A 57,671-nucleotide genomic window follows, 5' to 3' on the forward strand; every position below is an offset into this window, starting at 1 on the left:
CCCCAGGTCATCCACTCGACAGGGGGGAACAGTCATGCCGGGCCCGGAGGCCAGCGGCCCTCTTGCAGGACCGCGAAGAAGATAACGGGGGAGCCTACGGCCGGACGGCCGGCGGGTAACCCGTGGGCGGGTCCACCACCGTGCCGTACACGCGCATCTCTGCGGCCGCCGCGAACGGCTGGCCGTTGAGGGCGCTCAGCGCGGTGAAGCGGACATAGGAGGCGCGCACCGTGGGGAAGGAGATCCGCTGCATGGTGGGCGAGTCGACGAGCGAGCCCTTGGCGACGCTCCTCCAGGTGGTGCCGTCGTCGGAGACGGACATCTCGTACCCGGCCACGCGGCCGTTCTGGCCGCCGCCCTGCCGGTCCAGGTAGCCGAAACCGTTCACGTCGGCCGGACCGCCCAGCTTCAGCGTCACCCAGTGCGGGTAGGGCGCGTCGGAGTCGGTGTAGTCGGTGTGCCAGATGGTGCCCGGGTCGCCGTCGAGGACGTTGGCCACCGGGCCCTCCGCCGGCCCGGAGGACAGGTTCTCCGAGTCGGCACTGGCGCGCAGCGAGCCGGGGGAGAGGAGCGGTTCGCTCGCCACCGTGGCCCTGGCCTGCGCCGACACCGTCTTGCTCACCCCCGAGCCCGTGTACACGGCCGTCGCCTTCCACGTCGCCGACGTGCCGGCCGCGCCCGCCGGCGGGGTGAGGATCCAGGTCGTCTCGACGCTCGCGCCCGGTTTCACGGTGTCGAAGGCGTTGCCGTCACGGTCCTTCACCATCGCGGTCCAGCCGGCGGGCAGTCCCTCCAGCCGCACGGTGATGTCCGTGGCGTCGGTCTCCTCGTTGTCGGTGAACGTCGTGACGTACTCACCGGGCACGCCGGGGCTCAGCTCCGTACCGGCGGGCGTGGTCACGCCCGCACAGGCGGCGCCGCCGTCGACCGGGCCCAGATCGGTCACCCGGAAGTCGTCGAGCACCATGTCCGTACCGCCCGCGCCGCCCAGCTTGCGCAGGCCCACCCAGGTGTCACCGCAGCCCGCGACGATCTCCTTGGAGTACGTCGCGGTGTCCAGCGCCGGGGCGAGCGCGTCACGGGTGATGTCCTTGGAGACGACCTTGCCGTCCCCGACCCGGTCGGCACCCGTCACCCAGGCCCACTGGCCGTCGACGTTGCTCTGGTACTCGAACGAGACGGCGTACTTGTGACCGGCGACGAACGGCACCGTCGCCGGCACGGTGCGGTACACCAGCCCGGTGTTCTCCTCGTGCGCCTTCAGGGAGTGGTCCCCGTCGACGACGTCGTCCACCGCCTGCCCCTTCAGGACCCCGGAATCGTAGGGCGAGTGCGTGTTCTTCCAGCTCTTCTGGCTGTACGGCGCGTGCAGCCGGCTCACGCTGGTGCGCGGGTCGGTGACGCCTCCCGCGTCGCCCTTCACGAACGGCCCCCAGCCGGGCCGGTCCCCCTCGAAGTCGTCGTCGGCGATCACGGACCCGCCCGGCGCCGGTGCGGAGGTGTCGGCCATGACCCGTACGTCGTCGACGGTGACCGCCGCCTGTCCGGCTGCCGCCGCGACCGACACGGTGACCTGGCCGCTCGCCGGCGCGGTGAAGGCGATGGAGGCGCGCTGCGCGTAGGTGCCCTGCTTGGCGTCGGCGGCGACCGTGTTGCGCAGCGGTGTGGTGTCGAAGGCGTTGCGGGCCGACACGTTGTGGCCGCTCACGCCGAGGGTGACGGCGCGGCGCTGCCCGGCGGCGACCTCGACGTCGGCGCTCAGCGTGTACCGCTTGCCGGGCGTGAGGCCCTTGACCCGCTGGGAGAGGCCGGACGCGCCGGTGCCGAGCCGTGCCACGTTGTCACCGGTGGCGGTGCGGGCGACCGCCGCGCCCCGGGCGTTCCAGGCGTCCAGGTTCCCGGCGTTGAAGCCGGGGTCGGCCAGGTGGGTGCCCTCGCCGTAGTGGGCGTCGCGGTGCGGCGCCCGGTCGCCGTTCGGCGCGAGTACGTAGGGCTGGTCCTTGTCGGCGGTGAGCGTCACCTTCCCGTCCCGGGCCCGTACCTGTGCGGCCTTCACCCGGCCCTGGTCGGTGAGCTTGTAGAGGGTGAAGGAGCGGGTGGCGGCGAACTGCCCGGTCAGTGTGAAGGTGTGCGTCCCGCCCGAGCCGCTGTAGTAGTACATCTTGTCGGCCCGGCTCGGCGAGGAGGTTCCGTTCCCGCCCTTCGCCTCGCCCCACGGCAGCAGATACGTGTCGCCGTCGAGCACGACGGAGCCGTCCATCGACACCTGGCGCCTGCCGTCGGCCACGGCGACGCGGACGCCGCCGGTGAGGGTGGCGGACTTGCCGTAGTCCCAGTTCATGACCTGGTAGTGCTGGAGGAACTTGGTCGGCAGGTTGTCGGTCCAGATGTTGCGGTAGAAGGCGTTGAAGTCGTCGTGGCCGGTCCAGCCCTCGAACTCCTTGATGCTGCTGCCGCCGAGCAGCGGGTCCACGTTCCACACGTCGCGGTCGGAGTTGGCGATGAACCGGACGATGCGGGAGTTGATGCCCTTGTTGGTGGCGCCGCCGTAGTTCTTGTCGTTCGCCCAGTGCGACCACACGGAGCTGCCCTCGAACTTGTACGCCCACTCGGTGGCGACCTCGAAGCCGAGCCCGCGCAGTTGCGCGGCCAGCCCGTCGGCCAGCCAGCCGCTGGAGTAGTAGGCGTCGATGTAGACGGTCCTGATGCCCGGGGCCTGCTTGCGCAGCTCCTTGAACCGGTCGACGATCGCGCCGCTGCCCAGGTCGGTGCGCTGGTCGATGTGGTACGACTGGTTCAGCCAGTCCCAGCCATTGACCTGGCCCTTGACCAGGGCGTCGGAGAAGTTCCTGGCCTGCGGGTAGGCCTCGGTGGCGTTCACGTGCACGGCGACGTCGGAGTTGTAGCCGGCGCCCGCCGCGGTGAGTTCGTTCAGGTCGGCGAGACCGCCCGCCCGGACGTTGTAGTTGCCCCCGTAGTCGGGATGCGCCGAGTCGTGGCCCTCGTCGGCGTAGCCCTTCTCCAGCACCCACTGCCCGAGGTCGTCCGTGGCCATCGAGATCCGCTTGACGTTGTCGAGCGTCTTCAGGAACGGATTGGTCGCCTGGCTGGCGAAGTTGAAGGGGATGTGCTGCACGACCCGCTCGGGCACGCGGTCCGCGCCGAGCGGGTGGGTCATCCGGGCCCGGTAGGCGATGGCGCCGTCCTGCCAGTCCACCCGCCCGTCGCCGTTGGCGTCCGAGGCGAGCACCACGGTGGTCCGGGGCAGGGCGTAGGTCCGCACCCGCGGGTCGGTGGCACCCCGGGGCGCGTACGTGTAGGAGCCGACGGACAGTTCGGCGCGGCGCGCGCCGTTGCCGGCGTCCACGATCCGGGACTGCAGGCGGGTGTTCCAGTTGTCGTTGTTGTCCTGCGCGGAGTCGTCGGTCGCGTTGGTGATGAGGCTGGCGGCCAGACCGCTGTCGCTCACGAACCCGTAGGGCGTGCCGACGGCGGCCTTGTCCGGGGCCGTCGCCGCGGTGATCGGGACGAACTGGTCCGCGGTGGTCGTCGAGTCCGCCGAGATCCTCGTCCGGGCCAGCGTCGCGTGCGGGTCGGAGGAGTCGACCGAGACGAGCGACTGGTCGGGGAGGGCCAGTTGGTCCACGGTCGAGGCGGCGGCGCCCTCGATGCTCTTCACCGCGAAGACGACCGTCCGCCGGTCGGTCACGGTGATCGTCGAGGTGATGGTCAGGTCCGGCAGGTCGGCGAAGGTGGACGTGTAGACGGCCTGGCTGCCGTGCGCCTTCATCGCCGTGGTGGCGGTGTGCGCCTTGCCGTTGACGGTGAAGGTGTCCAGGGCCCGCGCCTGGCCGCCGAGCGTCCTGCCGTCCATCGTGTACGAGATGACCTGGGGATACTCCTCGGCCACCCGGACGCTCAGGCCCCGGGCGGTCAGTTCGACCGGGGTCGCGGGGTGGTCCGCGGGCGCGGGAGCGGCCGGCGTGGAGGCTTCGGCCGGGCCCGCGTGGGCCGGCAGGGCACCGGCCGACAGCGTGCCCAGGGCGATGAGCACGGCGGTCGCGGCGGCGGCGCCGGGTCTTGTCCGGCCGGTGCGCCGGGAACGCCGGGGAGGGTGCAGGGTCATGGGTTCCACCTGGGAGCTTCCTCGTGACTCTGAACGGGAGAGTGAGGAAGACAGTAGGGGAACGTTATCGCTAACAACAGAGTCTGGGGCCCTTTGTTTCGCCGACGAGGTTCCTTTTACGGCTACAGTCGGTAAGGTCATGGCATCGATAACAGTGCACGGTGGTGGTCCGGCTCGCGCGCCGTCGTGGACGCGTCCCTGCCCCGCCGCGCCCGCCCCACTTCCGCCGGCCCCGCTTCCCGGCGTCCCGAGTCGGCCCGTTCGTCGGTTCTCCCGAGACAGAAGGACAGGCCATGGCTGACCCCTGCGACTCCCGCCCCGCCCGCACCGCCGCCCCGGACGGCATGACCCGGCGCGGCATGCTGCGCACGGCCGGTTCCCTGGGCGCGGTCCTCGCGCTCTCCTCCCTCCCGGAGTTCACCGCCGCGGCGAGCGCCGTGCCCAGGCCGGCCTCGGCGCGACCGGTGCCGGACGAGGAGGCGGTGACCCTGTGGTACCCGAACCCGGGCAGCGAGTCCCGGATCATGGAACAGGGGTTGCCGATCGGCAACGGGCGGCTGGGCGCGCTGGTGACCGGCCACCCCTCCCACGAGGCGATCTGCATGACGGACGCCACACTGTGGACCGGCGGGGCCAACGACGCCCTCCAGTCGGACGGTCAATTTCCCTATGACACCACACACTTCGGGTCCTTCGGCCAGCTCGCCAGGTGCTACCTCGACCTTCCCGCACACACCCCCGACGCGATCACCGACTACCGCCGCACGCTGGACCTCAGCAACGGCCTCGCCCTCGTCTCCTACCGGTCTCGCGGCGCCACCTACCGCCGCGAGACGTACGCGAGCTTCCCCGACGACGTCGTCGTCATCCGGCTCACCCAGCACGGCGGCGGCTCCTTCACGGGCACACTCACGCTCCAGGGCACCCGCGGAGAGCGCGTCACCGGCGACGAGGCGGCCACCACCGTCTCCTTCACCGCGGCCCTCGGCAACGGGCTCACCTACGCGACGGCCGTGACGGCCGCCTGCGTGGGGGGCCGGGTGTCCGTCTCCGGTGCACGGGTGGCGTTCAGCGGATGCCGTGAGGTGGTCCTGGTCGTCTCGGGCGGCACCGACTACAAGGCCGACGCCGCCACGGGCTTCAAGGACCCCGGCGCCGACCCGCTCGCGACGGCCGTCTCCAAGGCACGCGCGGCCGCGGCGGTCCCCGGCAGGTCGCTGTTGCGCGCACACCTCGCCGACCACCAGCGCCTGCAACGCAGGATGAGGGTCGACCTGGGGACCTCCACGGCCGGGCAGCGGGCCATGGACACACCCGCCCGCCTCCGTGCCCGCTCCGCGCCCGGCGCCCCCGCTGATCCCGAACTGGAGGCCTCCTACCTCCAGTTCGGCCGCTACCTGGCGATCTGCGGGTCACGCGGCAGCCTGCCGCTGGGGCTCCAGGGACTGTGGGTCGACCGCAACGACCCCGCGTGGAGCGGCGACTACCACACCGACATCAACGTCCAGATGAACTACTGGCTGCCCGACCGCGCCGGTCTGCCCGAGTGCTTCGACGCGCTGACCGACTACTGCGTCAGTCAGTTGCCGTCCTGGCGGGCGGCGACGCAGAAGCTCTTCCAGGACCCCCGCAACGGCTTTCGCAACACATCCGGCAAGGTCGCCGGCTGGACCGTCGCCATCTCCACCAACCCCTTCGGCGGCAACGGCTGGTGGTGGCACCCGGCGGGCGGCGCCTGGCTCGGCAACGCGCTGTACGACCACTACCAGTACACGCGGGACCCCGCTCACCTGCGACGGATCTACCCGCTCCTCAAGGGGGCCTGCGAGTTCTGGGAGGCCCGGCTCGTCACCACGACCGTCACCGACCCCGTCACCGGGACGCCGCGGCAGGTCCTCGTCGACGACCACGACTGGTCGCCCGAACAGGGCCCCACGGACGCGGTCGGCATCACCTACGCGCAGGAACTGGTCTGGCAGTTGTTCCGCAACTACGAGGAGGCCGCGGCCACGCTCCACGTCGACGCCTCCCACGCCTCGACGATCCACGACCTGCGCACCCGCCTCCACCTGCCCCGGGTCAGCGCCACCACCGGCCGGCTGGAGGAGTGGATGACCGACGCCGACCTCGGCGAGACGACGCACCGGCACCTGTCCCCGCTGGTCGGCCTCTTCCCCGGCGACCGCATCAACCTCCAGGACTCCCCGGCCGGGATCCTGGACGGCGTCACCGCGCTCCTCACCGCCAGGGGCATGGTCAGCTACGGCTGGGGCAGCGCCTGGCGCGCGCTGTGCTGGGCCCGGCTGAAGAACGCCGACAAGGCCTACCGGCTCCTGGAGGAGGTGCTGAAGCCGTCCGTCGGCTCCAGCAACGGGGCGGCCGACAACCTCTTCGACATGTACCAGCTGAGCGGCAGCAGTTCGGTGTTCCAGATCGACGCCAACTTCGGCATGCCGTCCGCGATGGTCGAGATGCTGGCGCAGTCCCGCCCCGGCCGCCTGGAGCTGCTGCCGGCGCTGCCCCCGGCCTGGGCGGCCCGCGGTGAGGTCACCGGGATCGGGGTGCGCGGGGGCCTCACCCTCGACGTGGAGTGGGCGGCCGGCCGGGTCCGTGGCTTCACCCTGCGCGGCGCCCCGGGTACGGGGACGAGGGTGGTGGCGGGCGCCTGGAGCCGCCAGGTCACCGTGGACCGCGAGGGGACGGTCACCGTGCGGCTCTAGCCGTGCCGGCGGCGCCGACAGGCCAGGGGCGGACGGTCGCTCAGGACCGTCCGCCCCTCGTACTGTGCTCAGCCGCTCGCGTGACACAGAAGCGAACATGATGTCTAGACCTCTTGGTTCAGACCAAATGGCGAGGTCGGAGCGGCATCGTGGGCCGGAACCCCTCGCATCCAGCCGGTTCGGCGGCTTGCGAGCCGCGTTCGAGCGTGTGGGCAACCGTGGCCTCCGGTGGGCACTCTTCCACGCGGAAGCGGCTCCCTACCGTTCATCGACGTCCCGCTCGCCCGCCCCGCACGGTCCGGACCACCAGCACGCCCTGCGGCTGCCAGGCGTCTTCGCGCACGGCACGACCGCCGCCCCGCGGATCCGGGTGGGCGCCGCCTCGATCGCGCGCGTCGGGCGCCCGCTGCGTGGTGCCGGACCGCTTCCGGCCGGCCCGCTGACATGCGCAGTCGTAAAGCCGTACGGGCCGGGTACTCGCGCACCATGCCGAACGGCGGGCCTGGTCCGCCGCAGTCGATCAGCGAATCCGGAGGCACACGGGCATGAGCACGGTCAAGAAGACGGTGGAAGTCGACGTCCCCGTCCACACCGCGTACAACCAGTGGACCCAGTTCGAGTCCTTCCCGCACTTCATGGAAGGTGTCGAGGAGATCCGGCAGCTGGACGACCGCCACAACCACTGGGTCACGAAGGTGTCGGGCGTCAAGCGTGAGTTCGACACCGAGATCGTCGACCAGCTTCCCGACGAGCGCATCACCTGGCGCACCACCAGCGGCGACACCCACCAGCGGGGCACGGTCCGCTTCGAACGGGTCGACGAGGCGCACACACGTGTCGAGCTGGTGATGGACATCGAACCCAGCGGCATGGCGGAGAAGACCGGGGACCTGCTGGGGGTGGTGGACCGGCGCATCAAGGGGGACATGGACCGCTTCAAGCAGTACATCGAGGAACGGGGCGGCGAGACCGGGGCGTGGCGTGGGCGTATCGCACCGGGCGACCAGGGCGGGACGCCGGGCGGCCAGGGCGGCACCCTGGGCGACCGGCGCCGCACCCTCTGACCCGTCCGCTCCCCACCCGCCCGGGAGGCGGGCACCGCCGCCGCGGTGCTACGCCTTCCGGGCCAGCCCGGCTGCTATGAGCCGTTCCCAGACGGTGAGGTCCCGCTCGCCGTCGGGATGCCACAGGGAGGCGGGGACGATCCCGGGGTCCAGGATCTCCAGGCCGTCCAGCAGGGAGGCGATCTCCTCGTCCGTGCGCCACCGGCCGCGGCCGAACGTCTGCTGGAGCACTTTCTCGGCCTCCGCCGTCTCCGGGTTGTGGCCGGAGCGGAAGTGGCTGACGAAGAAGTAGCTTCCGCAGGGCACCTGCTCGCGCCAGTAGCGGACGATGCCCGCGGGGTCCTCCTCGTCGTTCACATGATGGAGGATCGCGCTGAAGACGACCGCCACGGGGCGGTCGAAGTCGATCAGTTCCAGGGTGTCCGGGTGGTTGCGGACGCCCTCGGGGTCGCGTACGTCGGCAGCGATGACCCGGGTCCGCTCGTCCTGCTCCAGCAGGGCACGGCCGTGGACCAGCACCTGCGGGTCCGTGTCGACGTACACCACCCGGGAGTCCGCCGCGTACCGCTGCGCGACCTGGTGGACGTTGTCCGCGGTCGGGAGCCCGCTGCCCAGGTCGATGAACTGCCGTACCCCGGTGGTCGTCGCGATCTGGGCGACGGCCCGCGTCAGGGCGGACCGGTTGGCGAAGGCGATGGCCACCGAACCGGGAAGATCACGCTTGAACACGTCCCCGATCTCCCGGTCCACGGCGTAGTTGTCCTTGCCGCCGAGCAGGTAGTCGTAGACACGCGCGATACTCGGCTTGCCGGGGTCGATGGAAAGGCCGTCATCCGTCATGGCGGCCATCTTCCCCCGAGACGGGGCCTGCTGACCATCGGTTCGTTCAGTTCGATCCCGTCGGTGGACCCGCGCACCGTTCTCGGTCCGCCCGGACCGGACTTCCGTGGCCGAGCGGCTTCTCGCCCTCGCCGACCGTCTCACACGTGTATGCGCACCGGGCGCCCGAAGGCACGAGCACGGCCTTCGGGGTGTGTCGTTGCGGAGCGCGCCCCGGCCGGTCAGCCCGGTTTCGCCGGACCTGCCGGTCTCTGCTCCGACCAGATGACCTTCCCCGTCTCCGTGTAGCGCGTTCCCCAGCGGTCGGCGAGCTGGGCCACGAGGAAGAGGCCCCGGCCGCCCTCGTCGGTCGTCGCCGCGTACCGCAGGTGCGGTGCCGTGCTGCTGCCGTCGGAGACCTCGCAGATCAGCGTCCGTTCGTGGAGCAGCCGCACCCGGACCGGGTCGGTGCCGTAGCGCACCGCGTTGGTGAGCAGTTCGCTCAGGATCAGCTCCGTGACGAAGGCCTCCTCGTCCAGTTGCCAGGCGGCGAGCCGGTCGGCGACCTCACGGCGGACGGCCCCGACGGCGGCGGGGTCGCGCGGTACGTCCCAGGTCGCCACCCGGGACGGGTCCAGGACCCGGGTGGCGGCGACGAGGAGCGCCACGTCGTCCTCGGGCGGCCCCGTCAGCAGCGTCGCCAGCACCTCCCGGCACGTCTCCTCGGGGGTGCGCCCGGCCCGGTTGAGGCTCTGCCGCAGCAACTCCACGCCGTCGTCGATGTCCCGGCCGCGGGTCTGGACGAGACCGTCCGTGAACAGCACGAGCCGGCTGCCCTCGGGCACGTCGAACTCCACCGCCTCGAACGGCAGGCCACCGACACCGAGGGGAACGCCCGCGGGACTGTCCGGGAACCGCACCGCGCCGTCGGGCAGGACCAGCGCGGGGCCTGGGTGCCCCGCCCGGCTCAGCGAGCACCGGCCCGCCACCGGGTCGTAGATCACGTAGAGGCAGGTGGCCCCGGTGGCCCCGGTGCTGTCGGCGGTGCCTTCCTGGTCGATCCGGGAGACCAACTCGTCCAGGTGCGCCAGGAGTTCCTCGGCGGGCAGGTCGAGGGTGGCGAAGTTGTGGACGGCGGTCCGCAGCCGCCCCATGGTGGCGGCGGCGTGCAGGCCGTGGCCCACCACGTCGCCCACCACCAACGCGACCCGGGTCCCCGGCAGCGGGATGACGTCGAACCAGTCCCCGCCCACCGAGGCCTCGGCCGGCAGATACCGGTGGGCGATGTCGAGCGCGCTCTGCCGGGGCAGCCCGCTCGGCAGGAGACTGCGCTGCAGGGTCACCGCCGTCTGGTGCTCACGGGTGTAACGGCGGGCGTTGTCGATGCACACCGCCGCCCTGGTCGCCAGCTCCTGGGCGAACGCCTCGTCGTCCTCGTCGAAGGCGGCCGGGTTCTCCGAACGCCAGAAGTTGACCATGCCGAGGACCACGCCCCGCGCGTGCAGGGGGACGGACAGGACACTGTGGAAGCCGTAGGCCAGGACGCGCGCAGTGCCCTCCGGGTCGTGTCGATGCCAGCTCAGGACCGCCCCCAGGTCCGTGTCCGGCAGGGAATGCCGATGGCTGCCGCCCAGGGCGGCGGTGCTGGTGGGCACGATGCCGGTCACCCGGCCCAGCGGGTACAGGGGGTGGTCGTCGCGCAGCGCCGTGAGAGCGGCCCGGCGCATCTGCACGACCCTGCCGTCCGATTCGCCCGGCTCCTCCCCCCGGAACACCGCCTCGGCGAGGTCGACGCTGGCGAAGTCGGAGAACCGTGGGGTGGCCACCTGGGTCAGTTCCCGCGCGGTCGTGGCCACGTCGAGCGTGGTGCCGATGCGCGCGCCCGCCTCGTAGACGAGCAGCAGCCGCTCGCGCACCGCCTCCGCCCGCCCCGCCACCGCCCGCAGCTCCGTGGTGTCCCGCAGGGTGGCGACCATGCCCGACGGGCCGCCGGCGCCGCCGGTGGGCCGCACGTTGACCGCGAGCAGCCGCTCTCCCACCGGCACCACCTCGTCGGTGGCCGGATCACCGGACTCCAGTAGCCCGGCGATCCGGGAGTGCAGGCCGGCCTCGGCGACCGGAGCGCCTTCGGCCTGAGACGGGAGGTCGAGCAGCCTGCGTGCCTCGTCGTTCGCCAGGACCAGCCGCCCCCGCTCGTCGGTGATCAGCACCCCCTCGCGGACGGAGTGCAGCACCGCGTCGTGGTGCTCGTACATCCGCGTCATCTCGGTGGGGCCGAGGCCGCGGGTCTGGCGGGACAGCCGCTGCTTCACCAGGGCCGCGCCGCCGACGGCGAGGAGGAGCGCCCCGGCGGCACCGGCGAGGATGACCGGCAACTGGCGGCTGACGGACTGGTTGACGTGGTTGAGCGTGATCTCGACGCCGACCATGCCGGCGATCGAACCGTCGCTGCGGAAGACGGGGACGGTCGAGTCCACCGCCGGTCCGACACTGGCGTTGAGTTCCGTCGTCTCGGGAACGCCCTGCAGCACCTTGCGGTACGGGCCCAGGATGTGCTTGCCGATGAGGTGGGGATCCGGGTGGGTGTAGCGGATCCCCCGCGTGTTCGAGACGACGACGAACGCCACGTCGGCCGCCTTGCGGATCGCCTCGGCGCGCGGCTGGAGCACGGCCGTCGGATCGGCGCTGTCCAGGGCCGCCGCCGTGCCGGGTGCGTGGGCGAACGTCTGGGCCACCGACAGGGTCCGCTGCCGGGCCTCCTGCGTGCTGTCCCGCCGGACCTGGAGGACCAGGGAGGCCGCCGCGGCCACGGCGAGCAGCGCCACGAGCACCACCTGCAGCAGGAACACCTGCCCCGCGAGGCTCTGCGCCGCCAGGTGGCGCCCGCAAAGTCCCCTGTGTCGACCCGGGGTCGGTGAGGTCCTTCGGAACAGACGCTGCAGAAGCCCACCGACCGGACGATCTGTGGCCATATCCACATTATGGGCGCCCCGCAACACGCCGTTCCCGGTTGCGCTCGGTAACGGGACTGTCGCCCGGGGTGCGGCGGCCGGGCGCCGCCCGTCACGCCTTCGGGATCACCGTGCGGTGGCACCGGAGCGGTCGGCGCCGGGCGGTGTCTGCCGTACGGGTGCGGCACCGGGCGGTGTCTCCTGTACGGGTCCGGTCCCGGGCGCGGGCCGACGCGACCGCAGAGCGGCGGCCACGAAGGACGCGACGAGCGGCCGGCGGTCCCGCGCGTTCCACGCGAGGACGAGGCGGCTGGGCGGCGCGTCGGACACCGGCAGGCCGACCAGCCCGTCGGGGACCGGTTCGACCAGCGACCGGGGCAGCACTCCGATCATCCGGCCCACCGTGATCATCTGGAACAGCTGCACCACGTCGGTGACCTCGGGACCCGTGCCGTCACCTCCGGGAACCCCCTTCCAGCGCGGCAGCGTCTCGCCCTCCAGCTCCGACAGGCGCACCGCGGCGTGCCCGGCCAGCCGGTGCCCGGCGGGGACGACTGCCACGCGGTCCTCGGAGTGCAGCGTCTCGTGGTCCAGACCGTCCAGATCGTCGAAAGGCACGTAGAGCAGCCCGACGTCGGCCCGGCCGCCGCGCAGGAAGTCCGAGCGGTCGGCGGGACCGCTGAACAGGATGTCCACCTGGCGGGCGTCGGGCTGCTGGGCGTACGCGGCGAGGATCCCCGACAGCAGGCCCGCGTCGCCGCCGGGCTTGAGCACGAGCCGCAGCCGGGTCTCGGCGTCACCGGCGCGCCGGGCGCTCTGCACGGCGGCGCTCACCGCGTTGAGCGCGTGCCGCCCGTGTTCCCGCAGCGCCTCACCTGCGGGGGTCAGCCCGACGTGCCGGCTGGAGCGGACGAACAGTGCGACACCGAGCCGGTCCTCGATCCGCCGGATCGCCTTGGACAGCGCCGGCTGAGCGATCGAGAGCCGGGCGGCGGCCCGGCCGAAGTGCAGCTCGTCGGCGACGGCCAGGAAGTACTCCAGCTCACGGGTCTCCAGTTCGATCATGCCTCCAGGTTATCGCCGGATGCCGAACCGGTCTTGGACCCGGACGGTGTTCGCCGCCGAGAATTGCCGCATGATCACCCACACGATGATCGTCTCCTTCGAGGAGCCGATCCCCGACAGTGCCCTCGATCAATACCTCTCCGACATCGAACGGGTCATGCTCGACTCCGGGTCCGTCCAGTCGGTCGTCTCCCGGCGCCACATCTCCGTCCCCGGTGAGGAGGCCGTCCCGGCGCTGATCGCGACCGCGATCGTGCGGTTCACCGTCGCCGACACCGACGCGCTGGCGAAGGCGTTCGACGCGCCCGGCCTGCACGAGCTGATCCAGCGCTGGCAGTCGCGGCACCCGTACAAGGTCGCCTGGGCGAACCACGAGGAGCCGGCATGAGCGACGTCTCGCGCAAGGTGGGGCTGGTCACCGGCGCCGGCAGCGGCATCGGCCGCGCGACGGCGCTGGAGTTCGCCCGCAGCGGCGCCGCGGTCGCCGTACTGGACATCGACGAGAGCTCGGCGGCCGAGACCACCGAGATGATCAGGGCGGACGGCGGTCAGGCGCTGGCCCTCACCGTCGACATCGCCGACGAGCACTCGGTCCGGGAGGCCGTCGAACGCACGGTCAAGGCCTACGGCGGCCTGCACTTCGCCGTGAACAACGCGGGTCTGGACTCGCACCACCGGCGGCTCGACCAGATGACGCTGGAGGAGTTCGAGCGGGTGGTCCGGGTCAACCTGGCCGGGACCTTCCTGTGCATGAAGTACGAGCTGCCCCTGCTCGAAGGCGGTGGCGCGATCGTCAACATCGCCTCCAACGGCGGTCTGTACGCGATCCCGACCGCCCCCGCGTACGTGGCCGCCAAGCACGGCATCGTCGGACTCACCAAGGTCGCCGCGGTCGACTACGCACCCGCCGGCATCCGGGTCAACGCCGTCTGCCCCGGTCCGACCCGCACGCCCGGGTTCGAGCGGGTCGCGGCGGGCACCGACATGATCGCGTTCCAGGAGTCGATCACACCGCTGGGCCGGATGGCCACGTCCGAGGAGGTCGCTGCGGCGGCGGTCTGGCTCTGCTCGGACGCCGCGTCCTACGTCACCGGGATCGCGATGTCGGTCGACGGCGGGCGGCGCGCATGACCCACCCGGTGACGGCCCGGACCACCTGATCGCACGCCGGACGACGGCCGGTCCGGCCCCGCACGGGCAACGGGCCGGTCGCCGCGACGGGAAGCCGAGACGCCGTCGATGAGCCGGCGGGGGGAAGGGCGTTCCGGACGCGGCCGGCGCCCGCCGGGCGCCCCCGTCCCCCGCTCAAGGTCACCGGGGCCGGTAGGCGGTGGCCAGGACGGAGACGGTGACCTCCTCGGGCAGGGGACCGTGGTCGTCCAGGTCCGCGCGGCTCAGGTGGCGAGCGCTCGGTGTCATCGCCACCAGATCCAGGGCCGCCCGCCCGGCAGGCAGAGCGGCGTACTCCACCTGCTCGGTGACGGCGGCCTCGAAGAAGGGGTCCAGCGCCCGGTGCAGGCGGTGCTCCTTGACCGGATCGACCGCGATCATCGCGGGCACGCGTCCGCGCAGTTCGGCCAGGTGCCGCCCGGTGGGACGCACCACGATCAACCGGCCGTCCGGGCGGAGCACCCGGCGGAACTCGGCAGGGTTGCGCGGGGCGAACACGTCCAGCACGACATCGGCGCCCGCGCCGGCCAGCGGGAAGGGACGGAAGACGTCCCAGGTCGCCGCGGCGGCCCGGTCGTGGGCGCGGGCCGCCGAGCGCAGCGCGCGCACCGACGTGTCCAGGCCCAGACCACGGGCGCCGGGCAGCCGGTCCAGTACGCCGGTCAGGTAGTACCCCGTGCCGCACCCGACGTCCACCACCGTGCCCCGCCCGGACACGGCGCCGGCCGCCAGGCGGCCCACCATGTCGCGGACGGGCGCGTACGCGCCGGTGGACAGGAACCGGTCCCTCGCCCGGACCATGGCGGCGTCGTCGCCGCTGGTGGCGCGGGTTCCCGTCAGCAGGGAGGCGTAGCCGTGGCGGGCGACGTCGAAGGTGTGACCCGCCGGGCAGCGCAGCGCGCCGCGGTCGGGGTGCAGGCGGCGTGTGCGGCACGTGGGACAGCGCAGCAGATCGAGGGAGAGCATGAGGGCAGGGGGAAAGGACACGGGCACGGGGCACTCCTGGCAGGGCTGAAGGGAGGAAGGCCGTGCCTGCACGCGCGCCCGGAACGCCACTGTCGGTACGTCACTGTCTCAGGGAGGAACGGGCAGCGCCGGGAGGGTGGTTCACGCGGCAGGCACACCGAGGAGGGCGACGCCGTCCGGCATCGCCCTCAACGGCTTCCGATCACAGGAAGCAGCAGTGCGGAGTGCTCATGAATGCCACGCCGAGAGTCTACGGGCCCCGGCGGACCCCTCATGTCCCCCCGGCCGAGCACAGTGCGTGGTCGACGAGGGCGGTGACGTCCTGGATCTGCCGCGTGGCGGTCTCCTCGTCGCCGGGCCGGCTGTGCAGGGAGACGATGACGGCGGTACGCCCGTCCGCAGCCGTGGCGGGCCACACCAGGTAACCGAAGCCGTCGCCGCTGTGCCCCCAGTACCCGCCGCCGCAGGACAACGGCGTCCAGTCCAGGCCGAGCCCGTCGCGGGTGCCGGGGGGAGCACCGTGACCGGCGGGCACGTCGACCGTGCGCCGCATCTGCGCCCACTGGGCCGGTGCCAGAAGCCGACCTCCCACCAACGCCTTGAAGAAGGTGTTCGTGTCCGCCGTCGTGCTGATCATCGAACCGTCGGCGTCGCCGTCGAAGGGCAGGTAGGCGACCGTGGTGTCGGTCAGCGCGCCGCCCGGCTCGAACTGCTGGTAGTCGCGCGCATGCGGCCCCGGCAGGAACGGCAGGTCGCCGGGGGCGAGGGTGTGCGCCAGCCGCAGCGGACGCAGGATCCTGGCCCGCACCTCGTGTTCCCAGGAACGGCCCGTGACCGCCTTGATCACCATGCCCAGGAGGACGTAGCCGGTGTTGGAGTACGCCCAGCCCGCGCCCGGCGCGAAGGACGGCGGGTGCCGCATCGCGAGGGCGACGCGCTGCTCGGAGCTGTAGGTGGTCCAGCGGTGCTCGCGGTACCCGGCCGCGCTGAGGTCCGGGACGACGTCCTGGGTGTAGTCGGGCACCCCGCTCGTGTGCTGGAGCAGTTGGCGCAGGGTGATCCGGCGCCCGTCGTTGCCGTGGCCGCGCACCGAGCCCGGCAGCCAGGTGTCGACCGTGTCGTCCAACGACAGCCGGCCCTCGCCCACGAGTTGGAGCAACACGGTCGCGACGAACGTCTTCGTGGTGCTCCCGATCCTGACGTACCCGTTCCGGGGCACCGGCTGCCCGGTGCCGAGATCACCGACACCGCTGCGGGCGGTCCGCACTCCTCGGGGTGTCTCCAGCCGTACCGTGACGCCCGTGACACCGTCGTCGCGCAGCACGTCGGCATCATGTTGCAGCTGGGAGGAGCGAGCAGCCTCCGCGGCCCCGGCGGTGGCCGGGACGAGCGCCGCGAGGAGGGCGGTGGCGAGAACGGCCGCGGTCCGGTGAGCGGCCCGGCTCTGCGTGATCGACATGAGCCCACGCTAGGAACGGCGCGTCCGGCGGACCATCCGGCCCGCCACAGGATCCACGGTGGGGTTCTCCACCGCCCGCGGCCGTCGAAGACCCCTGAAGCTCCCCGGCGGCAGACCGGTGATCATCTCCGGCAGACGGAGCAGCGGCGGAGTGCCGGAAGCCGGTCACGACGGCCTGGCTCGGGTTCTCGCCGTGGACGTCGGCATCGGGGCGGTGGACAGCGTGCACCTTGGTGATCAGGTGGCCGACTTCTCCCCCGAGCGGGACCGGACTCGCACCGGACCCGGCGAGACGCCGAAGGTCCTCGGGGAGCAGGCTCACGCCCTGACAGTCAGGGATCACGGCCCCCACCGGTGCTCCGCCCGGCACATGTCCACCCGCGCGCCGCGCATCGGTGTGCCCTCGTCCACGAGCAGTTCCCGCGCCCGGCCACCGTGGCAGGTGGCGGGGGTCCCGTCGGCCCGCACGACACGCCACCAGGGCACTCCTTCACCGAGCAGGCCCATGGCCCGCCCGACCAGCCGCGGTCCCGCACCGACCCTGCGGCCGACGGAACCGTAGGAGGCGACGGACCCGGCCGGGATGGAGAGGACCGCCTCACGGACGTCGTCGACGACGCTCATCCCCGGCCTCAGGCGGACCGGTCGGAGGCGGGCGGGTAGGTCAGACGCCCGTTCCGCACCCGCGCGAGCTGGTTCAGGACGGCGGGCTTCGCGGTCGCGGGCGACATGATGTGCACCACCTCCGCGCCCGCGACGATCAGCGCGTCGGTGATCAGCCTGCGGTGGCAGCGCCAGGGCACCGCCTCGCTGCACATGATCGCCGGCCGTTCGTGCTCAGCCAGTTCGAGCAGTTCGTCCAGGCCCTGCGCGAACTCGTCGCTCGCCATGTAGTCGGCGTAGTCCCGGAAGGCCTTGACCCGCCATGCGCCGTTCACACTCGGCACGCCCGTGGGCGTGTGCCGCCGGCCGCCCAGCTTCTGAATCCACCGGTACCCGATGCCGCCAGGCAGCGCGTCGACGATCGCCGACCGGTTCCACTGCGGGTACTTCCTCGACGAGGGGAACGAACGGACGTCGACCAGGCAGGTGATGTCGTTCTCACGCAGCATCTCCAGCACTTCGTCGAAGTCACGTGTCGAATGCCCCACCGTACAGATGCGGTTCGCCACCCTTGCTCTCCGTCGTCGCTCCCGCTACGCCGCGCCTACAGTTTCGTCAGCGCACCACCCTTGTGCAGAGCGACGTGGTCGGTTCTGTCGCTCCGGATCTCGTACTGCGGGTCACTTTCCGTGCAGTGGTGCACGTACCCCTTCCACTCCACGTCGCGTGTGTGCTTCTCGATGACGACGCCTTCGACGTGTCCGGCTTCGGAATTCCATCGGACGTGGTCACCGACGGCGAACTGCTGGGTCATCACCGCTCCTTCGGTTCGGGAGGTCGCCAACCGCACGGGGACGCGGCCGTCGGCGACCTCCGCATACGGCGCGCGCACGGCCGCGGCGGCCGGTACGGCCGTCGGCAGTCCCACGCCGACCAGCCGGCGCGCGGAGGCGGCCCCGGCGCTGCCGGCGCTCACGTCCGGCACGGACGCCAGCGCCCACGCGCCGATGGGCGGGTCCGTGAGTACGGGGTGCGAACGGGTGTCCCGGCCAGATGCTCGGCAGCGCGTTCCCGACCGTATCGGGGCGCGGCGCCCGCGCCACCCGGCCGGCCGCCGTACGGCATACGCCGTCGGGCGCCCCCGGACCCTCGACGCCTCTGATCAGTTTCTGCGCCTCTGATCAGCTTCTGCATCACGGTCGCTCCTCGCCGCCGACGGACATGACGAGTGGGTTCCCGGGCGCCACCACCTCATGCTCCCACGCGGCCGGAGGGGCGGCCAGGGGAGGCCGCCGGCGGGCACGCCCCGGGTGAAAGGGCGCTGCGCCGTCCGGCACTTGTTCCGCGGTCCGTCGGGGCCGCGACGCCCGCCGGCACCGGCCCCGGCGTAGCGGCGGGCCAGGGCGTGGAAGGCCTGCTTCAGCTCCCGGTGCCGGTCCGGGGCCGGAGGCAGGCGGCCTGGGTGCGTTCGCTGCGCACCCGGTGGCCCTTGATCCGCGGTGGGTTCCTGTCGTAGTCGACGATGTCCCAGACACACCGCCGCGCACTCCTCCGCACGGTAGGTTCGAAGGAGGACGCCGACGCCGTCGAAGAGGGGGCGTCGAAGAGGAGATGACGGAGACGAAGGGACGCGGAGGTGGCCGATATCCGAGAGCTCCCGGCGCGGCTGCGACACGTGTTCTGGGTGGGCGGCGGGAGTGGCGCGGGCAAGTCGACGATCGCGCGCCGGCTCGCCGACCGCCACGGCTGGCACCTCTACGCGACCGATGACGTGATGCGGGATCACGCGGCGCGGACCAGCCCCGAGGAGGCGCCCTTTCTGCACGCGTTCATGGCCATGGACATGGACGAGCGCTGGGTGAACCGGTCTCCGGAAATCATGCTGGAGACATTCCATTGGTTTCGGGGCGAGGGATTCCAACTGATCGTCGAGGACCTTCTGCGGCTGCCGCGGGAGCCGTGCGTCGTCGTCGAGGGATTCCGGCTTCTGCCGCATCTCGTGAAGCCCCTGCTCACCGTTCCCGAGCAGGCCGTCTGGCTTCTTCCCACGCCCGAATTCCGGCAGGCCGCGTTCCGGAGCCGTTCGGTACCGGGGGAGGGGTTCCTGTGGAGAACCGGCGATCCGGCGAAGGCGGGTCGCAACATCGCCGCACGCGACCACATGTTCACCCGGCGCCTCCAGGAGGAGACCGAGCGCCTGCGGCTGCGTGCCGTCCACGTCGACGCGGCGATGACGGAGGACGATCTCGTGGAACGGGTGACCACCGCGTTCCGCCTCTGACCCGGGGGCGGACGGAGCGCCGTGGACGCCGGCCGGTGGGGAGGTTGGCCGGATGCATATGCCAACGCCCGGATTCGGGAGGGCGGGCACGGCAGCCGGCTGACGACATTTCTGCTGAGGTTATCGGTGCGGGCGCACGTGCACTCTCCGTGGGAGTACGGCATTCCGCCGGTGAATTGTTTCTTCGGCTGCCCCCGTCTCCCCACCCGCCCCACCGGCACCCTCCGCGTTGCCGCCACCTTCCTGTCGAATTTCCGAGCGAGTCGAAATCGCGTCACTCAGCCCTGTCGGCAGTTTCAGGACTTTTCCGCCGGGGGAAACACGAAACCGTTTCTGTATATCTACGATCACAGGCTATGACCGACACTCCACGGGACAACTCCGCTACCCGTGCCCGCTGGCAGACCTGTCTCAGGCTCGCCCGTGAACTCCTCCTCGTCGGACCCGACGGCAGCGATCTCAAGCTCGAATACCTGCACACCCTGATAGACACGGGCCGCCTCGGGCCCACCCGGCACCCGCGCAAGAAGATCCTCGTCATCGGCGCCGGCATCACCGGACTCGTCGCCGGCCGGCTGCTCAAGGACGCCGGGCACGACGTCACCATCCTGGAGGCGAACGCCAACCGTGTCGGCGGACGCATCAAGACCTTCCGCACCACCAAGCGCCACCAGCCCTTCGCCGACCCCGCCCAGTACGCCGAGGCCGGGGCCATGCGGCTGCCCGACTTCCATCCGCTCGTCCTCGCCCTCGTCGACAAACTCGGGCTCGGGCGGCGCCAGTTCTACAACGTGGACGTCGATCCCCACACGGGCAGCGGCCCGGACGTGCCCGTCCCGCCGGTGACGTACACCTCCTTCACCGGCCGGACGTGGACGTACGGCGACGACAGCCCGGACTTCCGTGAACCCGACAAGCGCGGCAACTCCTGGATCCGCGCCAACCGCGTCCAGGTGCGGCGCGCGGAGTACGCCGCAGGTCCCGAGCGGATGAACGAGGGCTTCCACCTCACCGACGACGAGGTCCGCGCCCCCGTCGTGCGGATGGTGGACGACGCGCTGGAGAGCGTGCGCGACTACTACTCCGACGTCGTCGACGGCCGGCGTGTCAACAAGCCGTTCGACGAGTGGGTCGACGGCTGGGCGCGGGTGATCCGCGACTTCGACGGCTGCTCGATGGGCTCCTTCCTGCGTGACCGCGCCGGGCTCAGCGACGAGGCCGTCGAGGCCGTGGGAACCCTGGAGAACATGTCCTCGCGGCTCCACCTCTCCTTCTTCCACAGCTTCCTGAGCCGCAGCGACATCAACCCCGCCGTCCGCTACTGGGAGATACCGGGCGGCAGCTGGCGCCTGCCCCACGCCCTCTACCAGGGGCTGCGCGACGAGGTGCGGCTCGGTCAGCGCGTGATCCGCCTGGAGTACCACGACCCCAGCCGCGACACCGACCCGGAGGGCACCGGAGCGGTCGGGCCCGACGGGTGGGGCGTGGCCGTGCAGACCCTCGACGAGAGCGATCCGAAGGAACTGCCCCGGCTGTGGACGGCGGACCTGGCCGTCGTCACCATCCCGTTCTCCGCCCTGCGCTTCGTGGAGATCGTCCCCTCGATGTCGTACAAGAAGCGCCGCGCCGTCATCGAGACCCACTACGACCAGGCCACCAAGGTGCTGCTCGAATTCAGCCACCGCTGGTGGGAGTTCACCGAGGCCGACTGGCGCGACGCGCTGGACGGCATCGCGCCCGGCCTGTACGAGTACTACCGGCGGGGAAACGAGCCGGACACCGGGTCCGCGGCCGTGCCCACGCTGCCCGCGCCGGAGGCCGGGCTGCTCGGCGCCGCGGTCAAGGGCAGCCTCGTCACCGAGGAGATGCGGCAGATCGACGGCAGCCTGCCCCTGCGCGGCCCCGCCGTCCGGCCCGCCACCCACTGCTTCGGCGGGGGTTCCGCGACCGACAACCCCAACCGGTTCACGTACTACCCCTCGCACCCGGTCGCTGACGGCACCGGCGGCGGCGTGGTCCTCGCCTCGTACTCCTGGTCCGACGACGCCGCACGCTGGGACTCCATGCCGAAGGCGGAACGCTATCTCTACGCCCTGCGCAACCTCCAGGCCCTGCACGGCCGGCGCGTCGAGGTGTTCTTCACCGGCCGGGGCGCCACCCAGAGCTGGGCCCGCGACCCCTACGCCTTCGGCGAGGCCGCCATCTACACCGCGCACCAGATGACCAGCTTCCACCTCGACGTCCTACGCCCCGAGGGCCCGGTGCACTTCGCGGGCGAGCACACGTCTCTCAAACACGCCTGGATCGAGGGCGCCCTGGAAAGCGCCGTCCGTGCCGCCCTCGCCGTCCACCAGGCCCCACCGGTCACCGTGCCGGGCCCGGAGCGGGCGGACTCGGGCACGGACCGGGAGCCGGAGGCCTCATGAACGACACCATTCCCACCTGCACGGTGGCCCGGTACCTCGCCCTGCGGCTGGCGGAGCTGGGCATCACCCACCTGTTCGGCGTACCCGGCAACCACCTGGGCCCGTTCCTCACCACCCTGCGGGCCGAAGGCGCCGTCGAATGGGTCGGCACGCCGACCGAGGGCGGCGCGGGACAGGCCGCCGACGCCTACGCCCGTATCCACGGCGTGGGCGCGGCGGCGGTGACGTACAGCGTGGGCGCGTTCAACCTGCTCAACTCCTGCGGCGGCGCGTACGTCGAGCAGGTCCCCCTCATCGCCGTCAACGCCTGCCCGCCCTACGAGCAGTGGCAGAACTTCCGCGCCGTCGGCCTGCTCACCTCGCACATGAGCCCGCGCGCCGAGAGCAACCTGGACGTCTACCGGCAGGTCACCGTGGACGCCCAGGTCATCTCACACCCGGGCCTCGCGCCCGCCCAGATCGACACCGCGCTCACCGCCTGCCTCTCCGAGCGCAGGCCGGTCTACCTGGAGGTCATGGAGGACCTCTGGGACGAGCCCTGCCCCGAGCCGGCGCAGCCGATCGTCCGCCGCGAACGGCCCCTCGGCGCGCGCGGCCGGGACATGCTGGAGGACGCCGTGCAGGCGATCCTCACCCTGATCCAGGAGCACCCCGGCCCGGACGGCAGGCCCCGCCCGATCGTGTGGGCCGGTGAGGAGACCGACCGGTACCGGCTCGGCGGGGAACTCGTCGACCTGGTGGAGGCCACCGGCGTTCCGTTCTGCACGACCGTCGGCGCCAAGGCCGTCGTGGACGGGGAACTGCCGCAGTTCCACGGCGTCTACAACGGCCACGCCAGCCATCCGGACGTGCGCGCGGTCTTCAAGGACTGGGCCACCTGCCGGATCGGCCTCGGTGCCTGGTCCACGTCGAAGAACCTCGGCGGCGAGCAGTGCGTGGGCACCGACTGGGTGATGGCGGCGCACGGCGGTGTCAGCGTCGGCACCTCCTACTTCCCCGACGTCCAGCTCGTCCACCTGCTCCCCGCCCTCCAGGACGCACTGGTGAAGGCCTACGGCACCGGAGGCCTGTACGCCGACTACTACGCCGAGTCCTACAGCTACCAGGGAGCGCGGGAGGACCGCCCCGCGGGGCTGGCGCAGCACCGCGCCTCGCTGAGCGTGAGCGCTCCGCGATCCCCGCGGGCCGAACGGCTCACGTACGACGGCCTGTTCGACCGGATCAACCACTTCCTGGGCCAGGAGACCCCGGAGAACTGGACGGTCGTCTCCGACGCCGCGTTCTCCCTCATCGGCTCGATGAACCTGTCCCTGCCCGCCGGCGGCTTCCTGTCCCAGATCAGCTGGCTCTCCATCGGCTGGTCGGTCGGCGCGGCCACCGGCGCCGCACTCGCCCCCGAACGCGAGGGCGCCCGCCCGATGGTGTTCGTCGGCGACGGCTCCTTCCAGGAGACCTGCCAGGAGATCTCCACCCACACCCGCCTCGGGCTGCGCTCGGTGGTGTTCGTCCTGGACAACGGACACTTCTACGGCATCGAGCAGATGCTGGTGCACCCGGAGTACTACAGCGGACAGGACCGTGCCGAACCCGACTTCTACAACGTCCTGCACCCCTGGCACTACGACCGTCTCGCGGCCGTCTTCGCCGGCGAAGACACCCCGGCGAGCGGCCTCACCATCGCCCGCCCCGCGGAGCTGGACGAGCTGCTGGCCCGCCTCGCCGACCCGCACGACCCGGTCAACGCCGGCCCCCTCCTGGTCCGCGTCCGCCTGGACCGGCACGACTATCCGAGGGCCATGGCCTACAAGGTGCCCAGACCCTCGTAGCCGACCTCCGACTCCCGGAACTCCGACCTCCGACTGCCGGGGACTGCGACTCCCGGGAGCTCCGACTCCCACGACCCTCGACCTCAGAAAACCGCGACTCGCCGGCACATCGACCCCAGACGCCTTCACTCCCGAGGGGAAAGACATGGCTGATCTGAACGTCCTGATCGCGTTCGACGCCGCCACCATCGTCGAGCAGAACCCCAACGCCTCGCGCAATCCCGACGCACCGACCTACGTCGACCAGAGCCTGATCTACATGACGACGCGGCACGACCACATCGTCGGCACATCGGGCGCCGAGCTGAACCTGCGGGCGGAGCCCGGGGACACCATCCGGTGGCGGGAGACGACACTGTCCCTGGGCAGCGACTACAAGGCCCTGCTGTACCGGTACGTGAGCAACGACCGCGACCACACGCTCATCAGGACGCCGGAGATCGAGGTGATCGACGGTGTCTACCCGCTGCCGAAGGAGGGGAGCGAGGGCAGCCCCGACTTCGTCACGCAGAAGTACGAGGACCACTACTGGCGCACGACGGTGAAGAGCGTCGGCCAGGTCGTCTACCACTTCTACTTCCAGATACTCGACCGCCACCGGCAGCTGAAGGGGTACTTCCAGTGGGACCCCTTCATCACCATCCAGGACTCCTGACGGCCCGGCCGTGACGGGCGGGGCGGCGTCCACCCGCCGCCGCCCCGCCCGCCGCGGGGCCGATCGAGATCATCCGAACTGCGCCCCTGAGGGGCAACTGATCACCCTTCCGATTCGCCGGATCCGTTCGCCCCCTGTGCTCACGGCCGTCCCGCAAGTCCTGCGCGGCCGACGTCAGGCCCGTGCCGGGGGCGCAGCGGCTGCGGCTGCCCGCGCGGCCAGGTCCTGGGTGGCGCGCGCCAGTTCCTCGGGGCCCTCCACGCGGTAGGGCAGGCCCACCGCGGCGAGGGCGCCCGCCAGCCAGTCCCAGTCCTCCGCACCGGTGAGATACCGGCAGCGGTCGGGGCCGGTCGGCTCCAGCGTGCCCGCCCGCGCGGTCAGCCGCCGCGCGACCGCCCCGGCCGGCGCCAGGAACAGCACCGCGCCCCGCGGCTCGCCGGGGCGGGAGAACAGCCCGGCGGACGCCTCGGGAACCGGGCGCGGCGGGAACGTCGCGCCCGGCACCCGCAGGCCCGCGATCCGGTCCACCCGGAAGGTGCGCCAGTCCGCGCGGTCCTCGTCCCACGCCAGCAGGTACCAGCGGTGCGCCAGAAGCACCAGGCGGTGCGGCTCCCCACGGCGCTCACCGGCGCCGCCGTCCCGGGCGGTGTAGCGGAACCGCACGCGGGAGCGCACATACGTGGCCGTGGCCAGCCGGTCCAAAGTGTCGAGACCGCCTGGGCCGCCCGCCCGGCCCGGCCCGGGCGGCACCTGCGTGGCCGCCGCCAGCGCCGCGATCCGGCCCCGCAGCCGCACGGGCAGCGCTTCCTCCAGCTTGCGCAGTGCGGTGTCCGCCGGACCGGGCCCGGCCGTCCCGCCGTAGGCCGCGGCGGCATGCCGCAGCCCCACCGCCGTGGCCACCGCCTCCTCCTCGGACAGGAGCAGGGGCGGCACGCCCTGCCCGGCGGGCAGCCGGTAACTGCCGCCGGTGCCGCGCGCCGACCGCACCCGGTAACCCAGGTCCCTGAGCCGCTCCACGTCCCTGCGCAACGTGCGCGGCGAGACACCGAGCCGTGCCGCGAGGTCCGCCCCGCTGCGCGGCACCCCGCCCGCCAGCAACGACAACAACTCCAGCATTCGGCCGCTCGGGTGACTCATGTGCCCAGCCTCGCACCCTTGCGGTCAGGTTCCGGCCGCAAGGGCCGTTACGGTACGGCGCACCCAGGAACACGACAGCGAGGAGTTCGCATGACCGTCGTCGTCACCACCCCCACCGGCCACGTCGGCTCGCGGGTCGTGAGGCTGCTGCTCCAGGCCGGGGCCCGCCCCCGCCTCCTGCTGCGCGACCCGTCCCGGCTGGAGCCGGACATCCGGGAACGGGTGGACGCGCGCCGCGGCGACCTCACCGACGCCGATTTCGTCCGCGACGCCATGGCGGGCGCCACCGCAGCCTTCCTGGTGGACCCGACACCGCACACCGTCGAGGACCCGGTGGGCACCTCGCGGCGCACCGGGGCCGGCCTGGCAGCGGCCGTGCGGGAAAGCGGTGTGCGCCGCGTGGTGTTCCTCAGCAGCGTCGGCGCGGAGATGCGGCACGGCGCCGGCCACATCGACGGGCTCGCCGCCGTCGAGGAACAACTCGACGCCACCGGCGCCGACGTGCTGCACCTGCGCTGCGGCTACTTCTTCACCAACCTGCTCCCCGCCCTCGACGACCTGACCGCCGGCCGGCTGACCACCACCGACGACCCGGACCGGACGCTGCCCTGGGTCGACCCGCGCGACATCGGCGACATCGCCGCCGCCCGTCTGCTGAACGACACCTGGGACGGCCGCACCGTGCAGGGCGTCCACGGCCCCGAGGACCTCTCGTGGCGGCGCGTCGCGGAGATCCTCACGACAGCGCTCGACCGCGACATCCGGCTGCGGCCGGTCTGCGACGACGACGCCCGTCGCACGCTGGCCGCGGCCGGCCTGCCGCCCGGCGCGGTCGACGGCATCGTGGACATGACCGCGGGCACCCGCACGCTGACGCCCGAGCAGCCCCGGGAGCCGGACACCACCACACCCACCACCCTGGCCGCCTGGTCCCACACCCACCTGCGCCCGCTGCTCGCCACCCACCGGGCCGGACACCAGTGCTGACGTCCACTCAGACCGTCACCGCCTCGCCGTCCGGGAACGTGACCGTCACCTGCCCGTCGTCCGCACGCGTGCACGTGATCGACTCGCGCAGGGCCCGGGGGTGCACGACGTCGCGGGTCAGCACCACCAAGGTCACGTGGACACTGTCCCCGCCCGGGTGGCGCACGGCTCGCAGGTACGGTGTCGCCGAGTGGGGACCGAAGGCGTTCGCCTCGACCTCGCGCGCGACGCCCGCCTCCTCGTCCCAGCCGTACAGCGCGGCCACGGCGCTGGTCAGCCCCGACTCCGTGCGGGCCAGCGCCCAGCCGGGGCCCTGTTCCACCTGCGGACGCATCTCGTCCGCGATCGCGTACCCGCCCTCGCGCACCGTCACGCCCTCGGGAGCCCGCACCCGGTGCACGCGCAGCTCCCACGGACCGTGCAGCACACTCGTCGACTCGATCGGGAACTCCTCCTCCGAGCCTGTCAGTTGAACGGCGTGCCGGGACGAGGCGCGGCGTCCCTCGCAGGTGAGGGGATGGATGCGGCGGCGCCGTGACGGGGTGCCGTCGCCGGCGAGCAGCGCGATGTGGTTGTCGACCGTGCGGGCCCAGGCGTGCGGTGCGGACTCCGGTGCGGTGGCCGTGGAATAGGCGAACTTGGCGTAGTGCGGATCGTCGTTGCCCGGGCCGTCCGGCGAGTTGTGGTCGCTGCCGTGGTTGACCAGGCGGACGACTCCGTCGTGCGGGGTGCCGTGCAGGAGCCAGCCGGGCGCGGGCAGCGCCGTGTACTGCGCGGACCGCTCCACGGGGAGCGGCAGTTCACGGTCCGTCCAGACCGGGTGGTCGGCAGGCAGCAGCAGGCCGAGGAACCCCTTGCTCGCCCAGTACGGCGACGCGGGCCCCGAGTACGCCTGCGTCGCGGGCAGGAACGTGCCGTACCAGCCCAGCGGCAGCAGCCCCCGTTCGTCCGGCGCCCCACGCTCGGCGAAGTGCCGGGCCGCGCCGGAGGCCAGGCGCCGGGTCAGACCCGGGGCGAGCGGGGTGCAGTCGGCGAGCGCGCCCAGCCAGACCGGCGCCGTCGCCGCGATGCGGTACGTCAGCGACCGCCCCTGGTGCACGGGCGCGCCGTCCGCACCGAAGAACTGCGGGTAGGTGGTCAGGAACTGGGCCAGCCGCTCCCGGTAGACGGCGCCGCGCCCGCCGTCCCCGTCCGGCCCTGCCATGCGGGACCACAGCAGCGGGTACAGGTGCATGGCCCAGCCGATGTAGTAGTCGAAGTTGCGGCCGTCGCCGTCCGTGTACCAGCCGTCGCCGACGTACCAGTCCTCGATCCGGTCGAGCCCGCCGTCGATGTCGCCCTGGCTGTACGGCGCGCCCACCGAGGCGAGGAACTGCTCCGACACCACCTGGAACAGGCGCCAGTTGTTGTCCCAGGTCCGTGCGCCGACGAACCCGGAGAACCAGTCGACGACCCGTTCCTGCGCCCGGGAGTCGAGCCGGTCCCAGATCCAGGGGCGGGTCTCGTGCAGGGCGAGCGCGATCGAGGCGGCCTCCACCATCTGCTGGGAGCAGTCGGTGAGCGCGGGCCAGGCCTCGCCGCTGTCACGGTCCGTGCCCGTTGTCAGACCCTGCGTGTACCTTTCGATGAGGTGGGAGACGGCCGTGGAGTCGGCCCCCTCGCCGCCGTCGCCGCCCGCGCCCGCGATCCGGAAGGAGGCCAGCAGGAATGTCCGAGCGAATCCTTCGAGGCCGTCCGAGACGACCCCGGACCAGCTGGTCCGGCCCGGCAGCCGGTACTGCGCGAATCCCTCGGTGGCGTACGGCAGCAGGGCCGCCAGCTGCCGGTCGGCCAGGGCCTCCCAGTGCGCCCTGGTCCAGCCGGTCAGGGGGGAGCGGACGCGGTCGGTGGGCGGGAGGGGGAAGTGCGGCGCGGGCATGGTGGTTCGCTGGCTCCTTCGTCGGACGGCGTGCGATACGGGTGGTCGGGGCGGCGGGCAGGCCGGACCGCTCTCACCGAAGGCGGGCGGTGTGCGTATGGCCCCGCGAGCCGCCCACCTGGACGGTGAGCACGGGGTGGCGGCCCGGCACGACGGACACGGTGTCGTCGGCGCCGACCACCTCGCGCACGGGGAAGGGGAGCCGGACGGTCAGGGTCGTCGTCGTACGGCCCGGATCCGCCACCGCCACCGTCATGCCCTCCTCGCGGCGGCACACCAGGACCGTACCGGGGCCGTCGGCGCTGAGTCCGTCGACCGAGCCCGCCGCCCAGAAGTGTGCCGCGAGCAGGCCGTGACGGGGTGCGGCGACGGCCTGGACGGTGGCGTCGTTGACCAGTACGCGCGCCGGGCGGGAGCGGGACCAGGCCAGGGTCGCGGCGGCGGTCGCGCGCGGCAGCAGGACGTAGGAGTAGGACGCGGAGACGGGGGAGGGGCCGTGGTCGAACCAGAGGGTGGCGTAGCGGCGGGTGACCGGGGTGGTGCTGCCGCCGGTGTCCGCGCCGGTGTTGAGGGCGCTCCACGTGCCGGTGCGTTCCTCGCACAGGGCGCGCAGCGGCCCGCCGGAGGGGAAGACGTACCCGCCCGTGCCCTCCAGGTGGGCCCAGCGGGCGTCGTCCAGTGCGGCCGACCACCCCTGCCGCGCGGGCTGGCGGTGTCCGTCGAAGACGAGCCGGGGCGTCCCTTGGGCGTGCAGGTTCCGGTTCTCCACGACCGTCTCCACGGTCCTGCCGTCGCTCGCCGTGATCCCGGCGCCGAGGGCGACGACCGCGTTGTCCAGGAAGAACCACGCCTTCTTGGCCCGCAGCGTCGAGCCGTCCGCGATCAGTTCCATCGCGGCGGCACCGTACCGGCCGTCGAGCACGGCCCCGCCCGCGACCGCGTTCCGCGGGCGGAACGTGCCGGTTCCGCCGCCGGTCCCGAGATCGGTCCGGGCGCGGGTGTCCACCGTCGTGCCCGGCAGCCGGTACGGGTCGACGGTGGGCCAGAAGGCGTCACCGAAGGCGTCCGGGTCGTCGCCGTCGTACAGGTACGTCATGCCGTCGCCGGTGTACCAGCCGTGCAGGTTCTCGCCGTTGCCCGCCTCGTAGGCGGCGATGCGCCGCGACGACAGCGACAGCGCGTACGCCCACGAGGGGCGCCGGTGCACCACGCGGTCCATGTCGGCGAAGACGAAGTGGCCGCCGAGGCGGTCCGCGGGCCGCACGTCCGGATCGTCGAGGAGGGCCTTCGCGCGGGCCAGGTCCGGGATCCCGACGAGCGTCCTGTACGGCGTCCTGGTGTTGCGCAGGATCCAGCCCTTGGCCGCGGCGCGCCAGCGCTCCGCGTACCCTCGCGGTGCGCCGTCGGCGAGTTGGAGGATGTGCGCGACCGCGGCAGCCCCGTCGACGTGGTCCCGCGCGCGCTCGCGGGAGATCGCACGGCCGCGCACGGCGTCCATCATCAGTCCGTCGAACAGGAAGGGTTCGAAGCTCCGCTCGACGGCCTCGTACAGCACCTGGACCGACGGGTCGGTGACGGCCCAGTCGGAACCGGCGAGCAGCGCGATCAACTGGCCGGCGCCGCCGAGCAGGACACTGCCGTACGTGCCCGTGTACGCGACGTCGGAGTGCTGCACGAACGAGCCGTCCCGGTAGAAGCCGTCACCCGAGGTGACGTACTGGAACAGGCTGTTCCTGCCGTTGTCCCGGACGTCGGACAAGCCGTCGCGGGCCAGGACGAGCGCGGCGGGGTCGCCCGCGAGCAGCCCGCGCAGGGCGACGACGACGGCCTTGTCGGCGCGGTTGGCGCCCGTCTCGGCGAGGGTGGGGGAGTTGGTGCGGCGATCCGCGTCGGGGACGAACGCGGCGACCGTCCGCACGTAGGCGTCACGGTCCTGCGCGGGCAGCTCCGCGCGCAGCAGTACGCAGATGTCCATCAGGGCGCGCGGCGCCCCGATCTCCCAGAACCACCAGTTGCCGGTCTCGCGACGGGAGGCGTTGTAGCCGGTGGTGTGCAGGAAGCGGAGCGCGTCGAGGATCCCGTCGCGCACCGCGGCCTGCCCGGTGAGCGAGGTGCCGGGCGTGGCCCACGCGGTCGCGACCGTGCGCAGGCGCGGGTAACTCTGGCCGAACATGTTGGGGTCGGAGGCGGGGGACAGGTCCGCCCACAGTGCCGTGCGGCCCTCGGAGGTGTCGATCCGCCGCCACCAGTCACAGGCCTGGGTGTCCAGGGCGGCGAGCGCGGCGGCGAAGTCCGGGTCCGCGGGGTCGAAGGAGCCGCCGGTCAGCTGCCGCGCGGCACGGTCGAGCAGGGGCTCGTACGGGTCGTCGGCGGACGCCGTGGCGGCGCTCGCATCACCTGCGCGGGCGACGAGGGAGGCGGCGGCGCCCGCAGAGGCGAGCGCGAGGGTCTGGCGTCTGCTCAGGTCCATGGCGGGTCTCTTCCTCCGGGATCAGTCGGTCAGTGTGGCCGGGTCGGTCGACGGTTCGGGAAGACGGAGCGCGGCCAGTTCGGCCCGGCCCTCGGCGTCGATGGGGAACGCCCAGGTGGTGACGAAGAAGTCGGTGAGGTCGCGCCCGGCGACACGGCTGGCGTACGTGGCGAGCGCCCGGTAGCGCTTGGCCGTATCGGTGTAGTCCGACTGCGGGTTCTCCTCGCGCACCAGCTTGTGCAGCCTGGGCCAGAAGTCCGCGCCGAAGGCCAGCTCCAGCTGGCGCAACGGCACCAGCTTCTCGTACGCCCCGAAGGACTTCTCGTACGTCAGCCCCGCCGTGCCGAACCTGGCCCGCGCGGACTGGAAGTAGTTCAGGCCCGTCTTCGGGTCGACGGTGAGGAGGTTGGAGGGCCGGCCGAGGGCGCGCTGCACGGCCAGCGAGTAGATGTTCACCGTCACCTCGGTGAGCCCCGACGGCTTGTACGCGAACTGCTGGTGCAGATGGCCGAGTTCGTGGTACAGACCCCAGCCGCGGGTGCGCAGCCCCTCCACCGTGGTGGCCCGGTCGAGATAGGCGCGCGGGAACCCGTTGTAACCGTGCGTCGCGTACGCGCCGACGCCGGACGGCACCACCGACACCTCGGTGAAGTGGTAGCCGCCGGCCTTGGGCCGGTGCACCGGCTTCGAACCGTCCAGGCCGCTGACGTCGGACTCGGCGTCGATGATCTGCTCCACGAGGCCGAGCAGCGCCGCGTGGTCCTCGTCCCGGTACAGCAGCGCTCCGTCCCGGGTGAGCGTCACGATCGAGCGCGGCCCGTGCAGCTCGACGACCGGGACATCGGTGTACGCGTCCAACTGGTGCCGGTAGTCGGCCTCGGCGGTGCGCCCGAGCGTGAAGACGGGCATGGGCACGGAGCCGCTCCTGAGCCGGACCGCCGCGCGTTGCCCGCTGCCTTCGAGGGTGAAGTAGACGGGTCCGCCATGCGGGTCGGTCACGGTGTTCGCGCCGGGCTTGAGCGGGTAGCCGCGCGGTTCGGTGACGGTTCCGTAGTAGTCCCACTGCCCGACCCACAGGGTCGGCACCAGCCCGTCGTAGGGCAGTACCTCGCAGCGCAGGGCGGTGGCCGGCGGCACGTAGCGGCCGGTCGTCTGGAACTCGCAGGCGCGCAGGGCCTGGCCGAGGCGGAGCCGCTCCGCCTCGGCGGAGGGACGGGCGACGAGCGGCACGGTGAGGTCGCCTGCGCCCTGGGCGGTGCTCGCGGCGTGGGCCGAGCCCGCGGCGTGGGCGGTGCCGGCGCCGAGGCCGCCGACGGCGAGCGCGGCGCCCGTGGCCGCGGCGAGGACGGAGCGGCGGGACGGGGATGCGGGGGTGCGCATGTGTGTCGTCTCCTTGGGGCGATCCGTACGTGGACTGGGGCGGGGGGAGGTACGGCCTGAACGAACGGGCGAGCGGGCGAACGGGTGAGGGGAGCGGCCGAGGACGGGTGCGGTCGGGGCGGACGGCCGTGCCGAGGGTGCGGGCGGTGACGGCCACGCACCGAAGGTGCGGACAGGGACGGCCACGCGCGCCGAGGGTGGGTGCGGTGCCGGTCGAGGGGCGCGGACGGCGACGGCCGGGGCGCGGGTCGCACCCGGCCGTCACCGTGTCGTCGGCGGAGGTGCCGCCCCGGTCGAAGCGCCCGGAAGACCGGTTGTCCGCGCCTTCCATGGCCGCCGTCCGTGGCCGTCCGGGGGTATGGGGGGCGGGCGGCACGCCGTCAGTCCGAGAGCGTGCTCGGGTCCATGTCCGGCTTCGGGAGGTTCAGTGCGGCGATCTCGGCGATGCCCCGCGCGTCGATCGGCATCGCCCACTTGCCGACGAGGAAGTCCGTCAGGTCGCGGCCGGCCGTGCGTGAGGCGTAGGTGGCGAGGGCGCGGTACTGGCGGGCTTCGACCGCCGGCGGGTGGTCGTAGTCCTCCACCGGCGCGTCGTGCTGGTGCTCCGTGCGGACCAGCCGGTGCAGCCGGGGCCAGAAGTCGTCGCCGAAGGCGAGCTCCAGCTGGCGGAGCGGGACCAACTGCTCGTAGGCGCCGAGATCGTCGACGTAGGAGAGGCCGGGGGTGCCGAGCTTCGCTCGGGCGGACTGGAACCAGTCGAGGCCCGTCTTCGGGTCGACCGTCAGGAGGTTCGAGGGCCGGCCCAGGGTGCGCTGGGCCGCCAGCGAGTAGATGTTCACGGTGACCTCGGTGAGGCTGCCGGCCTGGTAGGCGGCCTGCTGGTTGAGGTGCCCCAGCTCGTGGTAGAGGCCCCAGCCGCGGGTGGTGAGACCGCTGACGGTGCACAGGCGGTCCATGTAGGCGCGGGGGAAGCCGTTGAAGCCGTGCCAGGCGTACGCGCCGACGCCCTTCGGGACGACGCTGACCTCGTTGAAGTGGTAGCGACCCGCCTTGGGCCGGTCCAGGGGCCGGCCGCCGTCGAGGCCGCTGATGCGGTCGTGCGAGCCGATGACGGTGTCGAACAGCGACATCAGCGCGGTGTGGTCCTCGTCGCGGTACAGCAGCGCGCCCTCGCGGGTGAGCGTCAGGATGGCCCGCTCCGTGACGAGTTCGACCCAAGGGACGTCGGTGACGGTGTCGATCCGCCGCTGGAACTCGGCCTCGCTCGTGCGGCCCAGTTCGAAGACCGCCATCCGTTCGACTCCGGAGACGAAGGTGACGGCGGCACGCTGCCCGTGCCCTGCGAAGCTCAGGTACACCGGGCCGCCGTAGCTGTCCACGACCTCGTTCAGGCCCGGGCGGAGCCGGAATGCCCGGGGCGCCTTCAGGTCGGTGTTCGTGTTGTAGTCGTCGAAGGTGCCGATGTGCAGCACCGGGAGCACCCCGTGGGCCGACCGCACCCGGAGGGCGACGGTCGCGCCGGGCGCCGCGTAGCGCCCGGTGGGGATGAAGTCGCTGGCCCGCAGCGACCGGTCGAGCCGCAGCCGTTCCGTCTCGGCGTCCGGAAAGGCCTTGACGAGCAGTGTGTCGCCGCCCGCCGCGCCGTGTGACGAGGGGGAGGTGGGCGACGCGGGGGAGGAGACCGCGGCGGGGGAGGCGGCCGCGGTCCCGGCACCGAGGGCCACGGCCGCACCGGCACCCGCCAGTGCGGCGAGCACGGCGCGACGGCCGGGGGAGGAGGGCTCGGCGGGGACATGGAGAGGCTTGTGGGCAGGGCGCATCCAGGAACTCCCATGAGGACGGACGGCGTCGAGGCGATGGGCGGGACGAGCGGGTGGAGCTGCGCGCCAGCATGTAAGCGTTTGCTATCCGGCCGCAAGGGGGTACGCCGAGTTTCTGTTCGTTACTATGCGAACCAGGCTCCTTGCGAGCAGGATCGAGCACGTCAGGAGCCTGTATCCAGGAGCGCAGGGAGCGCAGGGAGCGCAGGGAGCGCAGGAGCCCAGAGGCTCAGGAACCCGAGGACCCGAGGAATCAAGGGGCGGGGTAATCAAGGGCGGAGGGCGCGTGACGTCAGCCCCGGCGCGGTCTCCCGTTCACGGCGACCGTTCCCCGTGGCGCCGCCACCGATTCCCGTACGACGATGTGCGTGCCCAGACGCAGCGTCCCGGTCGTGGGGGCGCGCCAGTCGTCCTCGTCGCCGCCGTTGAGCGCCACCCGCACCGCCTGCCGGCCCATCTCCTCCAGCGGGATCCGGACGGTGGTCAGCCGCGGCCGCAGCTCCTGGGCCACCGGGATGTCGTCGTAGCCGACCAGCGACATGTCCTGCGGGATGCGCACCCCGGCCTCCTCCATGGCCTGCGCCGCGCCGGCCGCCACGATGTCGTTCGCGGCGAACACGGCGGTGAACCCCGCTCCGCCGCGCAGCAGTTCGGCCATGCGCCGGTAACCGAAGGCGCGACTGAAAGCGCCCGGCTGTTCCAGCTGCGGATCCCGCCCGATGCCGCGCAGCTCGAGCGCGCGCCGGTGTCCGGCGAGCCGGTCCCGTGCCGTGGAGAGGCCGGGCGGCCCGCCCAGGTAGAGGATCCGCTCATGGCCCTGCGTGATCAGGTGGTCGGTGATCGCGAAGGCGCCGCCCTCGTTGTCGTACTCCACCCCGACCGTCGGGACGCCCGCACCGAGCGAGGGACGTCCGCACAGCACCAGCTTCGAACCGCCCGCGTCCAGTTCGCGGGCCCTGCGCGCCAGTTCGGCCTTGTAGGCGCGGTCCTCGACGCTGCCGCCGACCAGCACCACGGCGTCCGCGCGCCGCTCGTGCATCAGCTCGATGAAGGCGAGTTCCCGCTGCGGGTCGCCCTGGGTGCAGCACACCAGGCAGAGCCGGTCGCCGTCGGTGGCCTCGCGTTCGACGCCGCGCGCGATGTACGCGTAGAAGGGGTCGATCAGTTCACCGACGATGATGCCGACGGTGCGGCCGGAGGCGCCGGCCAGTGCCCGGGCATGGGCGTTGACCACATAGCCCAGCTCCCGCATGGCTGCCTCGACGCGCTCGCGCGTGGCGGCGGCGACCGGGTAGTTGCGGTTCATGACCCGCGAGACGGTCGCCGTGGACACCCCGGCCCGTCGCGCGACGTCGACGACGGTCGCGCGGCGCTGCCCGCTCCGCTCCCCCTGTCCTTCGCCCTGACCCCCGCCGTCCGGTCCGGGTGCCGTGGAACTCTGCCGGGACATCCGGCCCACCCCCTGATGGTCGTACTGGTCTGCCTGTGCTCGGCCCGTCCCAGAGACTATGGCGTGCGGCGCCGCTGCGCTCACGCGATCCGCTCCAGGTCCTCGAGGAGCACGGCGTGGGCCAGCGGCAGCCCGCGCGCGTACCGGGCCAGCTCGTCGACGGCGAGCGCGCCGAGCCTGCCCACCTCGTTGCCCTGGGCGCCCGCCAGGTGCGGGGTGATGAAGACGTTGGGCAGGTCCCACAGCGGGTGCCCGGCGGGCAGCGGTTCGGGGTCCGTGACGTCGAGCACGGCGTCGATCCGGCCGCTCAGCAGGTGTTCCGTGAGGGCGGCGGTGTCCACAAGGGGACCGCGCGCGGTGTTCACGAGGAGTGTGCCCGGGCGCATCAGGCCGAGCCTGCGGGCGTCGAGCAGATGCCGGGTGCGAGGGGTGTCCGGCGCGTGCAGGGTCACCACGTCGCTGGTCGCCACCAGGGTGTCCAGGTCGGTGCGGGTGGCGCCGAGCAGCTCCGCCTCGGCGTCGCCGATGTACGGGTCGTACAGGAGCACCTCGGCGTCGAGGGTGCGCAGCAGCTCCGTGACGCGGCGGCCGATGCGGGAGGCGCCGACCACGCCGACGGTGATGCCGCGGGTGCCGAGCCAGTGGTGCCGGTCCAGGTCGGCGTCGGTGCGATGGGTGCGCCGCTCGCGGAAGAGACGGGCGAGCGGGAAGGCCCGCTTGGCACCCAGGATGATCGCGGCGAGCGTGAACTCGGCGACCGGCACGGCGTTGGCCGCCGCCGCCGAGGAGACCGCGATGCCGCGCCCGTAGGCCTCCCGGCTCAGGAACGTCTTGACGGTGCCGGCCGCGTGGATCACCGCGCGCAGCCGGGGCGCCCGGTCGAGCGCGGCCCTGTCGACCGGCGGGCAGCCCCAGCCGGTGAGCAGGACCTCGCACTCGGCGAGGGCCGCGCGCGCCGAAGGGCTGGTGAACTCCTCCACGACACGCGGAGGCCGGATGTCCGCGGTCTCCTCCAGGCGCGCCCGTACGACTGGCGGGAAGACGTCGTCCACGACGGAGGGGTCCATCGCTAGAACCGTGCGGGGCCGCCGCGGGGGCGGTGTGGCGTCGGCGGCCGTGGCCTCGACCGGCGCCTCGTCAGTGGTACGCACCCTGCCTCCGGACAGTAAACGTGTTCTATGGCGGTACCGAACGCTAGGGAGCACGTCGCTCCACCGTCAAGGTCAGGAAGAAAATACGGCAGGAGAGTTGTCCTGCTTCAGCCAGAAATGCGGTGCAGAAGTGGCCTGTTCGCAGCGTTTCCACGGTCCGTCAGATCGGCGGATCTATTGACGATGGGGTTAACCGCTTACTAACTTGCCGCCGCAGAAACCAGTTCCTGCGCCAACCGGCCGAACAGGACCGCTCCATGACTGTCTCCGTACCACCGACCGCCGTCGACCGCGCTCCCCGCAAGACCTTCTGGCAGCGACTCAAGCGTGACAGGGTGATGCTGCTGCTGTGCCTGCCCGGCTTCCTGTACTTCGTGGTGTTCCACTACGTACCGCTGCTCGGCTACATGGTGGCCTTCCAGGACTACCAGCCCTACCTCGGCTACATGCACAGTGCCTGGACCGGCTTCACCAACTTCACGACGGCCTTCGCCGACCCCGACTTCTGGTCGGCGACCGGCAACACGCTGGAGATCGCGCTCGTCCAGCTCGTCCTGTTCTTCCCCGTGCCGATCGGGCTCGCCCTGCTGCTCAACAGCATCGTCAGCGACAAGCTGCGCCGCTTCGTGCAGAGCGTCGTCTACCTGCCGCACTTCATCGGCTGGGTGATCATCGTCTCGATCTTCCAGCAGATCCTGGGCGGCGCGGGCGTCGTGCCCGACGTGCTCGGATCCCTCGGCCTGCCGCGCTACGACATGACGACCGACCCGAACGCCTTCCCCTGGCTGCTGGCGCTCCAGGTGATGTGGAAGGACGCCGGCTGGGGCACCATCATCATCCTCGCGGCGCTGCTCTCCATCGACCGCGGCCTGTACGAGGCGGCGGCCATGGACGGCGCGGCCCGGTGGCGCCGCTTCTGGCACGTCACCCTGCCCGGCCTGTCCCCGGTGCTCGTCCTGCTGCTCATCCTCAACCTCGGCAACATCCTCACCGTCGGCTTCGAGCAGATCCTGCTGCAGCGCGACGCCGTCGGCCCCGAGGCCGGTGAAGTCCTCGACACCTACGTCTACTTCCACGGCATCAAGGACAACCAGTGGGGCACGGCCGCCGCCGTCGGCCTGGTGAAGGCCGTCATCGGCACCGTCCTCGTCATCGGCGCCAACAAGTTCGCCCACCGGCTCGGTCATGAAGGGGTGTACCGCGGTGCTGACCGTTGAGACGTCCGCTGGGAAGACGCGCCGCGTGCGCGCGGGCCGGCCCGCACCCACGGCGGGAGAGCTGCGCCCGTCCGGCGCCCGCCCCCCGTGGATGGAGAAGCCCACCCGGTTCGGCCTCGTCCTCAAGGGCCTCGCCCTCGTGCTCGTCGTCGGCCTGGTGGCGTACCCGCTGATCGGTGTGATCGGCACGAGCTTCGCCTCGCAGAGCGACATCATCAGGTCCAACGGGCTCGTCCTGTGGCCCGACCACCCCAGCCTCGACGCCTACCGCACCGCGTTCACCGGCGGACGTGTGACCCGCGCCCTGATCGTCAGCATCGGCGTCACCGTCGCCGGCACCGCCTGCAGCCTCCTCGCCACCATCGGCATGGCGTACGGGCTGTCGCGGCGGGGCATCGTCGGCGGCCGGTTCATCCTCATGACCGCCCTGTTCACCATGCTCTTCAACGCGGGCGTCATCCCCAACTTCCTCCTGGTCAAGGAGCTGGGGCTCTACAACACGTTCGCCGCGCTCGTCCTGCCCACCATGGTCAGCGCCTTCAACCTCGTCGTGATGCGGGCCTTCTTCATGAACCTGCCCGAGGAGCTGTACGACGCGGCGAAGGTGGACGGCGCGGGTGATTTCCGGACCCTGATCCGCGTCGTCCTGCCGCTCTCCAAGGCGGTCATCGCCGTCGTCGGACTGTTCTACGCCGTCGCCTACTGGAACGCGTACTTCAACGCCCTGCTCTACCTCGGCGACAACGACAAGTGGCCCCTGCCCATGGTGCTGCGCACCTTCATCCTCCAGGGCCAGAACCTCGACACCGCGGCGGCCGGCGAGGTGGTCGCCCCGCAGCAGGCCGTGCAGATGGCCGTACTGGTCATCGCCGTCGTGCCGATCCTGCTCGTCTACCCCTTCCTCCAGCGGTTCTTCACCAAGGGCGTCCTCACCGGCGCCGTCAAGGGCTGACCGCGCGCACCCGAACCGCCCATGCGCCGCCCCGGCCGCACCCGAATCGCCTCCGCGTCCCCGCGCACCCGAGTCGCCCCGCCTCCCCGCGCACCCGAATCTCTCCGCACACCTGAATCTCTCCGTCCCCCCGTGTTGATCCGTGCCCCCTCGTGTTGAGGAGTTCCGCCATGTCCGGCACCACATCCGTCGACCGCCGCACCCTGTTCCGCTGGGGTGCGGGCGCCGGCCTCGCCGTCGCCGCGGCACCGCTGCTCGCCGCGTGCGGCGACGGCGGCACCGCGGCCAAGGCCGAGGCCAAGAGCGCCAAGCTGCTGCCGACCACCACCGTGCGCAACATCGGAATCAAGGCCGACCTGCCCGGCACCGCGGCGGGCGTTCCGAACGCCTTCCTGAAGTACCCGGCCGAACTGGTCCGCGCGACCCGGGGGACCCCGCTCGAAGGCGCCGAGAAGATCACCGCCGTCACCGAGACCTTCGCACCGCTGCCGCCCGCGCGCGGCAAGAACGCGGCCTGGCGGGAGATCGAGAAGCTGCTCGGCACCGAGGTCGACTTCACGGCCGTGCCCGCGGACGACTACCCGGCGAAGTTCTCCACGATGGTCGCCGGTGACCAGCTGCCGGACATCTTCATGTACCCGGAGACCGGCGGCGTCGACGACATGGGCTCGTTCCTCGCCGCCAAGTGCGCGGACCTGGGCCCCCACCTGTCCGGCGACAAGATCAAGGACTACCCGAACCTCGCGGCCGTCCCGCAGTACGCCTGGCGCGACGCCATCAAGGGCGGCAAGCTCTACGGCATCCCGATCGCCCGCTCGGGCAGCGGCGGCGCGGGCTTCTACCGGGCCGACCTGTTCCGGCGGGCCGGCGTCACCGGCCTCGACCAGATCGACAGCATCGAACGGCTCGTCGAGCTGGCCAAGGACCTCACGGACGCCAGGAAGAAGCAGTACTTCTTCACCGGCGGCAGCACCGTCCTGCTCGCCATGTCCGCCGGTGCCCAGCACTTCTGGAATTTCGACCGGCAGACCGGCAAGTGGCGGTACCAGCTGGAGGACGACAAGTACCGGTACGCGGTCGAGACCGCCGCCAAGCTCTACAAGGCGGGCTGCTACTACCCGGGTACCGTGCAGATGTCCGGGGCCCAGAAGGCCCAGTACACGGACCTGTTCAAGAACGGCAAGGCCGCCTACGTCTACGACGGCATGCCCTCGTACCTGACCACGGCCACCGGATACGTCGACGCCATGGGGGCCATCGACAAGTCCTTCGACGTACGGCCCATGGTGCCCGTCGGCAAGGACGCGGTGGCCTGGACCGACAACGTCTCGCTGCAGAACTGCTACATCACCAGGGCCGGCGAGCAGCGGGTCAAGGAACTGCTGCGGCTCGCCGACTTCGCCGCCTCGCCCTTCGGTTCCCTCGAATACACCCTCATCAACTACGGCGTGGAGAACACCGACTACCAGCGGGACGCGCACGGCACGCCCGTCCTCACCAAGCAGGGCACCCAGGACGTGACCGTGCCGTGGGGCAAGCTCGCCTCCGCGACACCCGCGTTCTTCAGCGCCACGCACCCCGACGCCGCCCGCTACGTGCACGAGGCGTACTCGGTGCTCATCCCGAAACTCGTCGAGGACCCGACCCTCAGCTACTCCTCGCCGACCTGGGACTCCAAGGGACAAGGCAGCCTCTACACCATCCACCTCGACGGCCTGAAGGACCTGATCACCGGCCGCAAGCCGATGTCCGCGTACGACGCGCTGGTCAAGAAGTGGCGCCGTGCCGGGGGCGACACGTGTCGCGCCGAGTTCGAGCAGGCCTCGCAGAAGGGGAAGAAGTGACCACCGGCAGACGCACGTTCCTCACGTCGGCGGCGGCGGTCGCCGCCGCGGTCACGGTACCGGTGCTGGGCTCGCCCGCCGGCGCCGCGGGTTTCGACCCCCGCCCCGGCTCCGACGGCGTCGGCGACCCGCTGTTCCCGACCCTCGGCAACGGCGGCTACCGGGTCGACCACTACGACCTGACCTTCGACTTCACACCGGTGACGTACGACTTCACGGCGGTGGTGAAGATGGAGGCGCGGGCCACGCAGGACCTGTCGGCGTTCAACCTGGACACCGACGGCCACAGCATCGACGCGGTCACGGTGAACGGCCGCCCCGCCTCCCACGCCCTCTCCCTCGGCCACTCCGGCCAGGAACTGACGGTCACTTCGCCCTCGCCGCTCCACAAGGGCGCCCCGTTCCGCGTCACCGTCGCCTACCACGGCAACGGCAAGGCGCAGCGGGCCGGACTGACCGGATGGAGGTTCGGCTCGGACGGCGGCTTCGCCTCGGCCGCGCAGTCCTCGCGGGCCGACACCTTCCTGCCCTGCAACGACACACCCTCCGACAAGGCCACCTGGACCTTCCACATCTGTGCGCCCGAGGGGTATGTCGCCGCCGCCAACGGAGTGCTGACCGGCAAGGACCAACGCGCCGACGGAGCGACCGAATGGCACTTCGCGCTGCGCGAGCGCATGCCGACGGAACTGCTCGGCATCGCCGTCGTCAAGGGTACATACCTGTACGGCACGTCGCACACCGGGCTGCCGCTGCGGCACATCGTCCCGCGGGGCCGGGAGGACGAGTACGCCCCGATCGTGGCCCGCACACCCGACCATCTCGCCTGGCTGGAGGCCAAGTTCGGCCGCTACCCGTTCTCCGTGTACGGCATCCACATCTACGACGGGTACACCGACGCCCTGGAGAACACGACGCTCACCCTGATGGGCACCAACTGGTTCAAGCCCGACGCAGACGGCGACCCGACGTACGAGAACACCATGGTGCACGAGCTGACCCACCAGTGGTTCGGCGACAGCGTGACGCCGAACGACTGGCAGCAGGCCTGGCTCAACGAGGGGCCGGCCGTGTACTACGCCGCGCTCTACAGCGAGGAGCGCGGCTGGTCCGACATGGCCGGAAAGATGAAGACGACGTACGCCGCGCTCGACGCGATCCGCGTGAGTGACGGGCCGCCCGGACTGCCCAAGGCCCTCGGCGGCACCAACATCTACGACGGCGGGGCGCTGGTGCTCTACGCCCTCCGACTCCACGTCGGCCCGCGGAAGTTCGACCGGATCATGGGCCTGTGGCCGCGCCGCTTCAAGGGCCGTACGGTCACCAGCGAGGACTTCATCGCCCACGCCGTGACCGTGACGGGCGACCGGTCGCTGGACCGGTTCCTGCGGGACTGGCTGTTCGGCACGCGGAACCCGCCGATGCCGGGCCATCCGGACTGGACGGCCACGGCATGAACGGCGGCGGTCGGCCGCCCCGCACACCTCGTCCGGCCGGTGCCGCGCCGAAGGCAGCGCGCCTCCGGTACCACACGGTGGCGCCGGCCCCCAGGCGTGGCCACACGCCACCCGGCCCCGCACCTGAACCTGAACCTGAACCGCCGCACTCCACCTCCCCGGCCCGCCCCGAGCGGCGGGCCGTTCGAGCGGAAGGTCATCGCATGAGACCACTCACCCGCACAGTCCGCACCGCCGGCGCCGCCCTCCTCACCGGCGCCGCGCTGCTCCTCAGCCCGCTGCCCGCCGCCCAGGCGGCCCCCTCTCCCAAGGTCCTGTACGCCGCACCCCACGGCTCGGGGTCCCAGTGCACCCCGGGGCGTCCCTGCTCCGTGGAGGGGGCGCGCAACGCCGCACGCGCCGTCAGCGGGCGGGAGGTGCGCGTCGAACTCGCCGACGGCACGTACGAACTGGACGCCCCCCTGCGGCTCGGCGCGGAGGACTCCGGGGTCACCTGGACCGCGGCCCGCGGCGCGCATCCCGTACTCTCCGGCGGCCGGACCCTGACGGGCTGGTCCGTCAACGGCGACGGCACCTGGAGCGCGAAGGTGCCCGGGGGCATCACGCCGCGCCAGCTGTTCGTCGACGGCCGGCGCGCCGTGCGCGCCCGTGGCGGGTCCTGTGCCGCCGCCGTCTGCGACGCCACCGAGTCCGGCATGAGCGGCGCAGAGAAGGCCGGCGTCGCCCACTGGGCCCGCCCCACCGACGCCGAGGCCGTCATCAGCGTGCGCTGGCGCAACTACCACTGCCGCATCGCCGCCGTCACCGGCGACCTCATGACCTTCGCCCAGCCCTGCTGGACCAACTCCACCTCCGGGACCGACCGCACCGGACCCGCCTGGGACACGACGACCGTCGACTCCGCCCGCTACACAGGTGTGGCCTACTTCGAGAACGCCCGCGAACTCCTGGACGAGCCCGGCGAGTTCGTCTGGGACTCGGCCGCCCGCACCGTCACCTACCTGCCCCGCAAGGGCGAGAACCCGCGCCGTTCCCGGGCGATCACCCCGGTCACCGAAGGGCTCCTCGTGCTCGACGGCGCCCATGACGTCCGCCTCAGCGGCATCGGCTTCGCCTACGCCGCCTACCAGCAGCCGAACACCGACGAGGGCTACGCGGGCACCCAGGCCGGCCTGACCCTGACCGGCGCCACCGGCCCCGTCGACCACGCGGGCCGCCACTACACCAAGCCCGCCGCCGCCCTCACCGTCCGCGGCGGCCGCCACGTGGTGATCGACCGCGGCACCTTCACCCACCTCGGCGGCGCGGGCGTCGTCTTCGAACAGGGCACCCAGGACTCCACGCTCACCCGCTCCCGCTTCACCGACCTCTCCTCCGGCGCCGCGTACATCGGTGACACGGAACCCATGCCGGCCCCCGAACTCACCGGCGCCCGCAACACGGTCTCGTACAACACCGTCCGCCGCACGGGCGTGGAGTACACGGACGCCGTGGGCATCTGGGCGGGCTACGAGGCCGGCACCGTCATCGACCACAACACCCTCGACGACCTCCCGTACTCCGGGATCTCCGTCGGCTGGGGCTGGAACCAGCCCGAGGCCCGGCAGTCCGTGCTCCGCGACAACCGCGTCACCGACAACCGGATCACCGACGTCATGCTGGTCGAGGACGCACAGCACGACGGAGCCGCCATCTACACCCAGGGCGCCCAGCCGGGCACCGTCATCTCCGGGAACTACATCGACCGCAGCGCGTACGGGAACACCGAACGCGACGGCAACGGCATCTACCTCGACGAACAGTCCAGCCACATCACTGTCGCCCGCAACGTCGTCACGCGCGTCGGCTACAAGTGGATCTCCAACTGGGCCGACTACGGCATCGACAACCGCGCCACCGGGAACTGGACCGACACCGACGCCCCGGCCCTCGCCGGCACCGGCTCGACCATGACCGGCAACCACACGAAGCTGGACCGGCTCCCCGCCGAGGCCGTCGACGTCGCAGAAGCCGCCGGCGCGGCCGGCCGGGGCCGCGTCGAGCAACTCCGCCCCGACCTGGCCCGCACCGGCACCGCCACCCAGTCCTCCACGGACGGCACGGCGGCAGCGGCCGGCGCCACCGACGGCGACACCACCACCGACACCCGCACCCTCTCCGAGGCGGGCGCCTGGTGGCAGGTGGACCTGGGCGCCGCCCACCACGTCGGCCAGGTCGAGATCTGGAACAGCAGCGCCATGACCACGTCCGACTTCGACGTGCAACTCGCCGCCTCGGCCGACTTCTCCGACGCCACCACCTCGCACGTCACCGGCAAGGCACTGCGCCCCACCCTCCTGGACACCGGCACCGAGGCCCGCTACATCCGCATCCGCCTCAGCGGCACCGGACGAGTGGCGCTCGCCCACGTCCTGGTCCATCCCTGAGCCCTGTCGTCACAGGGGGTGCGCCGCGGACCGTCCGGCGGGCCCGCGGCGCACCCGCGCCCCCTGCTCCTCTCGCCGCACCGACACCACGTAACGGAAAGGCGGTCACGTCATGACCGACGCCCCCAGCGACCTGCGCCTCGGCGTCATCGGTTACGGACTGCGCGGCAGCATCGCCCGCACCGCGCACCGGCCGGGAGCCGGCTCCCGGGTCACCGCGCTCGCGGACCACGACGCCGCCGCGCGGGCGGAGGCGGCCCTGGCGTTCCCCGGCGCGCTGATCTCCGGCGACCACCACAAGGTGATCACGGACCCGGACGTCGACGCCGTCCTCGTCCTCACCCCCGACCACACCCACGCCGACGTCGCCCGCGAGGCGCTCGAAGCGGGCAGACCCGTCTTCGTCGAGAAGCCGCTCGACGTCACCGTGGAACGCTGCGACGACCTCCTGCGCACCGCCTACAGCACGGGAAGCCGCCTCTACGTCGGCCACAACATGCGCCACATGCCCGTCGTCCGGCTGATGCGCGACATCATCGCGCGCGGTGAGATAGGCGAGGTCAAGACGGTGTGGGTACGGCACTTCGTCGGCTACGGCGGCGACTGGTACTTCAAGGACTGGCACGACGAACGGCAGTACACCACCGGCCTGTTGCTGCAGAAGGCCGCCCACGACATCGACGTCCTGCACTGGCTCGCGAACGGCTACACGCAGCGCGTGCAGGCCCTCGGGGACCTCATGGTCTACGGCGACAACCCGCACCGGCGAGCACCCGGCGAACCAAAGCACGAGGACTGGTACACGAAGGACGGCCACTGGCCGCCGCACACCCAGCGCGCCCTGAACCCCGTCATCGACGTCGAGGACGTCTCCCTCGTCAACATGCGCCTCGACAACGGTGTGCTCGCGGCCTACCAGCAGTGCCACTTCACCCCCGACTACTGGCGCAACTACACCGTCATCGGGGACGCCGGCCGGCTGGAGAACTTCGGAGACGGCCCCGGGGCGGTGGTGAAGGTGTGGAACTCCCGCCGCTCCACCCACCGGCCCGAAGCCGACGCCGAATACCCCGTCCCGGACGCCGGCGACGATGCCGGGCACGGCGGCGCCGACCCCCTCCTGATGGAGGAGTTCGTGCGGTTCGTCCGCGAGGGAGGCGTCACCGACACCTCGCCGGTCGCCGCGCGCATGGCCGTCGCGGCCGGGGTGCGGGCCACCGAGTCGCTGCGCGCGGGCGGCACGCCCCACGAGGTCCCGCGCCTCGACCCGGAACTGGCCGCCTACTTCGAGCGGGGCCAGACCCGCCCGGCACGGCCCACCGGGAACCCGGCGTAGAGCGACGCCGCGTGCCGACGCCGCCGTAGCCAGGGGCAGGCGCAGTCGCAGGCAGCGGTCGCCGCGGTCACAGGACGTCGTACGTCAGGTGCGTGGCGGTCGATGTCGGGGTCACGCTCCGCCGGACCAGGGTGCGCGGCGCCCCGCCGGTGAACAGCGGCGTCCCGGCGCCCAGCACCACGGGCGCGAGGTGCAGTACCAGGACGTCGACCAGCCCGGCCTGGACCGCCGAGCCGACTGTCGCGCCGCCGCCCATGAGCACGACGTCGAGATCCTCGCCGCTGCGCGCCGAAGCCGCTTCGGCGTGCTCACGCGCGGCGGCGACGGCGTCGCGCAGTCCGGTGGTGACGAACGTCCAGTCGAGGTCGGTGAGCCGCACCGACTCCGGCGGCGAGCCGGTCACGACGACGAAGGCGGGCCTGCCCACCTCGCCGGCGCCGTACCCGGTCGTGTCGTCCCAGCCCAGCGGCCCGTCGACCACGTCGAAGAGGCGGCGGCCCAGGACGACGGCTCCCGAGCGCGCGGTCCCCTCGCGCAGGAGCCGGCGGTCGTCGGGATCGTCGGAGAAGGCCCAGGTGTGCAGGGCCTCGCCGCCGGTGCCCAGACCGTTGTCCGGGCCGGCATCGGGCCCGGTGACGAAGCCGTCGAGGGAGACCGAGATGTCAGCGATGATGCGCGTCATACCAGGGCAGACCCGCTCGGCCCCCCGAACTCATCGCTCAGCCGTCAAGTCCCCCCACGACGCCCGCCCTGCTGCCCCGCTCGCCCCGCGTCACCTCGACCACCCCGACGGGCGAGGGAACAGAAGGCAACAGGTCCGGACGGGGATCGTCGAGGAAAGAGAAAGTGAAGCAACAAATATTGACGCTATCGACCGGTGAGCGTACCTTCCCCGCGAAGGTGCCGAGCGGCGTGAACTCTGCGGCCCGCTCGGCAGGTCGAGCTTTGTTCCCCTCCCCACGTCATGGGAGCACACCATGCGCAGAGCAAGTTCCGCGGTCGTGAGCTACGTCGCGGCCGCCGTCCTCGTCCTCGGTGCCCTGATCGGCTTCCCCGCGCTGTCGCAGGCGGCCGGCTCGCTGCCGTGCGACATCTACGGCTCGGCCGGCACCCCCTGCGTCGCCGCGCACAGCACCACGCGCGCCCTGCTGTCGTCCTACGACGGTCCCCTCTACCAGGTCACACGTGCCTCGGACGGAGCGCGCAGGGACATCGGACTGCTGGCTCCGGGCGGTTACGCCGACGCCGGTCTGCAGGACGTGTTCTGCCAGAACACCACGTGCCGCATCACCAAGGTCTACGACCAGAGCGGGAGGCACAACGACCTGACCCCCGGGCCGGCCGGCACCTCCGGCATGGGCGCCGACCGCGGGGCCGACGCCGGTGAGATCGCCGTCACGGCCGGCGGGCACAAGGTCTACGGCATCTGGATCTCCCCGGGCGTCGGCTACCGCTACACGGGCGTGGCCTCCGGCGTCGCCGTGAACGGCCGGCCCGAGGGCGCGTACATGGTGGCCAGCGGCACTCACGTCGGCGCCGACTGCTGCTTCGACTACGGCAACGCCGAGAGCACCCCGGCCGACACCGGCAACGGTCACATGGACGCCGTGTCCATCGCCACCACGTGCTACTTCGCACCGTGCACCGGTTCCGGACCCTGGGTCGAAGCCGACCTGGAGAACGGCATGTTCCAGGGCGGCAACGGCTCCAACACCGCCAACCGCGGCAACAACAGCCCCTTCGTCACAGCCGTACTGAAGAACGACGGACAGACCAGGTACGCCCTCAAGGGCGGCGACTCCCGGTCCGGCACCCTGACCACCTGGTGGGACGGCGGTCTGCCCACACGCGGCGGCTACCGGCCCATGCACCAGGAGGGCGGCATCATCCTCGGCACCGGCGGCGACAACAGCAACTGGAACCGGGGCACCTTCTTCGAGGGCGTCATGGTCGCCGGCTACCCGACCGACGCCGCCGAGAACGCCGTCCAGGCCGACATCGCCTCGGTCGGCTACGCGGGCGGGACGGACGTGCCCAACGGTCCCCAGGGCACCGTGACCGGACCGGGTGGCAAGTGTGTCGACGTCGCCGCGGACGACACCGGCACCAACGGCGCCGCCGTACAGCTGTGGGACTGCCAGACGTGGGCCGAGGACCAGCACTGGCAGCACAACGCCGACGGCTCTCTGAGCACGATCGGCCGCTGCCTGGACATCGAGGGCAACGGCACCGCGAACGGCACCGAGGCCGAGCTGTGGGACTGCAACGGCGTGGGCGGCCAGAAATGGGTGCAGCGGGCCGACGGTTCGCTGTTCAACCCGCAGTCGGGCCGCTGCCTGGACTCGCCGAACGGCGCCACCGCCAACGGCACACGCCTGCGGATCTGGGACTGCAACGGCGCCCCGGCCCAGAAGTTCACCGTGAACGGCGGTGCCCCGGTGGCCGCTCCCGGCGGCAAGTGCCTCGACGTGGCGGCCGACGACAGCGGCGGCAACGGCGCGGCCGTGCAGCTGTGGGACTGCCAGTCCTACGCCGTCGACCAGCACTGGTTCCACAACGCCGACGGCTCACTGCGGACGCTCGGCCGCTGCCTGGACGTCGACGGCAACGGCACCGCGAACGGCACCGAGGTCGAGCTGTGGGACTGCAACGGCGTGGGCGGCCAGAAGTGGCAGCAGCGCGCCGACGGTTCGCTGTTCAACCCGCAGTCGGGCCGCTGCCTGGACTCGCCGAACGGCGCCACGGCCAACGGCACACGCCTGCGGATCTGGGACTGCAACGGTTCGCCCGCGCAGAGGTTCACGCTGGGCTGACGACGCCGGACCCGGCCGAGGACGCCCGCCCACCGCGGGCGAGGGGGCCCCCGCCGGCATGCCGGGGGCGGTGGTGCGGCTGCCCGGCGGCCCACGGCACCGCCCCGGCCGGGCCCCCGGTACGTCCGGTACGAGCGGGTGTCGCACGCCGGTGCCGGGGCATCGGGGACGTATGGATACAGGGTCAGTGGCATTGCGTGGACGGGGCCGGGCTCGCCGTGCGGCCGACAGTACGGCGATGGCCGTCGCGGCCCGGGCCGGGTTCGCGGCCCGCGGGCTGATCTACGTACTCGTGGGCGTGATCGCGCTGCAGATCGCGTTCGACGGCGAGGGCGACGGCCGGCAGGCCGATCGCGGTGGCGCCCTGGGCGAGCTGGCCGGCAAGCCCCTCGGATCGGTGATGCTGTGGGCCGTGGGCGTCGCGCTCGCCGGTATGGCACTGTGGCGGCTGTCGGAGGCGGTGGTCGGCGGAGCCGGGCCGGACGGTGCGAAGCCGTCCAAGCGGGCGGCGGCAGCGGCCCGTTGTGTCTTCTACGCCTTCGTGTCCTTCTCGGTGCTCTCCTACGCGGCCGGGGACAAGGGCAGCGGCAGCGGAGCCTCCGACAAGCAGACCGACGACGTGACCGCCACGGTGCTGGCCTGGCCGGCCGGCCAGTGGATCGTCGGTGCCGCGGGCGTCGCCGTGGTGATCGCCGGGCTGTGGATCTCGGTCCGGGCCGTGCGCAAGAAGTTCCGCCGGCACCTGCGCACCGGGTCCATGTCCCGTCGGGCCCGTCGGACGGCCGACGTCCTCGGGGTGGCGGGCGGCACGGCCCGCGGCGTCGTGTTCGCCGTCGCCGGGGCCTTCGCCCTCGTGGCGGCCGTCCGGCACCAGCCCGGCAAGGCCAAAGGGATGGATGACACGTTGCGCTCGTTCAGGGACTTCCCGGCCGGTCCCTGGCTGCTCGCCCTGATCGCCCTCGGCCTGGCGGCGTTCGGCGCCTTCTCGTGGTGCAACGCACGCTGGCGTGAAGTCTGAGACCGGTGTCGTCGCCTGAGCCGCGGTGCGTTGCCCGGCCGGGCACTGAGCGGCCGCGTCGCGGGTAGCAGAGGAGGCACAGGATGGATGGGACCGAGGAGGAACTCGTGAGCGGAGCGTCCGTACGTGCGGTGGGCTGGGCGCGGTCGCTGCCCGTCGCCAGCGGAGTCAGGGCGGCCCGGCACTGGGCCCGCGAGCACCTGGACAGCCTGGGCTGGACCACCACGGACCCCGAGACGGCGGACGCGGTGGTGCTCACCGTCTCGGAGCTGGTGACCAACGCCCACGTCCACGCCCACAGCAGCGCCCAGGTGGTCATGACCTGGGACCAGCGCTGCCTGCACGTGAGCGTCCACGACTCCTCCCCGAAGATGCCCGTACCGCGCCCGCCGAGCACCGGACGCACCGGTGGACGCGGCATGTTCCTCGTCGACGCCCTGGCCGACACGTGGCAGGCACACCCGTGCCCGCACGGCAAGACGGTCACCGCCTGTTTCCGCCCCCCGGCGCCGGACCCGGACGACGCACCGCACGCGGGTGCGCCGGGAGGCGACGACTGAGACCGGCGAAGCCCCGCAGGCGCCGTCGGTCCACCGGCTGGGCAGACGTGAGGCGACGCCGAGTCGGCCGGGTCCGGCGGGCGTACGAGTACGCCGCCCGCGCCGTTCCGCCACCACCCGCCTGTCGACCCGGCTCACCTGCGACCTCGCCGTGGCCGGCCTTTGCCGGGCACCTCCTCAGCGCGCGCCGGTCACCGCCGCCCGGGTGCTCAGGATCAGCCGCTTGCCGCGCACGCGGCCCTCGTCCATGCGCCGGTGCGCCTCGGCGGCGGCGCTCAACGGCAACACCTCGGGGGAGCGGGGGCGAAGAGCGTCGGCGGCGAGCAACCGGTTGATGGCCGCGGCGGCTTCCGCCAGTTCGGCGGAGGTGGCGTGCGAGATGACGAAGCCGACGACCGAGCAGTCCTTCATGTACAGCTCCCCGGCCGGCAGTTCGGGCCGTGTCCGCGCCCCCGCCAGCAGGACGATCCGGCCGCGGTGGGCGAGCAGGCCGACGGTGTTCGTCAGGTCGTTCACCCCGGCGGTGTCGAGGTAGAGGTCGACGCCGCCGGGGCAGGCGTCCCGGATCCGCTCGACGGCGGCCGGGTCGCGGTAGTCGATGGTCTCTGCCGCCCCCAGGGCGCGGCAGTGCTCGGCGTCCCCCTCGCCGGCGGTGGCGACGACGCGCGCGCCCGCCCGTGCCGCGAGCACCACCAGCGCTCCGCCGACGTTGCCGGCAGCACCGGCGACGACGACGGTCTCGCCGGGACGCACCCTGCCGTGGGTGAACAGGGCCAGGTAGGCCGTCGCCGCCGGGTGGACGATCGCGACCGCGGTGACCGGGTCCACCCCGTCGGGCAGATGGTAGAGCCGGTCGGCGGCCACCACCGCGCGTTCGGCCGCGGCGCCCTGGCGTCCCCCGTGGCCCAGGCTGTTGCTCCACACCCGGTCGCCCACGGCGAAACCGGGGGCCCCCGGGCCTGCCTCCGCCACCGTGCCCACCAGGTCACGGCCGATCACGAGGGGGAAGTCGACCGGCGTGCGGAACACGCCCGAGCGGACGAAGGTGTCCACGGGGTTGACCGTGGTGGCCAATACGTCGACCAGCACGTCGGTGGGCCCGGGCCGGGGCGAGGGCAGGTCACCGCAGCGGATCACGTCCGGCGGGCCGAGCTGTTCGATGTAGGCGGCGCGCATGCCGCCGATCCTGGCACGCCGGGCACTCGCACCGCCCGGGGAAGGCTCGACTCCGTCAACTCGCCAACCTGCCTCGCCTGCCACCCGGACTCCGGGCCGACCGGCTGACCGGCTCATCGACGTACTCCGCCCCGATCCTTGCGTTTCCGCCCGGCCGGGCACGACTTGACGGACCCGCGATCCGGTCTTTGACCCCTCCGGCGGAACGTCTGCAAGCTTCGGGCCATGCCCTTTGCGAATGATGACGTGAAAGCCACCCCCGGCCCCGGCGGCGCCCCGCTCTTCGACGCGCGCGCCCAGATAGCCCTCTCGGCCGCTCCGCACGCGGTCTACGCGGTGATCAGCGACCTTCCGCGCAGTGGCGAATGGAGCCCGGAATGCCTGGGCGGCTCATGGGTCTGCGGTGAACCGGCCACGGTGGGCGCGGTCTTCCGCGGTGAGAACCTCCGTCACGAGAGCGTGGTCTCCTGGGCGCCCGTCGTACGGGGCAAATGGACCACGGAATCCGAGATCGTCGCGGCGGAACCCGGCCGTACCTTCCGCTGGGCGATGCGCGACACAGCGGGCCGGAAGCAGCGGAGCGTGTGGGGTTTCGACCTGGCGCCCGCGGGTGAGGGCAGCGTGCTGATCCATCACTTCCGCATGGACGCGCCCACCGAAGGGATCCGCGGCATCACCGCCGGTATGGACCAGGCGGACAAGGACCGGTTCTTCGCCGAGTGGGGCGCCAAGGTGGCGGGTGACCTCGCGGTGACGCTGGAACGCGTCAAGGCCGTCGTCGACAAGAGGTGAGCGGCGACAGCGGCCCCTCCCGGGCCCGCCCCGCCATGACCGGGCCCCGCCTCACCACGGGCGGGGCCCGCCACACTCCGGCCGCCCGGCGCCCGGGGCGCGGCGGCCGGCCCTCCCTGTCCGCGCGACGAGAGCTTGGCACCATGTTCCTGCAACGCATGGCAAACCGTGGTATCCGGCTGGGGACGCTCTTCGAGCGTGCGGCGGCCCGGTACCCGGCGAACCTCGTGATCCTCGACCACGACCTCGACCTCACCCCGTGGCCGGGGCGCCGGGCGACCGTCGCCGAGGTCGCGGACACCGTCGACGACTACGCCGCCCGGCTGTGGGCCTGCGGTGTCCGGCCCATGGACCGGGTGGTCGTCCACAAGTCCGACGCCTTCGACATCACCCTCCTGGCGTGCGCCGCCGCCCGCGTCGGCGCCGTACCCGTGCTGCTGTCGCCCACGCTGGACGGCGGGACGGCCGCCGAGCTGATACGCCGCACCGAACGGCCCTTCCTGGTGACCGACGCCGTCACGCTCGTGAACGAACTGCCCGCGGACGTCTTCGGCCTGACGAGAGCGGTCCTCCTCACCTCCGGCGAGCACGAGAACGCGCTCGCGCTCTCCGCCCTGGCCGACGTCGACCGCGTACCGGCCGTCACCATGCCGCCGGAGCGGCCCGCCCTGATCACCCACACCTCGGGAACCACCGGCACACCCAAGCTGGCCGTCCACACGGGCCGCAGCCTCGAAGCCCGCTACCGCCCGCAGGCCGCGGCGGTCGCCCCGGTGCTGCGCCGACGCGAGACCGTCGCGATGCACGTGTCCTTCGTGCACTCACGGCTGTTCACCGCGCTGGCGATCTCCCTGCTGCGAGGACTGCCGATCGTCGTGCTCGCCGACGCGCGCCGCGAGAACGTGGCCGACCTCTTCGCCCGGCTGCGCCCCGGCGTCCTGGAGGCGCATCCGAACTCCTTCGTCGAATGGGAGGAACTGGCCGCCGACCCGCGCGGACCGCTGGCGAACGTGAAACTCTTCAGCAGCACCTTCGACGCCATCCATCCGCGTACCGTGCACCGGCTGCTGCGCGCCTCACGGCGCAGGAACCCCCTTTTCGGACAGCTCTACGGCCAGAGCGAAGTGGGCCCCGCCGTCGTACGCACCTTCAGCCGGCGACGCTCTCCCGAATCCGACGGACGATGTGTCGGCTTCCCCTTTCCCGGAATGACCGGCGTCCGTGTCGTCAGCAGGGACGGAAACCCGCCCACCAGAACGAACCCGGGCTACATAGAGGTGCGCAGCGAGGGACGTGTGCTGACCTATCTCGGAGAACCGGAGCGGTACGCCGCCCAGCTCTCCGAAGGCGGCTGGTGGCGCATGGGCGACGTCGGCTACCGCACCGCCTGGGGCTGCGTCCACCTGCTGGACCGCGAAGTCGACCTCATCGAGGGCTTCGGCAGCACCCTCGCGGCGGAGGACGTGCTGCTCGGCAGGATGACCGACCTGGTCGAAGTCGTCATCGTACGAGGCACGGCCGGACGGGCGGTCCCCGTGGTCTGCACCCGGGGTGACAAGCCTCTCGACCTGGCTGCCTGGACGGCCGCGGCAGCCGGGCTGCCGCCCATGGCCGACCCGGTCCAGCGGCGACTGCACGAACTTCCGCAGACCGCGACGACGAAGATCAAACGACTCGAACTGGCCCGCCTGCTGGACTTGGGGGACGACGATGACTGAGCAGGCACGACCCGCGCGCACGGCGCGTGTCCTCGTGGTCGGCGGCGGCATCGGCGGCCTGGCGACGGCCCTGGCCGTGGCCCGCCGGGGACACCGGGTGCTGGTACTGGAGCGCGCCGAGCGCTTCGCCGAGATCGGCGCCGGCATCCAGATCGCGCCCAACGGCATCCACGCGCTCCGGCGCCTGGGTCTGGGCGACCGGGTCTGCGCCACCGCCGTGCACATGGACGAGCTGCGCTTCATGGACGGGCGCACGGGCAAGCACGTGGTGAGCATGCCGCTCACCGCCGACTACCGACGGCGCTTCGGCAGCCCGTACGTCGTCGTGCACCGCGCCGAGCTGCACTCGCTCCTGCTGGACACCTGCCGGCGCACCGGCACCATCGAACTGCGCGGCAGCAGTGCCGTCGTCGGCTACGAACAGGACGCCACCGGCGCCGCGGTCGTCCTGGAAGGCGGCGGACGCATCGCGGGCGACGCTGTCGTCGGGGCCGACGGCATCCACTCCGCGCTGCGGCACCGGCTCGTCGGCGACGGCTCCCCGCGGGTGTCCGGCATCAGCGTCTACCGCACCGTCCTGCCCATGGACCGGGTGCCGGAGGAGTTCCGAGGGAACCACGTCACCTGGTGGGCCGGCCCCGGATGCCACTTCGTGCACTACCCGATCGCGGGCGGTACGAGCCTCAACCTCGCCGCCAGCTGGGACGGCGGCCTGACCGAGGCGTTCGCCGGCGTGCCCGCTCCCCGGGAGCAGGTGCTCACCCGGCTCGCGGGGCTCGCGGGGCAGGCCCCGCAGCGCCTGCTGCGCCTGGGGGAGGACTGGAAGACCTGGATGCTCGTCGACCGCGACCCGGTGGACGACTGGACCGACGGCCGGGTGACCCTGCTGGGCGACGCGGCCCACCCGATGCTGCACTACGCGGCGCAGGGCGCCTGCCAGGCGCTGGAGGACGCCGTCGTCCTCGGTGACCTGCTCGACTGCCCGGCGTCCTCCTTCCCGCGGCGGCTGCGCACCTACAACGGGCTGCGCCGTGAGCGCACGGCCGCCATCCAGCTCATCGCCCGCCGCAGCGTGAGCCTGTGGCACCCGGCCGGCGCCGAGGCGGACGACCGCAACGCGATGCTGGCCTCCCTCTCGGCCACGGAGCTGCACGACCACGTCGCGTGGATGCACACACCGACGCCGCTTCCCGGAGGTCCGAAGGCGCAGTGACGCCCCGCCCGGCACGGGTGAAGGACCGGCATCCAAGGTGATGCCGGTCCTTCACCCGCCGACCGGGGCGGCGCGCTGGAGGCCGAAGCGGACTCACTCCCCTTCCGGACGGCCCCTGAGGGCAGTCGTCACGACACCTGCGTCCTGCGCGCGCTCCACGCCGTCAGTGCGGTCAGGAGGACCAGGGCACCGCCGACCCACAGGACGCTGGTCGTCGCCAGGGCGTCCACGGCGAGACCGCCGACCAGTGCGCCCAGGGCGATGGAGAGGTTGAACGCCGCGACGAACAAGGAGCTGGCCGCCTCGGAGGCCTGCGGCGCGGCCTTCATCATCCAGGTCTGCAGGCTCACGGACACGCCTCCGTACGCCAGCCCCCACACGACGAGCAGACCGATGCCGCCCGCGGGGCTGGTGCCGATGAGGGGGAACAGGGCCATCGCCGCGGTCAGCGCGACGGCGATGACCAGCAGGGTGCGGCGTACGTCGCGGGCGGCCCAGGAACTGGCCACGGTGTTGCCGACGATACCGGCCACGCCGTAACCGAGCAGCAGGGTACTGATCAGGTCCGGGTCGACGCCGCTGATGTCCTGCAGGATCGGCCGGACGAACGTGTAGGCCACGAACTGACCGGTGATCAGCAGGAAGGTGACGGCCACACCGATGCGCACACCGGCGGTCTCCCGGAACAGCCTGGGCAGTTCGGCCAGGCGGATCGTCTGTGTCGCCGGCAGCGGGGGCACCAGCCACAGCTTGCAGGCCAGAGCCACCAGCCCGAGCACGCCCACGGCCGCGAACGCGGTGCGCCAGCTGCTCAGTTCGCCCGCCAGGGTCCCGGCCGGCACGCCGACGACCGAGGCGGTCGACACTCCGCCGAAGATGACGGCCATCGCCCGCGGCACCTGCTTCTCAGGCACCAGCCGGACGGCCAGACCGCCCGCGATCGCCCAGAATCCGCCGACGCTCACCCCGACGAGGAACCGCGCCGCCAGGACGGTCGCGAAGTTGGGTGCGAACGCGGAGGCCAGGTTGGCCGCGCCGACCAGGCCGATCAGGACGCACAGCACCAGACGCCGGTCCAGCCGCCCGGCCGTCACGGTGATCAGGGGTGCCGACACGGCGGCCACCAGGCCGGGCACGGTCACCATGAGGCCGGCCGTGCCGTCGGAGACGTGCAGGTCGGAACCGACCGGGGTGAGCAGGCCGACCGGCAGCAGCTCCGACGTCATCAGGGAGAAGATCCCCAGCGCGATGGCCCAGACGGCGAGCCAGGACTTCAGCGGCGAGCGCGTGTCCGCCGCCGGGGGAGTGGAGCGGTCCACCGCGGTCATGCCGGGCCTCCCGTCCGGGGCCACAGGGCCCCTGACGTCTCGCGCACCTGGTGATCCGGTCGGACGTTCATGACTGCTGCTCCTCGTGGTCCGTGACGTGTGGCTCGCGACATGTGGCTTGCGACTTGCGACTTGTGGCTTGCGGCATGTGACTTCTGACTTGTGATGCGTGACGGGCGGACGTGTGCGCATGGGGCCGTTCCCGTGTTTCTGTTTCTGGATATTCAATGTCCAGAATCACCTCGCGAGGGCATGCCGTCGCACCCGCGCCGGTGATCGTCGTCGATTCGGTCCCGGCCGGCGCCGGGACCGACCCTCCGTCAGCTCCCTGCGGTCAGGTCCGGACGGGCGTGAACCAGCGGCGGACCCGCTCCGGCAGGCCGGGGGAGCTGCGTCGGGCGTCGTCCATGACGTCCGCGAGGGTCCTGGCCGCCAGCTCGCGGCGCCAGGCGAGTTCGGCCTGGCGCATGGCGTGCGAGACCGCGCAGGGGCGGCCTGAGTTGCTCGACACGTCGCCGTGCGGTCCCTGCTGCCGGATCTCGGCGCAGCGGAACGCCTGGTCAGGGCCTTCGATAGCCGTGACCACGTCCATGAGGGTGATGTCCTCGGGGTCGCGCGCCAGCCGGAAGCCGCCGCGCGGACCGGGTACGGAGCTGACGATCCCGGCCCGCGACAGCGCCTGCAACTGCTTGTTGAGGTACGGCGTGGGCAACTCGTGGTAGGCCGCGAGCCGCGCCACCGTCACCGCCCCCGCGTCCCGCGCCCAGGCGAGGTTGAGGCAGCTGTGCAGCGCCCACTCCACTCCTTCACTCATGCGCATATCTGGATACTAGACATCCAGGAATGGCCCTGACAACCCGCTCTCGGGCCCCGTTTCCGACGGCCGGCCCAGCAGCACGGCTCCCAGCTCCGCCCGCAGCCGGTGCAGATCCCCCTGATGCCCGTGTGCCGCGATGTGGCCGTCTGGGCGGATCAGGTAGTACCCGGGCCGCCCGCACGCACCGTGCGGGGCGAGCGCGGCGGGCGTGACCCGCACCGTCCGCACCCCCGGCCGGCGGGACACGGAGCGGTCGACCGCGGCGAGCCACCCGCCCTCGCCCGGGGACGAGACGGCGGCCACCGTCCAGCGCGCCGGGTCCGCACCCGGCCCGGCGATGCCGAGCGCGACCGCGACCGCCCGGGGGAAGACCGCGCCGACGCGCACGCCGCCGGGCAACCGGCCGCGCACCGAGCAGGCAGGCCGCGCGGACGGACGCTGGGTCTCCCGGACCGGGGTGTAGGCCAGCCGCCGACCGGCCATCACCGGCGCGTAGAAGCGGGAGACCGCCCCGGAACGCTCCAGCAGCCGGAACGCGGTGTCCCGTACCCGGACCGCCG

42 protein-coding genes (1 of these 42 running past the window's edge) are annotated in these 57,671 nt (G+C 72.3%); 21 read left to right on the forward strand and 21 right to left on the reverse strand.

Features of this window, described 5'->3' with window-relative positions:
* Positions 1-94: 94 nt before the first annotated feature.
* A complete protein-coding gene (locus AB0G56_RS33665; protein ID WP_360977196.1) occupies positions 95-4,126 on the reverse strand; it encodes an endo-alpha-N-acetylgalactosaminidase family protein in 4,032 nt (1,343 codons plus the stop codon).
* Positions 4,127-4,419: 293 nt separating this feature from the next.
* Here AB0G56_RS33665 and AB0G56_RS33670 point away from each other — a divergent pair, with 293 nt between their 5' ends.
* Positions 4,420-6,846: a glycoside hydrolase family 95 protein gene (locus AB0G56_RS33670; RefSeq protein WP_360977199.1), complete on the forward strand. Its 2,427-nt coding sequence runs from the start codon at positions 4,420-4,422 to the stop codon at positions 6,844-6,846.
* Between the two features lie 545 nt (positions 6,847-7,391).
* On the forward strand, positions 7,392-7,910 hold the full coding sequence (locus AB0G56_RS33675; protein WP_360977202.1) for an SRPBCC family protein: 519 nt from the start codon (positions 7,392-7,394) through the stop codon (positions 7,908-7,910).
* A gap of 48 nt (positions 7,911-7,958) precedes the next feature.
* Here AB0G56_RS33675 and AB0G56_RS33680 read toward each other — a convergent pair whose 3' ends face one another.
* The 3 genes from AB0G56_RS33680 to AB0G56_RS33690 form a co-directional block, all read right to left on the reverse strand.
* Complete coding sequence (locus AB0G56_RS33680; RefSeq protein ID WP_360977205.1) at positions 7,959-8,759, reverse strand: SAM-dependent methyltransferase; 801 nt, start codon at positions 8,757-8,759, stop codon at positions 7,959-7,961.
* Between the two features lie 212 nt (positions 8,760-8,971).
* Positions 8,972-11,605 carry a SpoIIE family protein phosphatase gene (locus AB0G56_RS33685; protein ID WP_360977406.1) on the reverse strand — a complete coding sequence of 878 codons (2,634 nt, stop codon included), beginning with the start codon at positions 11,603-11,605 and terminating at the stop codon, positions 8,972-8,974.
* A 201-nt stretch (positions 11,606-11,806) separates the two neighbouring features.
* Complete coding sequence (locus AB0G56_RS33690; RefSeq protein WP_360977208.1) at positions 11,807-12,745, reverse strand: LysR family transcriptional regulator; 939 nt, start codon at positions 12,743-12,745, stop codon at positions 11,807-11,809.
* 70 nt (positions 12,746-12,815) lie between these two features.
* Here AB0G56_RS33690 and AB0G56_RS33695 point away from each other — a divergent pair, with 70 nt between their 5' ends.
* Positions 12,816-13,133 (forward strand): hypothetical protein, encoded by a 318-nt coding sequence (locus AB0G56_RS33695; protein WP_360977211.1) that lies wholly within the window; start codon positions 12,816-12,818, stop codon positions 13,131-13,133.
* Positions 13,130-13,876 carry an SDR family oxidoreductase gene (locus AB0G56_RS33700; RefSeq protein ID WP_360977213.1) on the forward strand — a complete coding sequence of 249 codons (747 nt, stop codon included), beginning with the start codon at positions 13,130-13,132 and terminating at the stop codon, positions 13,874-13,876. The genes AB0G56_RS33695 and AB0G56_RS33700 overlap by 4 nt, the downstream gene beginning before the upstream one ends.
* Positions 13,877-14,056: 180 nt before the next feature.
* On the opposite strand, the gene AB0G56_RS33705 is transcribed toward AB0G56_RS33700, so the two are convergent.
* The 5 genes from AB0G56_RS33705 to AB0G56_RS33725 all read right to left on the reverse strand — a co-directional run bounded on the left by AB0G56_RS33705 (position 14,057) and on the right by AB0G56_RS33725 (position 17,757).
* Positions 14,057-14,908: a putative RNA methyltransferase gene (locus AB0G56_RS33705; RefSeq protein WP_360977216.1), complete on the reverse strand. Its 852-nt coding sequence runs from the start codon at positions 14,906-14,908 to the stop codon at positions 14,057-14,059.
* Positions 14,909-15,152: 244 nt separating this feature from the next.
* The gene (locus AB0G56_RS33710) at positions 15,153-16,340 is read right to left on the reverse strand and encodes a serine hydrolase domain-containing protein (protein ID WP_360977219.1); all 1,188 of its coding nucleotides are present in this window, start codon (positions 16,338-16,340) and stop codon (positions 15,153-15,155) included.
* 339 nt (positions 16,341-16,679) lie between these two features.
* Positions 16,680-16,964, reverse strand: a complete 285-nt coding sequence (locus AB0G56_RS33715) for an MGMT family protein (protein WP_360977222.1) — start codon at positions 16,962-16,964, stop codon at positions 16,680-16,682.
* Positions 16,965-16,972: 8 nt separating this feature from the next.
* Positions 16,973-17,512 carry a DUF488 domain-containing protein gene (locus AB0G56_RS33720; protein ID WP_360977225.1) on the reverse strand — a complete coding sequence of 180 codons (540 nt, stop codon included), beginning with the start codon at positions 17,510-17,512 and terminating at the stop codon, positions 16,973-16,975.
* Positions 17,513-17,547: 35 nt separating this feature from the next.
* On the reverse strand, positions 17,548-17,757 hold the full coding sequence (locus tag AB0G56_RS33725) for a DUF2945 domain-containing protein (protein WP_360977409.1): 210 nt from the start codon (positions 17,755-17,757) through the stop codon (positions 17,548-17,550).
* Between the two features lie 822 nt (positions 17,758-18,579).
* Between AB0G56_RS33725 and AB0G56_RS33730 the strand changes: the two genes are divergently transcribed.
* The 4 genes from AB0G56_RS33730 (at position 18,580) to AB0G56_RS33745 (ending at position 24,131) form a co-directional block, all read left to right on the forward strand.
* Positions 18,580-19,224, forward strand: coding sequence for a hypothetical protein (locus AB0G56_RS33730; protein WP_360977228.1), 645 nt, complete (start codon positions 18,580-18,582; stop codon positions 19,222-19,224).
* A 356-nt stretch (positions 19,225-19,580) separates the two neighbouring features.
* Positions 19,581-21,650 (forward strand): FAD-dependent oxidoreductase, encoded by a 2,070-nt coding sequence (locus AB0G56_RS33735; RefSeq protein ID WP_360977231.1) that lies wholly within the window; start codon positions 19,581-19,583, stop codon positions 21,648-21,650.
* Positions 21,647-23,476 (forward strand): thiamine pyrophosphate-binding protein, encoded by a 1,830-nt coding sequence (locus AB0G56_RS33740; RefSeq protein ID WP_360977234.1) that lies wholly within the window; start codon positions 21,647-21,649, stop codon positions 23,474-23,476. Before AB0G56_RS33735 ends, AB0G56_RS33740 begins: the two co-directional genes overlap by 4 nt.
* 145 nt (positions 23,477-23,621) lie before the next feature.
* The gene (locus tag AB0G56_RS33745; RefSeq protein ID WP_360977237.1) at positions 23,622-24,131 is read left to right on the forward strand and encodes an inclusion body family protein; all 510 of its coding nucleotides are present in this window, start codon (positions 23,622-23,624) and stop codon (positions 24,129-24,131) included.
* Between the two features lie 174 nt (positions 24,132-24,305).
* Here the strand turns inward: AB0G56_RS33745 and AB0G56_RS33750 are convergent, their stop codons facing one another.
* Complete coding sequence (locus AB0G56_RS33750) at positions 24,306-25,268, reverse strand: WYL domain-containing protein (protein WP_360977240.1); 963 nt, start codon at positions 25,266-25,268, stop codon at positions 24,306-24,308.
* Between the two features lie 90 nt (positions 25,269-25,358).
* Between AB0G56_RS33750 and AB0G56_RS33755 the strand changes: the two genes are divergently transcribed.
* The gene (locus tag AB0G56_RS33755; protein WP_360977243.1) at positions 25,359-26,255 is read left to right on the forward strand and encodes an NAD(P)H-binding protein; all 897 of its coding nucleotides are present in this window, start codon (positions 25,359-25,361) and stop codon (positions 26,253-26,255) included.
* A 7-nt stretch (positions 26,256-26,262) separates the two neighbouring features.
* Here the strand turns inward: AB0G56_RS33755 and AB0G56_RS33760 are convergent, their stop codons facing one another.
* From AB0G56_RS33760 to AB0G56_RS33785, 6 genes are all read right to left on the reverse strand, one after another.
* Positions 26,263-28,173, reverse strand: a complete 1,911-nt coding sequence (locus AB0G56_RS33760) for a DUF2264 domain-containing protein (protein ID WP_360977246.1) — start codon at positions 28,171-28,173, stop codon at positions 26,263-26,265.
* 73 nt (positions 28,174-28,246) lie between these two features.
* Positions 28,247-30,643, reverse strand: coding sequence for a polysaccharide lyase 8 family protein (locus AB0G56_RS33765; protein ID WP_360977249.1), 2,397 nt, complete (start codon positions 30,641-30,643; stop codon positions 28,247-28,249).
* Positions 30,644-30,664: 21 nt separating this feature from the next.
* Positions 30,665-32,023 carry a M60 family metallopeptidase gene (locus AB0G56_RS33770; RefSeq protein ID WP_360977252.1) on the reverse strand — a complete coding sequence of 453 codons (1,359 nt, stop codon included), beginning with the start codon at positions 32,021-32,023 and terminating at the stop codon, positions 30,665-30,667.
* A gap of 380 nt (positions 32,024-32,403) precedes the next feature.
* Positions 32,404-33,843, reverse strand: a complete 1,440-nt coding sequence (locus tag AB0G56_RS33775; protein ID WP_360977255.1) for a M60 family metallopeptidase — start codon at positions 33,841-33,843, stop codon at positions 32,404-32,406.
* A 292-nt stretch (positions 33,844-34,135) separates the two neighbouring features.
* Positions 34,136-35,302: a LacI family DNA-binding transcriptional regulator gene (locus AB0G56_RS33780; protein WP_360977258.1), complete on the reverse strand. Its 1,167-nt coding sequence runs from the start codon at positions 35,300-35,302 to the stop codon at positions 34,136-34,138.
* 71 nt (positions 35,303-35,373) lie between these two features.
* Positions 35,374-36,360: a hydroxyacid dehydrogenase gene (locus AB0G56_RS33785; protein WP_360977261.1), complete on the reverse strand. Its 987-nt coding sequence runs from the start codon at positions 36,358-36,360 to the stop codon at positions 35,374-35,376.
* A gap of 341 nt (positions 36,361-36,701) precedes the next feature.
* Here AB0G56_RS33785 and AB0G56_RS33790 point away from each other — a divergent pair, with 341 nt between their 5' ends.
* The 6 genes from AB0G56_RS33790 (at position 36,702) to AB0G56_RS33815 (ending at position 45,676) form a co-directional block, all read left to right on the forward strand.
* Complete coding sequence (locus tag AB0G56_RS33790; protein WP_360977264.1) at positions 36,702-37,661, forward strand: ABC transporter permease subunit; 960 nt, start codon at positions 36,702-36,704, stop codon at positions 37,659-37,661.
* A 91-nt stretch (positions 37,662-37,752) separates the two neighbouring features.
* Positions 37,753-38,613 carry a carbohydrate ABC transporter permease gene (locus AB0G56_RS33795; RefSeq protein ID WP_360977412.1) on the forward strand — a complete coding sequence of 287 codons (861 nt, stop codon included), beginning with the start codon at positions 37,753-37,755 and terminating at the stop codon, positions 38,611-38,613.
* 170 nt (positions 38,614-38,783) lie between these two features.
* Positions 38,784-40,457 carry an extracellular solute-binding protein gene (locus AB0G56_RS33800; RefSeq protein ID WP_360977267.1) on the forward strand — a complete coding sequence of 558 codons (1,674 nt, stop codon included), beginning with the start codon at positions 38,784-38,786 and terminating at the stop codon, positions 40,455-40,457.
* Positions 40,454-41,914 (forward strand): M1 family metallopeptidase, encoded by a 1,461-nt coding sequence (locus tag AB0G56_RS33805; protein ID WP_360977270.1) that lies wholly within the window; start codon positions 40,454-40,456, stop codon positions 41,912-41,914. Before AB0G56_RS33800 ends, AB0G56_RS33805 begins: the two co-directional genes overlap by 4 nt.
* Before the next feature lie 203 nt (positions 41,915-42,117).
* Positions 42,118-44,340, forward strand: coding sequence for a right-handed parallel beta-helix repeat-containing protein (locus AB0G56_RS33810; RefSeq protein WP_360977272.1), 2,223 nt, complete (start codon positions 42,118-42,120; stop codon positions 44,338-44,340).
* Positions 44,341-44,452: 112 nt separating this feature from the next.
* Positions 44,453-45,676, forward strand: coding sequence for a Gfo/Idh/MocA family oxidoreductase (locus tag AB0G56_RS33815; protein ID WP_360977275.1), 1,224 nt, complete (start codon positions 44,453-44,455; stop codon positions 45,674-45,676).
* Between the two features lie 67 nt (positions 45,677-45,743).
* Here the strand turns inward: AB0G56_RS33815 and AB0G56_RS33820 are convergent, their stop codons facing one another.
* Entirely contained in the window at positions 45,744-46,358 is a 615-nt protein-coding gene (locus AB0G56_RS33820; RefSeq protein WP_360977278.1) for a dihydrofolate reductase family protein, read from the reverse strand.
* A 295-nt stretch (positions 46,359-46,653) separates the two neighbouring features.
* Here AB0G56_RS33820 and AB0G56_RS33825 point away from each other — a divergent pair, with 295 nt between their 5' ends.
* The 3 genes from AB0G56_RS33825 to AB0G56_RS33835 all read left to right on the forward strand — a co-directional run bounded on the left by AB0G56_RS33825 (position 46,654) and on the right by AB0G56_RS33835 (position 50,067).
* A complete protein-coding gene (locus AB0G56_RS33825) occupies positions 46,654-48,489 on the forward strand; it encodes an arabinofuranosidase catalytic domain-containing protein (RefSeq protein WP_360977281.1) in 1,836 nt (611 codons plus the stop codon).
* A gap of 172 nt (positions 48,490-48,661) precedes the next feature.
* On the forward strand, positions 48,662-49,507 hold the full coding sequence (locus AB0G56_RS33830; RefSeq protein WP_360977283.1) for a DUF1206 domain-containing protein: 846 nt from the start codon (positions 48,662-48,664) through the stop codon (positions 49,505-49,507).
* Between the two features lie 83 nt (positions 49,508-49,590).
* A complete protein-coding gene (locus AB0G56_RS33835) occupies positions 49,591-50,067 on the forward strand; it encodes an ATP-binding protein (RefSeq protein ID WP_360977286.1) in 477 nt (158 codons plus the stop codon).
* 177 nt (positions 50,068-50,244) lie between these two features.
* Here AB0G56_RS33835 and AB0G56_RS33840 read toward each other — a convergent pair whose 3' ends face one another.
* Complete coding sequence (locus AB0G56_RS33840; protein ID WP_360977289.1) at positions 50,245-51,243, reverse strand: NADPH:quinone reductase; 999 nt, start codon at positions 51,241-51,243, stop codon at positions 50,245-50,247.
* Between the two features lie 246 nt (positions 51,244-51,489).
* On the opposite strand from AB0G56_RS33840, the gene AB0G56_RS33845 reads away from it, so the two are divergent.
* The 3 genes from AB0G56_RS33845 to AB0G56_RS33855 all read left to right on the forward strand — a co-directional run bounded on the left by AB0G56_RS33845 (position 51,490) and on the right by AB0G56_RS33855 (position 54,966).
* Positions 51,490-52,035 carry an SRPBCC family protein gene (locus AB0G56_RS33845; protein ID WP_360977292.1) on the forward strand — a complete coding sequence of 182 codons (546 nt, stop codon included), beginning with the start codon at positions 51,490-51,492 and terminating at the stop codon, positions 52,033-52,035.
* A 143-nt stretch (positions 52,036-52,178) separates the two neighbouring features.
* Positions 52,179-53,753 (forward strand): AMP-binding protein, encoded by a 1,575-nt coding sequence (locus AB0G56_RS33850; protein WP_360977295.1) that lies wholly within the window; start codon positions 52,179-52,181, stop codon positions 53,751-53,753.
* Positions 53,746-54,966, forward strand: coding sequence for an FAD-dependent oxidoreductase (locus AB0G56_RS33855; RefSeq protein WP_360977298.1), 1,221 nt, complete (start codon positions 53,746-53,748; stop codon positions 54,964-54,966). Before AB0G56_RS33850 ends, AB0G56_RS33855 begins: the two co-directional genes overlap by 8 nt.
* Before the next feature lie 128 nt (positions 54,967-55,094).
* Here AB0G56_RS33855 and AB0G56_RS33860 read toward each other — a convergent pair whose 3' ends face one another.
* From AB0G56_RS33860 to AB0G56_RS33870, 3 genes are all read right to left on the reverse strand, one after another.
* The gene (locus AB0G56_RS33860) at positions 55,095-56,294 is read right to left on the reverse strand and encodes an MFS transporter (protein WP_360977301.1); all 1,200 of its coding nucleotides are present in this window, start codon (positions 56,292-56,294) and stop codon (positions 55,095-55,097) included.
* Positions 56,295-56,628: 334 nt separating this feature from the next.
* Entirely contained in the window at positions 56,629-57,114 is a 486-nt protein-coding gene (locus tag AB0G56_RS33865) for an Rrf2 family transcriptional regulator (protein ID WP_360977304.1), read from the reverse strand.
* 9 nt (positions 57,115-57,123) lie between these two features.
* On the reverse strand, positions 57,124-57,671 hold the end of the coding sequence (locus AB0G56_RS33870) for an FAD-dependent monooxygenase (RefSeq protein WP_360977307.1). The gene runs 1,285 nt beyond the window's last position; the window shows 548 of its 1,833 coding nt (coding positions 1,286-1,833); its start codon lies beyond the right edge, outside the window — the gene reads right to left on this strand; the stop codon is at positions 57,124-57,126.

Source organism: Streptomyces sp. NPDC021356 (genome assembly GCF_040641015.1).
Classification (GTDB): Bacteria; Actinomycetota; Actinomycetes; order Streptomycetales; family Streptomycetaceae; genus Streptomyces.

What these genes read in the sequence shown, in the direction of transcription:
- AB0G56_RS33665 (WP_360977196.1), bottom strand. Translation starts at nt 4,126, where the DNA reads ATGACCCTGCACCCTCCCCGGCGTTCCCGGCGCACCGGCCGGACAAGA.
- AB0G56_RS33670 (WP_360977199.1), top strand. Translation starts at nt 4,420, where the DNA reads ATGGCTGACCCCTGCGACTCCCGCCCCGCCCGCACCGCCGCCCCGGAC.
- AB0G56_RS33675 (WP_360977202.1), top strand. Translation starts at nt 7,392, where the DNA reads ATGAGCACGGTCAAGAAGACGGTGGAAGTCGACGTCCCCGTCCACACC.
- AB0G56_RS33680 (WP_360977205.1), bottom strand. Translation starts at nt 8,759, where the DNA reads ATGGCCGCCATGACGGATGACGGCCTTTCCATCGACCCCGGCAAGCCG.
- AB0G56_RS33690 (WP_360977208.1), bottom strand. Translation starts at nt 12,745, where the DNA reads ATGATCGAACTGGAGACCCGTGAGCTGGAGTACTTCCTGGCCGTCGCC.
- AB0G56_RS33695 (WP_360977211.1), top strand. Translation starts at nt 12,816, where the DNA reads ATGATCACCCACACGATGATCGTCTCCTTCGAGGAGCCGATCCCCGAC.
- AB0G56_RS33700 (WP_360977213.1), top strand. Translation starts at nt 13,130, where the DNA reads ATGAGCGACGTCTCGCGCAAGGTGGGGCTGGTCACCGGCGCCGGCAGC.
- AB0G56_RS33710 (WP_360977219.1), bottom strand. Translation starts at nt 16,340, where the DNA reads ATGTCGATCACGCAGAGCCGGGCCGCTCACCGGACCGCGGCCGTTCTC.
- AB0G56_RS33715 (WP_360977222.1), bottom strand. Translation starts at nt 16,964, where the DNA reads ATGAGCGTCGTCGACGACGTCCGTGAGGCGGTCCTCTCCATCCCGGCC.
- AB0G56_RS33725 (WP_360977409.1), bottom strand. Translation starts at nt 17,757, where the DNA reads ATGACCCAGCAGTTCGCCGTCGGTGACCACGTCCGATGGAATTCCGAA.
- AB0G56_RS33735 (WP_360977231.1), top strand. Translation starts at nt 19,581, where the DNA reads ATGACCGACACTCCACGGGACAACTCCGCTACCCGTGCCCGCTGGCAG.
- AB0G56_RS33740 (WP_360977234.1), top strand. Translation starts at nt 21,647, where the DNA reads ATGAACGACACCATTCCCACCTGCACGGTGGCCCGGTACCTCGCCCTG.
- AB0G56_RS33745 (WP_360977237.1), top strand. Translation starts at nt 23,622, where the DNA reads ATGGCTGATCTGAACGTCCTGATCGCGTTCGACGCCGCCACCATCGTC.
- AB0G56_RS33750 (WP_360977240.1), bottom strand. Translation starts at nt 25,268, where the DNA reads ATGAGTCACCCGAGCGGCCGAATGCTGGAGTTGTTGTCGTTGCTGGCG.
- AB0G56_RS33755 (WP_360977243.1), top strand. Translation starts at nt 25,359, where the DNA reads ATGACCGTCGTCGTCACCACCCCCACCGGCCACGTCGGCTCGCGGGTC.
- AB0G56_RS33760 (WP_360977246.1), bottom strand. Translation starts at nt 28,173, where the DNA reads ATGCCCGCGCCGCACTTCCCCCTCCCGCCCACCGACCGCGTCCGCTCC.
- AB0G56_RS33765 (WP_360977249.1), bottom strand. Translation starts at nt 30,643, where the DNA reads ATGGACCTGAGCAGACGCCAGACCCTCGCGCTCGCCTCTGCGGGCGCC.
- AB0G56_RS33770 (WP_360977252.1), bottom strand. Translation starts at nt 32,023, where the DNA reads ATGCGCACCCCCGCATCCCCGTCCCGCCGCTCCGTCCTCGCCGCGGCC.
- AB0G56_RS33775 (WP_360977255.1), bottom strand. Translation starts at nt 33,843, where the DNA reads ATGCGCCCTGCCCACAAGCCTCTCCATGTCCCCGCCGAGCCCTCCTCC.
- AB0G56_RS33785 (WP_360977261.1), bottom strand. Translation starts at nt 36,360, where the DNA reads ATGGACCCCTCCGTCGTGGACGACGTCTTCCCGCCAGTCGTACGGGCG.
- AB0G56_RS33790 (WP_360977264.1), top strand. Translation starts at nt 36,702, where the DNA reads ATGACTGTCTCCGTACCACCGACCGCCGTCGACCGCGCTCCCCGCAAG.
- AB0G56_RS33795 (WP_360977412.1), top strand. Translation starts at nt 37,753, where the DNA reads ATGGAGAAGCCCACCCGGTTCGGCCTCGTCCTCAAGGGCCTCGCCCTC.
- AB0G56_RS33800 (WP_360977267.1), top strand. Translation starts at nt 38,784, where the DNA reads ATGTCCGGCACCACATCCGTCGACCGCCGCACCCTGTTCCGCTGGGGT.
- AB0G56_RS33810 (WP_360977272.1), top strand. Translation starts at nt 42,118, where the DNA reads ATGAGACCACTCACCCGCACAGTCCGCACCGCCGGCGCCGCCCTCCTC.
- AB0G56_RS33815 (WP_360977275.1), top strand. Translation starts at nt 44,453, where the DNA reads ATGACCGACGCCCCCAGCGACCTGCGCCTCGGCGTCATCGGTTACGGA.
- AB0G56_RS33820 (WP_360977278.1), bottom strand. Translation starts at nt 46,358, where the DNA reads ATGACGCGCATCATCGCTGACATCTCGGTCTCCCTCGACGGCTTCGTC.
- AB0G56_RS33825 (WP_360977281.1), top strand. Translation starts at nt 46,654, where the DNA reads ATGCGCAGAGCAAGTTCCGCGGTCGTGAGCTACGTCGCGGCCGCCGTC.
- AB0G56_RS33830 (WP_360977283.1), top strand. Translation starts at nt 48,662, where the DNA reads ATGGATACAGGGTCAGTGGCATTGCGTGGACGGGGCCGGGCTCGCCGT.
- AB0G56_RS33835 (WP_360977286.1), top strand. Translation starts at nt 49,591, where the DNA reads ATGGATGGGACCGAGGAGGAACTCGTGAGCGGAGCGTCCGTACGTGCG.
- AB0G56_RS33840 (WP_360977289.1), bottom strand. Translation starts at nt 51,243, where the DNA reads ATGCGCGCCGCCTACATCGAACAGCTCGGCCCGCCGGACGTGATCCGC.
- AB0G56_RS33850 (WP_360977295.1), top strand. Translation starts at nt 52,179, where the DNA reads ATGTTCCTGCAACGCATGGCAAACCGTGGTATCCGGCTGGGGACGCTC.
- AB0G56_RS33855 (WP_360977298.1), top strand. Translation starts at nt 53,746, where the DNA reads ATGACTGAGCAGGCACGACCCGCGCGCACGGCGCGTGTCCTCGTGGTC.
- AB0G56_RS33860 (WP_360977301.1), bottom strand. Translation starts at nt 56,294, where the DNA reads ATGACCGCGGTGGACCGCTCCACTCCCCCGGCGGCGGACACGCGCTCG.
- AB0G56_RS33865 (WP_360977304.1), bottom strand. Translation starts at nt 57,114, where the DNA reads ATGCGCATGAGTGAAGGAGTGGAGTGGGCGCTGCACAGCTGCCTCAAC.